The following is a 57671-nucleotide window of genomic DNA, read 5'->3' on the forward strand; positions in this document are numbered from 1 at the left end:
GGATGAAGCCTTAGCTATTCTTACTTTTGCAATAAAAAAATTAGAAGAATGAACTAGTTGATGGTAGCGTAGGCGGTGACTCCTGCGGGAACAGCACGCAGCGTAAGACGCAACAAACCGTGCGTTAGCGAGGGTTGCGACTTACGGTGTGCCCCCGTGGAAAGCAACCGCCGTAGCGGACACCAACGGCATTGCAAAGCGTGTTAGATTGATGGCATTTTTCCCGCATGCAAAATGGATGAAGCCTTAGCTATTCTTACTTTTGCAATAAAAAAATTAGAAGAATGAACTAGTTGATGGTAGCGTAGGCGGTGACTCCTGCGGGAACAGCGCACAATGTAAGACGCAACAGACCGCGCGTTAGCGAGGGTTGCGACTTACGGTGTGCCCGCGGAAAGCACCGCCGTAGCGGACACCAACGACATTGCAAAAAAACGTGTTAGATTGATGGCATTTTTCCCGCATGCAAAATGGACGAAGCCTTAGCTATTCTTACTTTTGCAATAAAAAATTAGAAGAATGCACTAGTTGATGGTAGCGTAGGCGGTGACTCCTGCGGGAACAGCACGCAGCGTAAGACGCAACAGACCGCGCGTTAGCGAGGGTTGCGACTTACGGTGTGCCCGCGGAAAGCACCGCGTAGCGGACAGCAACGGCATAGTAAAAAGTGTTAGATTGATTGAAGTCAATCTAACACTTTTTCTCTTTTATGCCTCTTTCCAAGTAAATCATTGATTATGACTAAATAATTTGTTAGACATTTCTAGTAAAGTAGAACTCGGAGTGAGTGCTAAGTCTTCCTTTAGTTTTTGTTCATAGGTTAAAAAAATAGTGTATGCCTGTGTATGCAATCCTGCCTCGATTAACAGTTGCAAATATTGTTCAAGCTTAAGTTCATTATAAGGATCAAACTCTAATAAACGATTGAGATAGTCAATAGCTTTTTCCGTTTCGGTTCCTATGCTTGTTTGAAACCCTTTCTCTAATAACTCTATGTATGATTTAGTAAGCTTATCTCTATCTGAGGTAGCCCATTCATAATCATCAAATATGAGTAAGCCGTCCTTATAAATGGCAAGACATTGATTGATTAATGAAATCGGAGGAAAATCCGACTTCTTAAAATCACTAAAACAATCTTGGAATTCGTATAAATCACACAAAATATTAGGTTTCTCAAAAATATAATATTTGTTAGAAAATATTATACAGTTGGCGTAGCCCATATTATTTAATGTTTTTCTTAAATAAGATAGTGCTGTATGAAGATTAGATTTAGCACGAACATAATCTAAATTGGGCCAAAGAATTCCGATTAAAACATCCCGATGAATAGGCATGTTAGGGTGCAATATAAAATAAGCGAATAATTCTTTTGTTTTCTCAGTTTTGAAGGACACGAGACTATTGTTGCTATAGGTAGCAAATTGATTAAAGCATTGGACATTTAAAATCGTATTAGAGGTTTGTTGTACCAACTGCTGCATAGAAAATTCGTGTTCTATACGTGATACTGTTTTTTCTAAGCGCGCTTGGCTAATCGGTTTAAGTAAATAATCAAGTCCTCCAATTTCATATGCTTGGATTGCAAATTCTGAATACGAAGTTATAAATATAACAATTACATGTGGGCGATTGCTTTTTATAATATCAGCTACTTCAAGTCCATTCAGTTCATCAAGCTTTATTTCTAAAAATATTACTTCAAATTCCAGTGATGGAAGGCTATTTAAGAATAGCTTTACACTAGTGAAGGTTTTAGTAACCTCTATTTGTTGAAAGTTTTGTAGCTTATTTTGAAAATAGTGTAAAGCTAGAGGTTCATTGTCTATTAAAACGGCTCGAATCACATCAAAATCTCCTTTATACAATTAAATTGAAAACCATTAAACTCTAGTACATTGTTTTTGAAAAGGTCTCCCCATTATATAGAGGATAAAAGTTTTTTATGTAGTGTTAAGAGAATTGAAATAATTGTATAAGCGTTTATTATTAAACTATTTTGAAAAAAGAAAGTTACGATAGTTAAACTAGAAAATAGACTGAAGGGATTTAAAGTTTCTTATTTCTTATTTTGTAAAAACATTCTAATGAATGTATTATGTAATAGCCGTTATTATAGTACATTTGACTTAAAGAAAACTCAAAAGGTACTTAAAAAATACTTAAAAACAATAGTATATAAGTAATTGAAAATTACTTTGTTGTGGAAAAGTAGTGTGTGTTTTAAAAATATGTACAAAGTTGAGGGATTAGACAATGAAATTAGATCGTTTACTAACGATGACAATGATTTTAATTAATCGTAAAAAAGTAAAGGCTCAAGAATTGGCAGAGTTATTTGACGTATCAGTTCGTACAATTTACCGCGATGTTGAAACCCTAAGCTGTGCAGGGGTACCGGTTGTGAGTCAGCAAGGCGTAAATGGTGGGATAAGTTTAATTGATGGTTATAGAATGGATAAGCAAATTTTAACGAAGGAGGAACTAACCTCTCTGTCGATTGCTCTCAAAAGTGCCTTAACGTCATATGAGGATTCTCACGCCACAGCTGTTTTAGAAAAATTAACAGGGATAGCAGATGAGAAAGTGAAAAAATCGATTGATCATTTATTTGTTGACCTAAGCCCTTGGGGACAGAACGTTATATTAAAAGAACAAATAACCTTATTAAAAAGGGCAATCGAGGACGAGCATTGTGTCAGCTTCTTGTATTCAACTGCGCATGGGACGATGACAAAGCGCTTGATAGAGCCGCTTACTTTAGTACAGAAGGGTAAAGTATGGTATATATATGGTTATTGCACTTTAAGGAATGGTTTTCGCTTATTTAAAATCTCAAGAATGAAGGAGATAAAAGAAGAATTAATATGTTTTGAACGGAAGACAGTTCATTTAACAGAACTACCTTGGGATAAAGCTTGGCAACAACCGCACAACTTAGTGGAAATCACACTGTCATTTGATGAAACTATTCGAACATTAGTAGAAGAAACATTTGGAGCAGAACATATAGATAATGAAAAATCTATTGTGCAAGTTTCATTGCCTGAAGATGAATGGCTATATGGATTTTTGCTGAGCTTTGGGAATCGAATAAAGCTTATTGATCCCCCTTATTTAGTTGAAATTGTGCAAAGACGGGCTCAGGAAATTGTAGCATTATATGCAGAAAATAAAAGGTGATTTATTACTCTCAATTGATGACATACAGTTGTCAAGTTTGCTTTGTTATAGTGAAAACAAATGAACGAAGGGTGGATATAAATTATGCAAAGTTATTGCCAAAGCTGTGGAATGCCATTAGTGAATGCAAAAATGTTAGGAACAGAAAGAGATGGGCAGGTGTGTCAGGACTATTGCACATATTGCTACGAATTAGGAGAGTTCAAACAGCCAAATATAACTGTCAATGAAATGATTAACATATGTGTACCTCATTTAAAGGAAGAGGGCATGGCAGAAGAAGATGCCCGTCAAATGTTAGCTTCATTTTTACCTAGTTTAAAAAGATGGAGAACAGGCGATGTTAATCCTCCAGTTGTAAAAGAAAAACAAAGCTTTCAAATAGTAGGAATAGAAGCGCGCACAAATAATGCGAATGAAATTACTCCAACAGCGAAAATACCTCAATTATGGACAAGCTATTTTCAGCAAAATGTAGCTAGTCAACTGTCAACTCAAGTGAACGAGGGCGTTATGTATGGACTATATTCGGATTATGAAACAGATGTTAATGGAGATTATTCAATTACCCTTGGAGTGGAAGTATCAACTGACAAAGAAGTGCCAAATGGGATGTCTATAAAAACAGTTCCTGCCTCGAAATATTTAGTCTTTACTTCAGAAAAAGGGGCAATGCCAGAGATTGTAATCAAAGCTTGGCAAGATATATGGGCTTGGTTTGCAAACTCTGATGTAGAACGAACGTATACTGGCGACTTTGAACTATATGATGAACGATGCCAACCTACTGAGTCTCAGGTCGATATTTATATTGCAATTAAGTAAGTATGATAATAGTTAAACGCGAATTGCCTTGCGATGCGGCATAACGCAAAAAAGCCAGTCTCTTACCATCAAGTGGTAGGAGACTGGCTTTTGTTTGTAGGAGGCAAATCTTCGATGTGTGGTTCAATATGGACGAGCACCTGACAGAAACTATTTTCCCGCATAATTGTACGTTCAATTTCTTCTGTAATACGGTGGCTTTCAAAGACATTTAAATAAGGATTCACAGTCACTGTTACATCTATAAAGTACATATTTCCATGTGCGCGTCCTTTGAAATCTAGAAGTTCAATAACGCCGTCTACATTGCGAATTAGTACTGACAAAGTCTCGACTTCATCAATATCAAAGGCATCTGTAAGACTTTGAACAGCTTCCCAAAATATTTCTACGGCAGTTTTTAGTATAAGAAAAGCTACAACAAGAGCTGTCAATGTATCAATAATCGGGAAGCCGAAAATTGCACCGAATATCCCGATAGCTGTACCAATGCTGACAAGTGCATCTGAACGATTGTCGTAAGCGGCAGCTTTAACAGCAGCACTTCGTATTTTTTTTGATAGAGCTAAATTATAGCGATAAACAATATACATTACTACGGCACTCCCAATTGCAACAAATGCTGTTAACATGGATGGGGTTGTGCCAGTTGGCTCCCACAGTCCTCGTAAAGAAGCAATCAAAACTTGTAGGCCGACAACAAGCATAATGAAAGATGCAACAAGTGACGCAACAGTCTCAGCGCGTAGATGGCCATATTGGTGATTTGAATCTGGTGGTCTTTGGGCAATACGTAAGCCGATTAATACGGCAATAGATGCAATGATATCAGTTGTATTATTTAATCCATCTGCTTTTAAAGCTTCAGATGTTCCAATATAGCCAATTGTTAACTTTACTGAGCTCAGTATTAAGTAGGTAGCTATAGATAACCAAGCACCTTTTTCCCCTTGACGTAAATTTGTATAGAGCTCCATTTTGTTTCCTCCTCGCAAAACTTTCGGGCATTATAAAACGACCCCCTTATATGAAAGGGAGTCGTCTTAGCTGTGTTATTTATAGTCTTTCGATTCTTCGATGTCATTTGCTAAATCAAGTTCAGGTAATTTCAGAACTTCTAAGTATAATATGTGGTGACCGTCTAGTTCTTTAGCTGTGAATTCAAAACCTTGCACTTCAATGCTATCACCTTCAACAGCATCGAAACGCTTCGTCATGAACCAACCACCAATCGTATCGATATCATCATCTTCTATGTCAGTACCTAGCATATCATTGACGTTTTCTAGTAGCATTTTTGCATCTAAAATAAAATGATTTTCTGCAACTTCTTGTACTTCTGGGATTTCATCTTCATCGAACTCATCTTGAATGTCCCCGACAATTTCCTCGATAATATCTTCAATGGTTACAAGACCCGATGTTCCACCATACTCATCCATTAAAATAGCCATATGAATACGTTCACGTTGAATCTTGAGTAATAATTCATTAATTTGCGTTGTTTCCATGACGCGAATAATCGGTTGCATATAGTCAATCACTAATTTATCACCATTTGCTGGGTCTTTAATGTAAGCAGTTAATAAATGCTTCATATTGACTAATCCAATAATATGGTCTTTATCACCGTCGATAATTGGATAACGAGTATATTGTTCAACACCCAGTAAATCGAATACTTCTTTAATAGTAAGCTCTTTCTCGATTCCGACGATTTCAGTACGTGGCACCATGATTTCTTTTGCAAGGCGATCTGAGAACTCGAAGATACTGTTAACATATTCATATTCTGCGTTATTAATTTCTCCACCTTTTAAACTATCCGACAAAATCATACGCAATTCTTCTTCAGTATGCGCAACTTCTGATTCTGACATCATTTTAAGACCAAATAGACCTGTTAAACCACGAGCAGAGCCATTTAATAATTTAATGATTGGATACGTAATATTGTGGAATAAAATTAACGGACCAGACAAGTTTAATGTAACAAATTCTGCTTTTTGGATGGCTAAAGTTTTTGGCGCCAATTCCCCGATAACTACATGCATAAACGTTACAATTGAGAATGCAAGTATAAATGAAAGGATAGATGTTATGCTACCGTTCAGATTTAGAAACTCGAACACTGGATGTAAAATGATTTCAAACGTTGGTTCACCTAGCCACCCAAGTCCAAGTGCTGTAATTGTAATACCTAACTGACAAGCGGATAAGTACTCGTCTAAATCCGAGACAACACGTTTTGCATTTTTCGCTTTTTTATGGCCTTCTGCGACTAATTGATCTATGCGGGTAGTTCTTACTTTTACGATTGCAAATTCAGTTGCAACGAAAAATCCTGTCATTATGATTAGTAGGGCGAATGCCGCCAACCTTATGGTTATTTCCAATATGTCTCCGTCCAAATAATTCCTTTGTCCCCGCCCGAATGAGGGAAGTAAACAAAGTGTACACCTCCTATGATTTAAAAAATTGTTGGATGTTTTAATCATAAGTTATTTATAACTAAAACACAAATATTGACAACGACTTTTTTATACTATTTTTAGAAGGCATAGCTTTTAAAAAAATGGATATTATCTAGATGACAAATGATTGAAAATCGATATGCATTATGCTAACTTTATATGGAGCAAGGATAGTTTATTTAGAGAAAGAAGCATTTGCATCTCATATAAAACGACACGTCAAAAATCTCAAGAGTGCTTTACTTGTGGATTTTTTTAAATGAATTATTTTTAATATGCAACAAAAAGAGGTTGTCCCAATTATAGGAGACAGCCTCTTTTTTGCGTCAATATGTATCGAAAAAAATTATTGTTGAAAGCGTAACTTAAGACAAGCCTTTTCCACATCATGCACAGATTCCTTTAAAGGGATTGCGTCTGTAAAAGTTGAGATGGTGATAGGTGCTTTTTCTGTCAGCCCTTGTTGTGTAAGGATATAATGATTGCCATTATAAATTAAGTACATTTGTTTACTAGCACGTTTTCCGATTCCAGTTGGGGATTCAAAAATAGCTTTTAATTGGCTGCAATACTCACTGTAAAAATTACTACTAAAGCCAGATAGTACTTCAAATTTTTTACTATCGATAGTATTTGCCTCATCGACTAACCCAAATATTTTTGCCGAAAATTCAGAAAAAAGTTCTTTTACTTTTGCACGAATTAATGCTTTTGAATTATAGTTGTTTAAGTCATCCGAAAGTGGGACTTTACTCATTGAAATAGCCTCCTGCATAAAAAACATTTAGAAATAAATTCATTTATTAAATGTATAAGAAAAATACAGGAATATCAATATAAACAAGCACTTTTCGTATAATAGCAGTGATTTTTCTAGTAAATATTAGGTATTTTTAAGTGGGTCAAAGCAAAAAAATATCGATATTTTTAGTCATAAATATGGAAAAGCATAAGTTCGTGAATCATTTTTTTAACATCTTCTTCATCCGGAGGAATAGGTCCAATCCATTGAATGACTCCATCCTTTAAATATTCTGCAGCATAGCGTTCACGTTGATAGAAAAACGAAATGGCCCATCCAGGAAGCTGTGTATTTTCAAATAAAGGTTTAAAGCTAAAATGCTGAATCATATACAAACCCCATTTCTAATTATATGTATTTAATATTATTCAAGGATAGCGGTAATTTTGCAACTAAACAATTTGTCATTGTTTAAAGAATAGGTACAATTATGCTTTGTCGTAATTAAATGGAGGGTATTTCTTTCGTTGGATTTCATTGCTCTGCTATAATGAGTCCAATAGGCGACAAAATACGCCAAATGTGAATACGATTGAAATGAGTGGATGCTAATGGACAATTTTATAGTGACATTAATATTTATGGCCATCATCGGTGCTGCAATCGGAGGTATAACAAATCATCTTGCAATTAAAATGCTTTTTCGACCTCATGAAGCAATCTATATTAAAAATTGGCGCGTGCCCTTTACACCGGGTCTTATTCCAAAAAGACGTGATGAATTAGCGAAACAGCTTGGCCTAACAGTTGTAAATTATCTACTGACACCTGAGACCTTTAGGAAAAAGTTTTTTTCCAAGGACATTCAAGATAAAGTAGAGCAATTTGTACAAACAAAGGTAGAAGATACATTCTTTACGGATGATAAAACGATTCAAGATTGGTTATCTTTAGCTGGTTTCTCCAATATGCCCGCTACAATCGAACAAAAGGTAGAGCTAATTGTAGCCGGACAATTTGAATCAGTTAAGAATACATTATCAACGAGAGCAATTCGTACACTGTTATCGGAGGACATTCAAAATACGATTGATGCTAAAATTCCAGTAGCAGTCGGACATATTTTAGAGAAAGGTGAAGATTATTTTTTATCGCCAGCTGGTGAAATGACGATTAAGGCGATGATTGATGACTTTTTATCGTCAAAAGGATCACTTGGCGGTATGATTAATATGTTTTTAGGTGATTCCTCGTCACTTATGGGCAAAGTACAACGCGAGCTTGTGAAGTTTATACAGGCTCCTGGAACAACAGCACTACTAACGAACATTTTCACACAGGAGTGGGAAAAATTAAAGGATCGTCCAGCAATGGATTATTTAGGGGATATTGACTTTGAACCGATATTAGCAAATTTACAAAGCTATGTAAAAGATCAATTAGCAGTTGCAGAACGCTTACAGCATCCTATTTCATATTACTGGCCTAACGGTAGTACGTGGATGAGGGAAACAGTAGTGCCTCAAATGATCGAAAAAGCATTTGATAGAGCAGAAGACAAATTAGAAGATGTGTTAAAACGCTTAAATTTACAAGAAATAGTACGTGAACAAGTTGATTCGTTCCCAGTATCAAAACTTGAAGAGCTTGTCCTTGGTATTTCGAAGCGTGAATTTAAAATGATTACTGTTCTTGGTGCAGTTCTTGGTGGACTAATTGGTATTGTGCAAGGTTTAATCGTCTACTTTATTTAGAAAGGGGAAAAAGAAATAATGGTTAATATTTATAATGAAATTAATGCTTTGGAGGCAACTTTCCGCAAAACGGCGGAATTTAAAACATTAGAAGAAGCAGTAGCAGTAGTCAAGGCGGATGAGGATGCAATAAAGCTATTTCAAAACTTCCGTAAGATTCAAATAGATTTACAGCAAAAACAAATGGCTGGGGAAGATTTACAGGAAGATGAACTACTCTATGCTCAAAAAACAGCACAGCTCGCGCAACAAAATGAGAAAATTGTAGCGATGCTTGAAGCAGAGATGAAGCTAAGTGGCGTTATCGAAGAAGTAAACCGTATTTTAGTAAAACCTATTCAATCGTTGTACGAGGGCATGTAAGTAAGCGTGTTTATCAGCAATACACCGTTAAATGTTTTGTAAGGAATAAATAAACGAATATTTGCACATATAACAAAGTAAGAAGGAAAACGTGTCTCGGCTATTCGAGACACGTTTTCACTTATGGAGGGAATGTCATGCATGTTTTAATTGAATGGACGTATAAAACACCAAAGGGTGCAGGGACGGTTTTACGATCAGAAGAAATGCCAGCAGCTCAAGCATTATTATTGGCGGAGGATATGGAACGTACAGGACGTGTCAAATCGCTACAATTTCTTGATCGACAAGATACGAACTGGTCTATAAAGGAGCTAAAGGCATATCTAAAAGAAGTTGATACGGAACCTCACAATATTACTGTCTATTTTGATGGAGGCTTTGACCGTGCAACTACACAGTCAGGACTTGGGTGTGCCATTTATTATGAGCAAAATGGTAAACCCTATAGGCTAAGAAAAAATGCCTTTTCCGCGGAGCTCAAATCAAACAATGAGGCTGAATATGCAGCCCTTTATTTAGGTTTAGTGGAGCTTGAATTATTAAATGCTCATCATTTGCCGATAAGCATTATTGGGGATTCACAAGTAGTAATTAATCAGCTAAATGGGGAATGGCCTGCATTGGAGAAGGATTTAGCAGGTTGGGCGGACAAAATTGACGCGAAATTAAGTGAGCTAAGCCTTCGACCCGACTATAAGCTTATTTCGAGGAAAGAGAATGCAGAAGCAGATAGACTGGCAACACAAGCATTAAACGGAATTGATATTACAGGGCTGAGTGAACTGATAAAGGAATAATAGTGAAAGGGGGGCGTCCAATACTACAGACGCCTCCCTTTTATTTACACTTGTCCTATGAAAAAAGCTGTTTATGAGTCATAAATTTAGGATATTTTTTGGCAAACTGCTGTAAGCTTTGCTTGAAATGAAATGTATTCATAAAGTTTTGTGCTAATCGTAATTCATCAGAGTATAAAAGGATATGGTGGAAATGTTGTTGAATAAAGTTTCTTGCATGTTTATAATGCTCGTTGATAGAGATAGCGCCATACATTTCTTGGTGATTAATAATATAAATAAAATCGCAAAGGACCTTTTGACCGCGATATTTTAAAAATATGGTGACATACAATGTCTTTTCGTCACAACGTTGTAAATCAAAATGATGGAAGGCTACTTCTAATTGCTGAATAAAGCTAGAAACAGAAGGAAAGTTTTCTTTTATTACAACCACTATCAACACCACCTTTACTAAAAATTATATGTATAATTAAATAATTTGTCTATAATTAGTCTAAATATTCTGTCAATAATAACTTGCAAATAGTAGCTTTGCTTAAACTTATAAAAATTTGTTAAACTATTGAGGCAATCATTAATTTAGTAATGTACATTGGAATATTGAAAGAAGAGAGCGAAAACAATGAAAATTATTCAAATAGATCAAAAATATCCTGAGGATTGGATTCGCGTATTAAATCATATTGCGAATTTATTTTTTGAGGATTCGAAGTTAAGTACGACTGCGCAGGAGGCGGATATGTCCGTTGCCTTCAACTACCGAGTTGATGAAAATTTTTCTATCTATACGAGAGCGGTGCTAGAGGTAGATGATAAGCGTTATACGAGTGATTACCATATTGATTATGAGGTAGAGGCAGTTGGTCGTGAGCAAAATATTCGAATGAAACGTGCACTATCGCACGTGTTTTTAGATGTGCTAGAGCAGCATACTGGGATGCATCAGCAATGGGGTATTTTAACAGGTGTGCGCCCAACAAAGCTCTATCATAAATTCCGCCAGGCAGGTTTGGATGATATAAAAATTGCTGAAGTGCTCGTACGTGACTTCCGATTGTCTGAGGAAAAGGTAGCACTGTTGAAGGAGATTGTAGCTCGTCAGCTCGTCACTATTCCTGACTTAGATAATATTGGGAAGGAAATTAGTATTTATATTGGCATTCCATTCTGTCCAACAAAATGTGCATATTGTACTTTCCCTGCTTATGCGATTGGTAGTAACCGTAAGCAAGGTCGTGTAGAGACATTTTTAGATGGTCTGCACATTGAATTACGTGAGATGGGTAAGTGGCTGACAGAAAATAATATGAAAATCACTTCAATTTATTGGGGTGGCGGTACACCAACTTCAATCGAGGCACATGAAATGGATGCATTGTATCAAACAATGTTTGACGCCTTCCCGAACCCAGAAACGATTCGGGAGGTAACGGTTGAAGCAGGTCGTCCGGATACAATTACACCCGAGAAATTAGCTGTACTGAAAAAATGGGGTATTGATCGTATTAGTGTTAATCCGCAATCTTATACAGATGAAACATTAAAAGCAATTGGACGCCATCATACGGTGCAAGAAACGATTGATAAGTTTTGGTTAGCACGCGAATCTGGTATGAATAACATTAATATGGATTTAATTATTGGTTTGCCAAATGAAGGGACGGAAGAGTTCCAACATTCATTAGAGGAATCTGCAAAAATGCAACCAGAGTCATTAACAGTACACACATTATCCTTTAAACGTGCATCCGAAATGACGCGCAATAAAGATAAATACAAGGTGGCAGATCGTGATACGGTCGCACAAATGATGCAGATGGCGCAAGTATGGACGAAGGAAAATGATTATGTTCCTTACTATCTATATCGTCAAAAAAATATTTTAGGTAATTTAGAAAATGTAGGCTACAGTAAAGCGGGCGAAGAAAGCATATATAATATTGTTATTATGGAGGAAGTGCAGACTATCTTAGGTATTGGTTGTGGAGCATCTTCAAAATTTGTTCATCCTGAGACAGGGAAGATTACACAATTCTATAATCCAAAAGATCCTGCAGCTTACATCATGACGTTTGAAGACGCAATTGGCAAAAAAATTGAGCTATTAAATGAATTATATAATGCTTAAAGGGCAAAAGAGTAAAGTGTTAGATTGACTGCAAATCAATCTGACACTTTTTTGGTGTGACGTTGATGTCCGCTACGGCTGATGCTTTCCGCGGGCACACCGTAAGCCGCAACCCTCGCTAACGCGCGGCTTGTTGCGTCTTACTAAGCATGCGTTCCCGCAGTAGTCACCGCCTACGCTACCATCAACATGTAAAATTGTTTGAGTGCCTGTCACCACCATCCGAAATCGCCGAATCGCCGGTAAATCTTTGTCAACATTGCCGTAAATGATTTACCGTAAAGTGCAGGCCATTTTTAAGATGACAGCATCCTCAAAATATTGTGGATCGTAGCCTGTAAGCTCTCGAATTTTATTTAATCGATAGGTAAGTGTGTGACGGTGAATATTAAGTTGTTGTGCACAAAGCTTCAGTTGCAAATTACAATCAAAAAAGGTTTGCAACGTTTCGAGTTGTTTAGCATTCATATTTTTTAGAACGCGATTTTGGAATGCTTGTACTTCCTCGGAATCTCTCTTTTTAAAAAGAGAAAATAACTCGACATCTTCAAAAAACGTAATTTCTTTATTAATAAAGGCAAATTCAAGTGCTGTTTTAGCACCGTTATAGCAATGTGGAAGTTGTGCTAAATTGGGTACAGTTGGTCCTACACCAATTTGTAATGAAGGTAGTTTGTGCTTTTTTTTCCGTAATGCTTTCATCATTTGCTGCTTTTGCTGTTCATCGTAGTTTGTTAGTAAAATATAATATTCTTGTAGTTGGCTATGACCAGAAAGAACAGATTGCTTATAAAATAAATCCTCAAAAAACAGAGGGAGGCTATTTTCCGCAGATGACGGTGCATCCAAGCTAAGTAATACAATTTGAAATGGTGCTTCTAAAGTGAACGGAAGCTTTTGAATGCGTTCTTGTAAGGCAGCGTCTATCTTACTACCATGCACCAACGCTTCGAATATGTAATCGTTATTTTTACGTTGCCACTCACTTTTCGATTCCACAATAGCTTGATGTGTCATGATTTCAGTTGTTAGTTGAACGAGATTGGCAATTTCTAAAATTTCCTCAGAATCGCCTGTAATGCCGATAACTCCAAGGACCTCATCCTGATACATAATCGGCATATTGATGCCAGGTTTTGTATTTGGATAGGCATCAATATTTTCCCCATTAATGATGAGTGTCTCTTTCGTTTTTGCCACGTAAAGAGCGCCTTCGTGAATATTTTCAACTCTCATTTTATCACCTGAAGCTAAAATAACTCCGGTTGGACTAATAACATTAATGTTGCGACGTAAACGTAACATTGTTTGATGTACTATTTCTTCTGCTAATTTTTTTGTTAACATGCTTATACACCTCGCATAAATAAACCTCTGTTATATGACAGTTAATTTGTACATTCATTATAATGTTTTCTGAATTTATTGTCATTATAATAATTTGTAAGCGCTTAACTTAAAGTAGAAGAAATTTCTTGTATGCGATAAAACTATATCGTCTGACAGCTGAGCACCAACGTAAATATGAATGGATGTAAAGTGGGGGTATAACATGAAAGTCATAATTTGTCCGGATTCTTTTAAAGGTACTTTGTCTGCATTTGAAGTAGCAAATGCGATGCAGGAAGGAATCTTGGATGCTAATCAATCGATTGAAACAGTTATTTTACCAGTGGCAGACGGTGGAGAAGGTACGTTAGAATCACTCATTGCTTCAACAGGGGGGAAGTATATTTCAGAAAATGTGCTTGATCCGTTAGGCAGAACAATCAAAGCAAAATTTGGTGTGCTTGGGGATGATGAAACCTGTGTTATCGAAATGGCACAGGCATCTGGTATTACGCTGTTGCAGGACAGTGAAAAAAACCCTGAGCTTGCATCAACCTATGGGACAGGTCAGTTAATAAAGACTGCACTTAATAAAGGGTTTCGTAAATTTATTATTGGAATAGGTGGCAGTGCAACAAACGATGCTGGTATTGGTCTATTAAGGGCACTAGGCTTGCAATTTAGAAAAGATGATGGGACTCCCATTGCGAATGGCGTATCAGCATTGCTAGATTTAGCATCGATTGATAATAGTCAACTTGATGCACGATTGTCTGAAGCAACATTTACAATTGCATGTGACGTGGATAATCCATTGATTGGAGAGCGCGGAGCTACAGCCATTTTTGGTCCGCAAAAGGGTGTCAAAGAGCATGAAATTACTTATTTTGATAATTGCTTAAAGCAATTTGCAGATATTGTGGAAACGCAATTTCATATTCGATTACATGATTATAAAGGGGCAGGTGCTGCTGGAGGTGTAGGTGGCGCATTAATTGCCTTTTTAAATGGCACTTTTCATGCAGGTATAGATATTGTTATAGATGCTGTACAGTTAAAAAAACATTTGAAAGATGCACAAATTGTTCTTACTGGTGAAGGTAAATCGGATCGTCAAACGTTACATGGAAAGGCGCCATTGGGGGTGGCGATGGCTGCAAAAACAACAAACACACAGGCTGTGTTATTGTCTGGAGTCATTGATGAAGAAGATAAGCCTGTTTTGCACAATTATTTTGCTGTTGTGGAATCACTAGTAGATGAATCGACTACTGTCCAGCAAGCAATGCAAGAGCCTTATCATTTGATTCGCCTAAAAACGAAAAAAATAATTGAGAATTATGTAAATATGGGGGATGAGTAAATGTTGTTCGTTATTATTTTAATAGGGGTATTATTTGTTGTAGTCGGAACAGCAAAGCTAAAGCTTCATCCGTTTCTAGCACTATTAATTAGTGCATTTTTTGTAGGCATTGCTTCTGGTATGCCATTATTAACTGTTGTTGAAAGTATAAATACTGGATTTGGAGGCTTAATGACAAGCATTGGTTTAGTCATTATAGCTGGAACAATCATCGGGTTAATTTTAGAAAAATCAGGGGCTGCCTATCGAATGGCAGAAGTTGTATTGCGAATCGTTGGTCCAAAGCGTCCACAATTAGCTATGTCTTTAATCGGCTATATCGTATCTATTCCAGTTTTCTGTGATTCAGGATTTATTATTTTATCGAGTTTACAAAAATCATTAGCAAAGCGCGCAAATGTTACGATTGCCTCGATGGCTGTTGCATTGGCAACAGGGCTCTTTGCTACACACGTTTTAGTACCGCCAACACCAGGGCCGATAGCAGCGGCTGGTAATATTGGGGCGGCAGATTATTTAGGAACTGTGATTGTTATTGGATTGTTAGTAGCAATTCCAGCGACATTTGTAGGCTATTTATGGTCAGTTAAAGTAGCAACGAAAATTCGTGTGCCTGAAGATGACTTAGAGGCATTGGATTATGAAGAAATTATTAAATCATTTGGTAAAATGCCTTCAACGTTTAAATCATTTTTACCGATTGTGCTTCCAATTATGTTAATCGGTCTAGGATCAATCGCAGCATTAGTTGGGGATAGTGAAGCTACATTTAATATGATTTTACGTTTTTTAGGGTCACCCACAGTTGCCTTATTTTTAGGTGTTGCAGCAGCGATGTTATTATTACCTGAAATCAGTGAAAAAACATTAACTGGTTGGATTGGTGACAGCTTAAAAGAGGCTGCTCCGATTTTATTAATTACTGGAGCGGGCGGCTCTTTTGGAACGGTTATTAAAAATGCTGGCGTTGGTGAAATGTTGCAAGAGATGGATTTAGGTATGTTTGCAACTGGAGGTCTTTTCCTAGTTGTACCATTTATCGTAGCAGCTGCGTTAAAAACAGCACAAGGTTCTTCAACAACAGCATTAGTTATTACGTCTTCACTAGTAGCTCCGATGCTTATTACGCTTGGCATTGAAGGCGCTGTTCCTCTAGCATTAGTTGTTATGGCAATCGGTGCAGGAGCCATGACGGTTAGTCACGTGAATGATAGCTTTTTCTGGGTTATTACGCAATACAGTGGGATGGAAGTTACGCAAGCCTATAAAGCACAAACTGTTGCGACACTATTGCAGGGGCTTGTTACAATTGTAATTACAATGATTTTGTGGTGGGTACTAGTTTAACCTGCTTCAGTAGAAGGTTTCGAATTTTTGTTAGCCGCAATTGGATTGAGTAGAAACAGAGAGCAGCCTTCGAGTTCGCTCTCTTTTTTTGTATAATAGAAAATAGAAAGGAAGTTATTTTATGAAAAAATTACTTGCAGTGCTCCTTTGTATTTTTGTATTAGCAGGATGTACATCAGCATTAGAAACAGAAAAAATACCAGTGGCAGCAGGTCATGAAATGCGTGTGCATTTTTTTGATGTAGGACAAGGCGATTCAATTTTAATTGAGTCACCGAATGGTAAAACGATGCTCGTTGATGGAGGTGTTAAAGGGGCTGGGCAACAGGTCGTTTCATATATAAATGAACTCGGTATTGATAAGCTTGATATAGTCGTCGCGACTCATCCTGATGCCGATCATATTGGTGGTTTAATCCCTGTATTAAATTCGATTCCTATTGAACAGTTTTATGATTCGGGGAAAGTACATACATCACAAACATTTGAAGAAATGCTCTCGCTTATTGATACGAATAATATTCCGTATAACGTGCCAAAAACAGGTGATAGTATTGCTTTTGATGATGAACTAGAAGTAAAGGTGCTGAATGCTAACGAAAATGCTTCAGACAATAATGATGCATCGATTGTGTTAAAAGTTACCTATGGAAATATTTCATTTTTATTAACAGGTGACGCAGGTGTAGCTTTAGAAAAAGAAATGCTACAACAAAATGTTAAGGCGACGGTTTTAAAGGCAGGCCATCATGGTTCCAATACAAGTAGTTCCCAAAGCTTTATACAAGCAGTGCAACCAGAAGTAACCATTTTGAGTTATGGTAAGGACAACAAATACGGACACCCACATGCTGAAGTTGTAGAGCGCTTACAGGCGATTGGAAGTAAAATTTATGCAACAGCCGAAGCTGGGACAGTTACCGTTTCAACAGATGGGGTAAGCTATAATGTAAGTGCGAAAGAGTGGTCTGGAGCCATTGCCGAAAAGCCGAAAATGAAACAAGATGTAGAAATTATTCGCAAGGATTTAATAGAGGAAATTGTTGCTATAAAAAATAATGGTCAAGATACGGTTTCTTTAAAAGAATGGCAACTTATATCAATAGAAGGTAATCAAGTTTTTAATTTTCCAAATGTATCGTTACAGCCTGGCAAAACGATTTATGTTACAAGCGGTACGACAGCACGTGAGGGGCAAAATTATTTAAAGTGGACAACAAGACAGATTTGGCTGAATGACGGGGATAGTGCACAATTACTTAATGCGAAAGGGGAAGTTGTAAGTGAACTCGACTAAATACACATTAGACCGCATTGAAGATGGCTATGCAATTTTTTTAAAATATCCAGAGGAAATTGAGCAACTAATTCTACCTATCAATACCATTGAACAATCGTTACAAGCCGGTGATCGCGTCCTAATTAAAGAAATCGATAACACCTACCATATCGACATATTAAAAGAAGAAACAGAGCAAAAAAAAGCCGAAGTTCAAAGTTTAATGGACAAATTACGCCGAAAAAATTAAGTGCCAGTCACTGAAACAATTCTGAATTGTTTCAGTGACTGACACCAAGAACGCACGTAAAGCGAAGTGGATTTTTTTACGCTATAGAAAGTCACAATATGCTGCTTTTAGAAGCGGGAACTATGCACAAAAACTATGCTAACTATTTTGAAAATATGCTAAAATAAGCGATATGAATGCTTTTTGTTCAAGTAGAAAAGAAGCTAGGAGCTGACACGATGTCAATAAGTACAATTATTTTTGATTTGGATGATACGTTGTTATGGGACAAAAAATCTGTTAAAACAGCATTTGAAAAAACATGTGAATATGCTGCAACAATACATACGGTGGATTCAGCTGAATTAGAGGAAGCTGTGCGCAAAGAAGCACGTGCACTTTATGAGGGCTACGAAACATATGACTATACGGTGTTAATCGGTATTAACCCATTCGAAGGACTTTGGGGAACATTTGATGATCCAACTGATTCTTTCCAAAAGATGAAAGAAATTGTACCTGGATACCGCTCAGAAGCATGGACAAAGGGCTTAGCGGCACTTGGAATTGACGATGCTAAATTTGGAGCTGAACTAGGAGAACGCTTTGTAGCAGAACGCAAAGTGTCACCACTTTTATATGAAGATACGTTTACTGTTTTAGATGAGCTGAAAGGTAAATATCAACTTATATTATTAACAAATGGTGCACCAAGCTTACAAAATTTAAAATTAGAAATTACTCCGGAAATTGCTCCGTATTTTGACCATATTATCATTTCTGGTGATTTTGGAAAAGGGAAGCCAGATGCTTCTATCTTTGAGCATGTGATGGAAAAGGCGGGTATTACTGCTGACGAGGCAATTATGGTTGGCGATAACCTAAATACAGATATTTTAGGTTCATCTAGAGTTGGCATGCGGAATGTTTGGATTAACCGTGAAAATAATGTACCCACAGGAGTTGTCACGCCAACATATGAGGTGGATTCATTAACAGCTTTTTTAAAACTTGTGAAAGAGCTTTAATCCTTAAGAATTAGGTCGAAAAAAATAAATATGCTTAAAAAAGAACTGATTATTAATTAATCAGTCTTTTTTATGAATCGCCGATAAATTCTACAGAATCGTCAATAGAGCTTAGACAATGTGCGCTATCGCAGTAGTCGTTGCCTTCATCCTCCACGACCATCAAAATGATAGAAAAATGACAAAAGGCATCAAGAGTGGGAACTCCTTGATGCCTGTGCTTATTACTCTCACCTATTAATTTAGAGATTAAAGGTCAATTGCTTTTACTTCATCGATGTTTTCAAGTTGTGAAACGTATGTTAAATCTTCTTCCGTAACAACATTATCGACTGTTAGCATCATCACAGCTGTTCCACCAACTTCAGCACGCCCAACTTGCATTGTTGCGATGTTGATATCTTTTTCAGCTAGTTTTGTTGCTACGCGTCCAATCGCACCTGGTTTATCTGTGTTTTTAATGTAAAGAAGGTGACCTTCTGGTACAACGTCTACTACGTAGTTTTCGACTTTTACAATACGTGCACCAAGGCCATTTAATAATGTACCAGCAACAGTATGTGTTTCAGTAGCCGTTTTTACTTCAACTGTAATTAAGCTTGTGAAGCCTTTCGCAGTAGTAGTTTTATGTTCGTTAATTTTCATGCCAATACGTTCAGATAAATAACGAGCATTGACGTCATTAACGTGATTACCATGGTTTTTAGCTAATAAACCTTTTAAAGCATTAGAAGTTAAAGGACGTACGTCATAGTTTGCAACTTCACCAGCATAAGATAGGTTAATTTCTTTAACTGGCTCAGCTGTTATTTGAGATAAGAATGAACCAAGTTTTTCAGCTAATTCAAAGAAAGGTTCTACTTGTGCAAGTAGTTCTTTCGGAATTGATGGCATATTTACTGGGTTTGTCACCGTACCTGTTTTGTAGAATTTAATAATATCGTTTGATACGTCAACTGCTACAGATTCTTGTGCCTCAATTGTAGATGCACCTAAGTGAGGTGTTGCAATTACTTGTGGTAAAGTTAGTAATTTGTGGTCAGTCGCTGGCTCAGAAACGAAAACGTCAAGAGCTGCGCCTGCTACTTTACCTTCGACAATAGCATCATATAGATCATCCTCATTAATGATACCACCACGAGCACAGTTAATAATACGCACGCCCTCTTTCATCATTGCAAACTTTTCTTTGTTAATAAGGTTACGTGTTTCTGGTAGTAATGGTGTGTGTACTGTAATGAAATCTGCAGCGGCACAGATTTCTTCGACAGTTGATTTTGTAACACCCAGTTCATTTGCACGTTCATCAGTTAAGAATGGATCGTACGCCATAATGTTCATACGTTGACCTTTTGCACGGTAAGCGACTTCTACACCAATACGACCAAAGCCAACAACGCCAAGAGTTTTATTTTTAAGCTCAACCCCAACATATGATTTACGATCCCATTTACCATTTTTCAATGTATTGAAAGCTTGTGGAATGTGACGAGCAAGAGAAGTCATCATTGCGATTGTATGTTCAGCGGCAGAGTTTGTGTTACCATCTGGTGCATTAACAACGATAATACCGTGTTCTGTTGCAGCAGCTAGGTCAATGTTGTCTACACCTACACCAGCACGTCCGATTAACTTTAAGCTTTTCGCTGCTTCAATTACTTCGCGTGTTACTGTTGTTTGAGAACGAACTAGTAAGACATCAATATCAGCAATTTTTGCCATTAATTCCTCAGGTGCTAGTCCAGTATCGATAATTACGTTTAAATCTAAATCATTTTCTTGGCGTAATGGGAAAATACCATCTTCACTTAGTGGATCAGCGATAAATACGTTAATTGTTTTTGTTGCAGTAGTCATTTGTAATTAGCTCCTTTTAAATAAAATTATTAGTGATGTTTATAAGTGCAGTCCCCATTTTGTAAAAGTTCCTACATCATGCAAACAATCTTCTTTTTCGAAAAATATAAAAGCCTTCCGCGCCTTACGAACACAAATATTGTGTCGTAAGGGGCGAAAGGCTGAAAAATATAGGTTCGCGGTACCACCCTTAATTACTGCTCGAAAGAATTTCGTTGCAGTCTTAGCTATATGCGTAACGTGCATGTGACGGACAGGCTTACTTTTTGGTTTTCGGCTCGTCTATTCGGGAGTGGAACTATATCGTAGAAATCACTGATTTACACCAACCATCAGCTCTCTTTGGATTTTCTTTCGACTAGCATGTCTCCGTCGTTATATTTTTGCGTGATTAAATTTGTTAACATCATAATCCCTATTGTTCACCTTTGTCAACATTTATTCAAAAAAAGATTAAAATTACTCGCTTCAAAAGTCTGAAAACTGCTTATATACGAACGATATTAATATTAAAAGTTTATAATGTTCGTCTTTTTACAGAGGACATTGTAAGCGCTAACGAATGTGTCAAGACAGAGAATATAGGGGTTTAGCGAGTATAAAAAGATAAAAAAATTTCGGGGGATAATTGTATTATAGTAGATTATTTCCATAACACTTCCTTTGTTTTAAGACGGAATGCGAACATTTCGTTAATGCCACATATTTGTCGAAATTATATAACGATAAGGAGGTAAAGTGCCAATAAGAGAAGAATGTATGTAAAGAAAGATAGATTTAGATTTAGATTTTTCGGGGGTGTTGGGATGAAATATGATGTAGCGATTGTCGGAGCTGGTCTGGCGGGACTAGTTGCAGCCTGTGAATTAATAGATGCAGAGAAACGTGTACTATTGGTGGACCAAGAGCCTGAAAATTCAATGGGAGGACAGGCATTTTGGTCTTTTGGTGGGCTATTTTTAGTAAATTCACCCGAGCAAAGAAGGCTTGGTATTAAAGATAGCAAAGAGCTTGCATGGCAGGATTGGCTAGGGACTGCTGGCTTTGATCGTTTGGAAGATGAGGATTCATGGGCTTACAAATGGGCAAGGGCTTATGTAGATTTTGCTGCAGGTGAAAAATATGCATGGCTTAAATCATTAGGTATAAAGTTTTTCCCTGTTGTTGGTTGGGCTGAACGAGGTGGCTCATTAGCGGGAGGTCACGGTAATTCGGTTCCTCGCTTTCATATTGTGTGGGGAACTGGGCCAGGGATTGTAAAGCCTTTTGCAGATAAAGTGAAAAAAGCGATAAAGGAAGGAATTGTTGATTTTAAGCCGAGACATCGTGTAGATGAATTTATACAACAGGATGGTCGCATTACGGGCATTAGTGGCACAATTTTAGCTGAAAGCTTTGCACAACGAGGAGAGCAAAGTTCTCGCATTGGGGTAGGTGCTTTTTCCTATGAAGCAAGGGCAGTTGTTGTCGCAAGTGGGGGCATTGGTGCAAATATAGATTTAGTGCGTAAGAATTGGCCAGCTCGCCTTGGCACTCCGCCAAAAAATATAGTATGCGGCGTACCAGCTTATGTAGATGGTCGCATGCTAGAAATTACGGAACATGCGGGTGGGCGTATCGTTAATCGTGATCGGATGTGGCATTATACAGAGGGTTTAAAAAACTGGGACCCAATTTGGCCAAACCACGGTATTCGAATTCTGCCAGGTCCTTCATCATTATGGTTTGATGCCGAGGGAAATCGCTTTGGAGCACCGAACTTTCCGGGGTTTGATACATTAAGTACGTTAGAGGCTATTCAAAAAACGGGTTATGATTATTCATGGTTTATTTTAACGGAAAAAATCATTGAAAAGGAGTTTGCTTTATCAGGTTCAGAACAAAATCCCGACTTAACGAATAAAAGTATATCAGAGTTGATGAAACGCATTTTACCGGGTCCCACTGCACCAATCCAAGCATTTAAAAATAGTGGGGAGGATTTTGTTATTGCAAACGATTTAAAACAGCTAGTAGATGGGATGAACAAGCTTGCAGGGAATGAATTGCTTGATTTTATTAAAATTAAAGAGCAAATATTAGCACGGGATCGTGAAATGGACAATAAATTTTCAAAAGATTTACAGGTAAATGCAATACATGGAGCAAGAAATTATATTGGTGATAAAGTAGTGCGGGTTGCAAAACCACATAAAATTTTAGATACAAAAAATTGGCCTCTAATTGCAGTACGTTTAAATATTTTAACCCGCAAAACATTAGGGGGCTTACAGACGAATTTAGATGGAGCTGTATTTGGCATGAATGGACAACCGGTACCAGGATTATTTGCAGCAGGCGAAGTTAGTGGTTTCGGAGGGGGCGGTGTACATGGTTACCGCGCATTGGAAGGAACGTTTGTCGGCGGATGTTTATTTAGCGGACGACAAGTTGGCCGCTTTTTAGCACAACAATCTTAAGTGCCAGTCACTCAAACAATTCTGAATTCTTATGGCACAGCCAGTAGAATTAACTAAGAAACAATTCGCACAGAATCCTGTGGGAATGCACGTAAAGTAAGCCGCAACAGACGGCGCGATTGCGACGGTTGCGGCTTTCGATGTGCTGCGTGAAAGTGCCAGGCACTCACACAATTTTATTTTTGAACTTGTGCAATTTTTGCTATTTGTTCTTCTACTTGCTCTTTTGTCCAGTCATTTTCTTCAACGAAGAAATTACGTTTTGCGCGGCGACAATCGTTTGAACAGCTACGCATATAAAATGCCTCGTGCTTTTCCTCACATAGCATTAATTTGTGGCACTCAGGATTAGCACAGTTTGTATAGCGCTCTGTTGGTTCGCCTGTGAAATAGTCCTTACCAATAACCACATGCTCGACCTGATTAATAGGCACACTGCGGCGACGATCAAAAATAAACATTTGGCCATCCCATAATTGTCCCTTTACTTCAGGGTCTTTAGCATACGTTGCAATACCACCATGTAGTTGACCGACACTTTCACCATAGCCTTCACGTTTTAACCAACCCGAAAATTTTTCGCAGCGAATGCCACCCGTACAATAAGTTAAGATGTTTTTACCAGTAAAGTCTTCTTTATGTTCTTCCATCCAAGCTGGAAGGTCACGGAAGTTTTCAATCTCAGGGCGTACCGCATTGCGGAAATGTCCTAGGTCAAATTCATAATCGTTACGTGCATCGATAATAACCGTATTGTCTTCTTGCATACGAGTCATAAATTCTTTTGGTGTTAAATAATCCCCAGTTATTTCTAAAGGGTTAATATCATTTTCTAAGCCAAGGTGTACAATCTCCGTACGAGGTCGTACATGCATCTTTTTAAAAGTATGCCCTTCTACTTCATCGATTTTCCACATAATATCGCTAAAACGAGGGTCAGCTTTCATATGATTCATGTAGCTTTCAGTTTGCTCAATCGTACCAGAAACTGTACCATTGATGCCCTCTAATCCTACTAAAATACGACCAAGGAGACCGATTTCTTTACAAAATGCTAAATGTTCTTCGGCAAATGCTACTGGGTCCTCAATAGCAACATATTTATAATAAAGTAATACACGAAAGTCCTTTTGTGTCACAAAAATACCCACCTTTAAATTTCATTATTCGACAATAAATATAGCATAACAACGACTATTTTGCGTAGGAGAGAAGGAGTTTTCAGAAAAAACACGAATAGTACATAGTGAATGACTATTCATATTTGGGGGTGTAGGACATGGAATTTTCAACAATTACATTAGAAAAATTAGAGCGTCGTGCTACTTTAACGCTAAATCGACCGCATGCTATGAATGCGATGGATGATGTGATGATGCGTGAATTAGCAGAGTGTTTCGAAGCATTACAGCAAGAGCAAGAAATACAGGTTTTAGTTATTCGTGGGGAAGGAAAGGTCTTTTCTGCGGGCGGTGATATTAAAGCAATGCTTGATCCAAATAAGCCGCTAAATATTGATGAGGCAATGGTATATTTAACACGTATCGTCAAAGCTTATTACCAACTACCAATGATTGTGATAGCTGCAGTTCATGGTGCATCAGCGGGGTTAGGCTTTAGTTTAACACTAGGTGCTGATATCATAGTTGCTTGCGAAAATAGTAAGCTTGCTATGAATTTTATAGGGATTGGGTTAATTCCAGATGGTGGTGGTCATTTCTTTATGAAGGAAAGGCTTGGCACTGTGAAAGCAAAACAAATGATTTGGGAAGGAAAAGTGCTGACAGCCGAGGAAGCACACAATATAGGCTTAATCGATTATGTTGCGCCTGAAGGTTCGGTTTTTGCAGTGGCTGATCAGTTAGTTGGAAAGATGCTAGCATCACCAATTGCTTCAATGATTATGACTAAAAAGATTTTACATGCACAAAACTTGCCGCAGTTAGAGAGCGTTTTAGCGATGGAAGCACAAGGGCAATCTGCTATGCGTAAAACGGCTGATCATTTAGAAGGCATTCATGCATTTGTTGAAAAAAGAACGCCGGTCTTTGTAGGACATTAAGTCATTTAGTATGGTCAACAAGCTGAATAAAAACATAAAATTTTGATTCAAATGGATTTTAATACGACGCAAGCCCCATCACATAGACTTTTGATACGAGAAAAGCGAGATTCCATTTCGGATGCTCGATCTCGTCCACAAAAGCGAAGTGGTGGGGCTTGCCGATTTATCAATTGTATAGCTCTTTGTTACTGTGTGAGACGCCTAGAGTATTTTCTACGTGTCTTTTTAATTTCATAGTTTAAACATGGAATAATATTAATTTCCCAGAAGCGTTAACAAGTCGATGTGTTTTTTCTGCAACGCCCTTTTCTAAAATTTGCTGTTGACCATTTACTTTTGCAGCTTCATCATTTTCAAAAGTCCAAGTTTCATCAAAAAGTGTTTCCCCAGTTTTTTCAAAAGCTGTAAATCGATAATTATTCATAAACAAACCCCACCCTTTACTTGAATATATATCTATTATACATAGAAGAAATATAAACTTCACGGTATATCTAGCGAATATTTCGATAATTTACGAAAATTGTGGAAAATTTAGTACAACATGAAGATGAATAGTTCTATGATTTCGTTTCTCAAGTAACATGAAGTATGATAAAATAGAACAAATATTCGCTTTCGATTGATCCTTCCGTACAGGGCATAAAGCTACCAGCCTTGTACAAGCACAATGAAAATCTAGACGAAATGAAGAACAAAGGTTTAATTAATTTGTAGAGGTGATTGGATGTCCGCAATTCGTTTTTTCCATATGGCAGATTTACATTTAGATAGTCCCTTTAAAGGCTTATTTGGATTACCTGAAAGGAATCTAAAAAAAATTCGAGCAAGTACTTTTGAAGCATTTGATAAGATTATTCAGAAGACAATCGAAGAAAGACCAGATTTCCTACTTATTGTAGGGGATCTTTATGATGGAGAAAATCGCAGTTTACAGGCACAAAGACGTTTTCAGGCAGCGATGGAGACGCTATTTGAACATAACATCCCCGTCATTGTCAGCTATGGCAATCATGACCACTTACATGGTTCTTGGACACGTTTTGCTTTGCCAAGTAATGTTTATGAATTACCAGCTGATACGAGTGTTGTACAATTAAAAATACGTGGCCAGCAAGTAAATATTTATGGCTTTAGCTATGGTGAGCGTCATGTTAAGGAATCGATGATTGATCGTTATCCTGTTGCGCAGGATCAGCATGCAATTCACATAGGTATGCTGCATGGCAGTGAAGCAAGTGATTCTACACATGCGGTATATGCACCATTTAAAAAAGAGCAACTTCTTGAAAAAAGATACCATTACTGGGCGCTTGGTCATATTCATAAACGACAGCTATTACACAATGAACCTCCGATTGTTTATCCTGGTAATATTCAAAGTAGACACCGCAATGAACAAGGAGTGAAAGGTTTTTATGATGTAACCTTATCGCAAACATCTGCTGATTTAACATTTATCCCGACTTCTGCTGTTGTTTATAATATGGTGGAGGTGGATTGCACAAATGTGCTTCATGCAAATGAGTTACTACTAAAATGCGAAGAGGCAATCGCTCATAATCGAATGGAATATGGAGCATCTGTAATTGAGCTTCATCTGAAGAATCTAGATGAAGAAGCTGCAGCATTGTTTGAACATGCTTCGGTAGATGAATGGCTTGAAACAATTCGGGAGTCAGAAGATGGGATTGAACCAATGGGATGGGTGCAAAAACTTATTTTGCATAAAGTTTCAACATCATATGAGTCGACTGCTATGACTGAATCTGTAATCAGTGTAATGGAGCAGTGGGATATTTCTGATTGGAAAGATATTTTAAAGGATTTGTACCAGCATGCGAGTGGTGCAAGATTTGTAGAACCTATAACAGAACGAGAAATTGAACAATTGAAGCTTGATGCTCAGGAGTTATTAACCGATGAAATTCAAAGGGCGTGAAAACTTTGCTAACGATACAGAAAATTCACATTTACGGCTTTGGTAAGCATGAAAATATCACAATCTCTTTGCAAGACGGTGTAACTATTTTTTATGGCATGAATGAAGCTGGTAAAACGACCATACAGCAGTTTATTTTACAGATGCTTTTTGGATTTCCAACAAAGCAACAAAGCCAGCGAAAATACGAGCCAAAAACATCACCCAAATTTGGGGGGCAGCTGACCATTCTCCACCCAATATATGGTCAATGTACAATTGAACGTGTTAAAGGAAAGGCTACTGGTGATGTTACTGTATATACAGAAGATGGTATGAAGGGGCATGACGAGCTTTTAGCCAAGCTTTTGTATGGCTATTCACGCGCATCATTTGAAGCGATTTTTTCATTTTCAATTCATGAACTGCAAGGTATCGAAAAAATGTCAGAGGATGAATTGACGCATCTATTGCTTGCTTCAGGGACAACTGGCATTCATCGGCTATCTGCACTTGAAAAAAAATTAGAAAAAGATGCTGGAGAGCTTTTTAAAAAATCTGGTAAACTTCCCCTCATCAATCAAAAAATGGAGTATTTAAAGCAACTTGAAAAGACTATTAAGAAGGAACAGGCTACAATCCATACATTCGAAGATAAATCACTCAAATTACAGCAACTTGAGCAAAGATTGAAGGATTTAAATAAACAACAAAAAACACTGCAACAAGATTGGCAACAACTTACGGTCTTAAAACAGGCAATGCCACTCATTGAACAACAAGAAACACTACAGCAATCATATAAAAGTTATGCACATGTTCAATTCCCACCAGAAGGAATTAGACGTTACGAACAGTTAAAAGATCGACTGACGCACGAAACATTACAGCTGACTCAACTAGAAGAACAATATCAAGCTTTAAAAAGTAAGCTTCAATTAACAGCAGATGAACAAGCAATTGAAGAAATTGCGAGGCTTATGAATAAAGAAGTAACTTGGAATCAGCTCCTCGTCAAAGAGCAGAACCTTAAGGACGAGCTGTTTGTACTAGAGCAAGACATTGAAGCACAGTTTCGTTTACTAGGCGTGCAGGAATTGGAGGCTCAAGCAACCCTTTTAGAGGGAACTGTATCTTTGCAACAAGAGGAACAATTTCAACGACAGTTGACTGTCTTAACTGAAGCTGAGGAAGAGCTAAAATTTTATCTACAATCGTTAGAGCGAATACATGAGGAACTAGATAGCATTTCTCGACAGAAAAAGCATCTACAGCAGGAGTCATTAACAGCTGAGGAAGAACATATTTTAGCACAGTGGCCCCAGAGAAAGAGGCGCTTAGAACAATTGCGTCATGTTAAATCGCAACGCTCAAAACAGAAACAGCCAACACTTCTTGTTATCCTTGTGATAGCTATAAGCATTGTTGCGCTTATTTACGGTGTTTTAGAAAAGAATTGGGCGGTAATGGTTATTGGTGCTCTCTTATCGCTAGTATTCATATTGCATTTAAAACAAGCGAAACAAGCTGATGATGGGCCTCCTGAGCATAATAGTCAATTATTGAGAGAGCTAGAGCAAGAAGAAAATATTGTGCAAGTGTTACTTGTGAAAAAACAACGGCTTGAAGATCGATGGATGCTAGCCAACGAGCAACAGCTTGATAAAGAACGACAGTATGCACAACTCGAACATAAAATTCAACAAGCTGAACAAGTAAGCACCGAGGCAACACATATGCTGCAAAGCTTTTTGGAACGTTTCCACTTAGAGGGAAGTGTACCGCGGTCACTATTACCAGAGTTGTTTATGCGTATTCGTGGTGTACAAGAGATGGTAGTTAAAAAAACAAGCATAGATAAGCTTTTACATGCTATACAATCTGAAAAAAACGAGCTTTATGAAAAGCTACAGCAAGTTTTAAAGAATGAGTATAGTGAGCAGGAAATTTTTGTACATCTACGCTCAACATATTTAGCAATTCAGCAGGAGCAACAACAGATGTTGCAAACAAAGGAACAACTCGCTCAAATACATTCAAAAAAACAAGAAGTACAACCACTTTTGGAAAACTACGAATCGGAAATAGCCCAATTATTTCATGACGCGAATGTAGAATCAGAAAATGCATTTTACGAGACATTTGAACAATTTCAACAGCAGCAAAAGCTTCAGTCCGAACTACAAGCGATTCAATATCAATTAGCTTCATTAGATATGCAACAGCAAGAGAGCTTTTTAAGTGCGGAACAACTTCATGAAAAAATACAAGCACTGGAAGAAGAACGCAATGCCGTTCGAATAGAAATTGAACATTGCTTAGAAGAGCGGGCAGCCTTGCAAATTGAAAAGGAACATTTGCTTAACGATGAACAATATGGTCTACTGTTACAACAGTTTGAACAAGAAAAAGCATTATTGCAACAGCTAATGGAACAATGGGCAACTAAAAAAGCATTAGCAACTGCTATTCATGAAACATTATTCCGTTTGCGTGAAGAAAAATTACCACATGTACTTACACAGGTAAATGCTATATTCCATTCGTTAACAGGTGGTCGTTACGATAAACTTTTCATTCATGAGGAAGGCTATTTTGAGGCGCAAGCAGTTTCTGGCTTACGCTATCATGTAGCAGAATTATCACAAGCTACAAAGGAGCAGGTCTATATTTCATTGCGAATGGCATTAGCGAAAACCCTTGCAACTTCTGCGCCATTTCCATTTATAATGGATGATCCTTTTGTCCATTTTGATCGAAACCGTACAAACAAAATGGTACAATTAATGAAAGAAGTAGGATATGAACGTCAAATTTTATATTTTACTTGCCATGAAGGGATGCTCGCACTTTGGCAAAAAGAGCAAATTGTCGATCTAGGAGCACTAGCAAATGAAAGGGGAGTGACGTCAACATGAAAGGTATTACGACGCTCCAAGTTGGAGAATCAGTTGATCAATTTTTATTAATTAAACAATCGACTAAAGGGGTTACCACTGTAGGGAAGCCATTTATGTCACTGTTACTACAAGATAAAAGTGGAGACATTGAGGCGAAACTATGGGATACAAACGAAGATCATGAAAAAATGTACCATGCAGAGGCGATAGTGCATGTAGGTGGAGAAATTCATGACTATCGTGGGAAAAACCAATTACGTATTAAAACAATTCGTGTGGCAAAGCCAGAGGAGGGAATTGCCGTTAATGATTTAGTTCCTTCTGCTACTACTCCAAAAGAAGAGCTCTATGAGGAATTGACACAATTCTTCTTTGATATTAAAAATCCAAATATTTCACGTATCACGCGTGCAGCTATTAAAAAGCATCAGGATGCTATTTTAGTATTTCCAGCAGCAACGAAAAACCATCATGATTATGCATCAGGCTTATTAGACCATATGGTATCGATGTTAAGGCTAGGGAAAGCCATTGCTGATTTATATCCAACGCTAAATCGGGATCTATTATATTCGGGAATTATTTTACATGATATTGGTAAGGTCGTTGAATTATCTGGTCCGGTGGCGACAATGTACACTGTTGAAGGTAATTTACTTGGGCATATTACGATTATGGTCAATGAAATTGCTAAAATTGCAAGCGAACTTGAAATCGAAGGCGAAGAAGTGATGCTCTTACAACATCTAGTATTGTCGCATCATGGAAAAGAGGAATGGGGAAGCCCGAAAAAACCAATGATTCAAGAAGCGGAAATCTTACATTATATTGATAATATTGATGCGAAAATGAATATGCTTACGCGCGCATTAGGTAAAACAGCTCCTGGAGAATTTACAGAGAGACTATTTCCTCTCGATAATCGATCATTTTACAAGCCAAATATTCAGTAAAACGAAAAGGGTTACGCCTGAATCGGCGTAACCCTTTTTCATATAGTAAAATAATTACTATTTAGATTCTTTATCTTTACTTTCATCTGCAGCTTTTTTAGCAGCTTCTTCATCTGCTTTTGCTTGTTCTTCACTTGTTGTTGTAAAAGATTCTAATGCATCTTTTAATTCTTTATCAGAAGTTTTGAAGTTTGCATCTTTTGCTAATTGAGCGATGATGTCTTTTAACAATGTTTGTGCTTCACCAGTTTGTGTAAGCTTGTTTAACATTGTTGTACGAATTTTTTCTTCTTCATCTTTAAATGAGCCTACATCTTTTACATCGCGCTTTTCCGTAATTTCAATTACGTGGTAGCCATAGCTTGATTTAATTGGCTCACTTAATGTGTTTAATGGAAGGGCATAAGCCGCATCATTGAATTCATCTACCATAGAACCAACTGTAAACCAACCTAACTCTCCGCCTTTTGCTGCAGAACCAGTATCAGTTGAGTATTCTTTTGCAACATCAGCAAAAGAAGCGCCACCTTTAATTTTTTCAATAGCTTCTTTCGCAGTTTTTTCATCTGCTACAAGAATATGGCGACCATTTAATTCTGTTTTCATTTGCTCATAATATTTTTTTACGTCTTCTTCTTTAATTGCTTTGTCTTTTAAAGCTTTTTCTTGAAGTAGTTGTACGCGTAAAGAATCTTTAAAGCCTTGTTCAGTTAAGCCATTTTCTGCTAGTGCTTGTGCAAAGCTATCGCCGAACTGAGATGCAGTTGCATCATATTGTTCTTTAATTTCTTTATCAGTCACTTCATATTTGTCTGCTAATACTTTTTCAGTCACTATCTGTTGTAATACATAAGAGCCTGTTAAAGTTTTCGCTTTTTCGTTAAAATCAGATACTGAAATATCGCCTACTTTAGATGTAACTAATGCTTTGCTATCAGCTCCACTACAAGCACCAAGAGCTAAAATTGAGGCTGCTAATGTTAAAGATAATACAGTCTTTTTCATATGGATATTCTCTCCTTAATTCATTTCGTCCATTTTTTACTATAACATAAACGTTTTAAAAACAAAATGGTTCCCCCTTGAGTATAGCCTAAATTTCAAATTTCAAAGCGCATAGGATATAGAAAAGAAAGGGGGTGAAGTTATGAGCAACGGAGGATACGGTGGTGGCGGTGGCTACGGCTCAGGCTTTGCTTTATTAGTTGTGTTATTTATTTTATTAATTATTGTTGGTGCAGCGTTTCTATACTAATTAATAAAATGCCGAAAAGCTAAGGATATGCTGTTCCTTAGCTTTTCTTATCAATATCTAGGCATTCGCTCCGCACGCTTGGGTCGAGGCCGAAAAAATTTGGCGTCAATTAAATTCCCAATTGCTGCATGGATGTTTTAAATACATGACCCGCGTGCGGACTGGCGCGGATGCATCTTCATTAGACCGCAAATAAAATTTCAACATAAAATGAAACAAGTAAAATTGTGATAAGTATATTGATAGTTCGGAATATCTTTGGTTGGTTTTCTTCGGGAATTTCACGTCGCATGCACAGTGCATAGGTCATGCGATTGATTTGAAATAAATAGAATACCGAGAATAGAACTACAATCATTAATAGCAAGTCTATTCCTCCCCTCTTTCAGTATTATTAGCATATCAAAAAACGTCAATAAAACACAAGTACAAGCGAATCAGTTAATTGTAGGTGGTACTAAAATTTCATAGCCCTTCGGTGTTTCTTCAACTTGGGCATCTTTAGGTGAATTCAACAAATACTTCACGTAAAGAATATCAATTAAACATAAACTACAATGATACGCTAAAAGTAATGTACCGTAATGTGTATAGGCAGGTAGTAGCCATGTAGCAATAACGATACTTGTATTTAATATGATAAATGGTGCAAGTAATGCGAAAATATATCGGTTTTTAGATAATGGCTCACGGATACGCATGTGCAGTACAGGAATAAAGTAAAATTGTTTCTTTATACGTAATTTGAGATGCTGGCGTAAGTCATATAATGCTAGAAAGTGTATACATTTATGAATAGGATAAAGCGCAAGGACGGCAATTACAAATAGCCAGAACAAATGATCAGTATAATATTCATCGTTAAATAAATTAAATGTCACATAGGACACGGAAAAGACAGTGAGAAAAACAATTACACCCATTATTACAATACGTGTCGTTCCATAATGATGTTCAAGGTTTAAAATTTTCCAACAGTGCATGTTAAATATCAACTCCATAATAGGGAAGGTTCCTATTCAATGTAAATTGATTTCTATAAGATTGCAAGAGAAAGGAGGTATTTCAGAAATGTTTCTGAAATGCCTCCTTTTTTAGCATAAATTATCCTTTTACAGTTGAACGTTCTTCTAATGTGTCAAAGGAATCACGGAAGTGTTGAAATGAACGTTCAAAAATATCGATGAAGTCCTCACCGTAAATATTACGAATAACAGCCATCACATCTAAAAATTCTGGGAAACGACCATACAAATCTTTTAAAGCTAGCGAACCCTCAAGCACAGAATGATATGTGTTATGATAATTGCTATTCATTTCAATAATAAGGTCTGTCCCTGTTTCAGTTAGCTCTACATAAGTATTACGTTTGTCATCGTCGCGTTTCGAAAACTTCAGTAAACCACGTTCCTCTAACTTTTTCGAAAAGTTAAATGCTGTTGAAACGTGCATTACACCAAATTTTGCTACGTCTGAAATGGAAGCCCCTTTTAAATGATATGAAATCCACAATATATGGTGCTCGTTAATGTTTAAATCGTATGGTTTAATCCATTGTTGCCAATCTTTTTCAACTGCTTTCCATAAAGCTTTTGATAATTGTGCAATTCTTTGACTATATAGCATTGCTTCTTTTTGAGTGTATAATTCCTCTGACAAAGCCATCACCTACTGCTTTCTTTAACGTTTTAAAATTATTATAGCAATAAAGAAAAAAAGTTTAAAGTTAGAAAAATTAAAAAATTGAAAAGTGGTTAAAAAATAACATTTTTATAATTATTTTTGGTAAAAAAACAGGTTTTAAAATCTTTGCATAAAACTTTATGCCTGCACTTTTTCTTGCGGTTTTTTCTTTTTCTCGGTGAATTGTGCAACGTTTTTCTCGATTTCGTTAATTGAATTCTGTAATGCTTCTATTTCTTGTTGTAAATTATTCTTTGTCGGTTCGATTTCTTGCGTGAAGATAGTAATCGAATGTTTTAGATCATTTATTATTTGTGGTATATTATTTTTTGCTTCATTTGTTAATGTGCCCACGGATTGTTTAACGTTGTTGACTTGATGCTTTACATCTTGAAGCTTGAGCTTTGCACTATCAGTATTAGAAAGTATTGTAGAACGTAATTGTTGGCCCGATTGAGGTGTTGAAAAAAGGACAGCAATTGCGCCTCCTATAATGCCTGTTGTTAATCCGATTAAAAATGGTTGTGCTTTCATAGTAAATACCTCATTTCTATATTTGTTATCTTTCTTCTATTAAACCATGAAATCAGTCGATAAAAAAAGAAAAAAGAAGCTAAACGAGTGATTTTGCCTCACTGTTTAGCTTCTTCCCTTATATTAAGGCTTAAAACGTCTTACGTCCGCGACTACATCCGTTCTACGTTTAAAAAGTAGTAGTACAGTGCGGTTGGTGCTGTTTTATAATGCTTGCGAAATTGCTGTGTTGAATTTAGAACGCTTCACTAGTTTCGCAACGATAGGATAAATAATAACAAATGCTACGACGTTAAATGCCACAGCTGGTATTACAACCCCAACAAACAGCATTGCAAATGTTGCGCCTACGTTAGCATTAAATACAAATAGGGCAACAGATAAAAAGACAGTACCTGATAAAATCGTACCTAATCCAACTAATACAGCGGATACAGCAAAATGATTCGTAACTTTTTTCAGCACGATAAGGATTGCTAAAAATACAAAACCTGTAGCAGCTTTATCAATAATATTAGGGATAAAACCTGCTGGGAATGTTGTAAATAAACCTGAAAGCACCCCTGTTGATAAAGAAAGTAAAAAAGTTTCTTTTATCGAAGGGAACAATAAAATGCCGATAAACATCATTGTTAACATGAAGTCAGGCTTCATTCCATTTACCATACCTGGTGTGACCACATAAAGGGCAGCACCGACACCAACTAAAAGTGCCATTAACACTAGATTTTTTGTATTCATTTCTAATCTCTCCTCAACTATGCTAATCTATTTGTTTCCTAACGTGTCCTCATGACCGTTAGCGAAACTTATTTGTGATTGTACGCTAAAATTGATCGTTTGACAATAGCGTTAAATGTCCAGTTAATAAGCTGTTTTGTACTAAATTGTTTAAGTGCCTGGCACTATAAATTGGCTTTAATGCTGTTGGCTACTTCTGTTAATTGCTCTTGTGTATATGTTTGTGTTTGCCAAATTAAACCTAGGCCTTCTTTTTCATTGTAACGCGGAATAAAATGTAAGTGATAGTGGAAAACGGTTTGTCCAGCTGCAGCACCATTGTTATTAATTGTATTCATACCAATTGGGTTAAATGCTGCTTTAATGGCATTGGCAATTTTTGGTGCGACTGCATATAAATTACGTGCTACATCTTCTGGCATTTCGAATAAGTCCTGGCAGTGATGTTTTGGAATTAATAATGTGTGACCTTTTGCAACAGGTGAAATGTCTGTGAATGCATAAACATGTTCGTCTTCGTAAACTTTTGTACTTGGAATTGATCCATCAATGATTTTGCAAAATAGGCAATCGCTCATTCGTAAAATCCCCCTTAAATTTTTATATGTAAGTTTATTCTATCATACTCATAACTGAATCATTTGCTAATTTTTGATAAAATAATAACAAGAAGAGGAGTGAGGGTATGTCGGTATTAGAAGTGCAGCATGTGACAGGCGGTTATACTAAAAAGCCTGTTATTAAAGAATTGTCATTTACAATAGGTAAAGGAGAACTTGTCGGGCTAATTGGTTTAAATGGTGCAGGTAAAAGTACAACCATTAAACATATAATAGGAACGATGCTTCCAAAAGAAGGCGACATTCGTCTAAATGGCGTGACGTTAAAAGAAAACACGGACAAGTATCGCACAGCATTTTCATATATCCCTGAAACACCGGTTTTATATGATGAGTTAACATTGCGTGAACATCTAGAATTAACAGCAATGGCTTATGGTTTAGATGAGGCTACACTAGCGGCTCGTTCAGAAGTATTATTGAAGGAATTTCGTATGGAAAAACGTTTAAATTGGTTTCCATCGCATTTCTCAAAAGGTATGCGTCAGAAAGTAATGATTATGTGTGCTTTTTTAGTGAACCCGAGTCTGTATATAATTGATGAACCGTTTGTCGGACTGGATCCACTTGGTATTCAATCATTGCTCGATCAGATGGATGCAAAGAAAAAAGAGGGTGCATCCATTTTAATGTCAACGCATATTTTATCGACAGCTGAAAAACATTGTGATCGAATTATTTTATTGCATGAGGGACGCGTTCGAGCGCAAGGAACGATGGCGGATTTACGTAAAACATTTGGAATGCCACATGCAACATTAGATGACCTTTATATTGCAATGACGAAGGAGCGGGACCATGAAGAACTTGCGTGATGTATGGTCCTCGCGCTTCATGCACTATATAAGTGAAGTACAAAAATATATGCAATTTGTTTTCACTGGACATATAGCGCTTGTACTTGTGTTTCTTGTTGGAGCTGGGGGCTATCAATATAGTGAATGGTTGAAAATCGTTGAGTCTGATTTTCCAGCTGAAGGGCTAATTGCCTTGATAATTGGTGTATTACTAGCATTTAGCCGTCCAACGACATTATTGCGTGAGCCAGACCAAGTGTATTTATTGCCATTAGAATCAAAAATGTCGCTGTATTTAAAAAAGGCAATAGGGTGGACGTTTTGGTCACAAGTTTGGATTGTGGCAATTGTTTATATCATTAGTATTCCTTTATTAAAAGCAGTGACGGAATTAACAACATCTAATATTTGGTCACTGTTTTTCCTTGTTATCGCCTTAAAGTTTGTTAGTGTGCAGGGAGAATTTAGTTATCGTTATAGTGAACGTGGTCATTATGTATGGGTAGATAGACTAATACGAGCTATTGTATTTGGTGTAACCGTATATATGGGACTACAAATGCAACTTATACTAGCATTAGTTGCAGCGATAATTGGTTGTGTCTATGTATTAGTGTTTCGCAAAAAATGTGCGAACGAGCCTGTGCCATATGAGCACTTTGTAAAACTAGAACAAAATCGAATGATGAGCTTCTATCGTTTCGCGAATTATTTTACAGATGTACCTCATTTACATGGAAGCATTCGACGTAGAGCGTGGCTTGACTGGTTTTATAATTTTATACCCTATCAAAAGGGAAATGCTCAAAAGTATTTAGTGTTCCGTACGTTTATTCGTACAGATGATCATTTTTATTTATGGCTCCGATTAACTGCTATTTCCGCTGTTATTGCAGCCTTTGTAGATATTCCATTTGTTACATGGATTGTTGCGGGCGCTTTAAGCTTTGCAACGACGATTCAGCTAAAGCAAGCATTATTAGCTAGCGGTGAATTTCGCATGGACATGCTTTATCCATTGCCAGAGGGTGCGCGTAAAGCTGCTGTTAAGCAAGTAGTGCGTCTGACAATGATTGCTCAAGCTATTATTGTCACTCTATGCGGAGTAACGCAGCCGATGTTCTATGTAACAACGATAATTATCCTTGTTGTTAGTGAAATAACGGCAAAGGTGTCAAAACCTTAAAGAGGAAACTCTAGTTTTATTTTAAAAAAGAAAGCTCATTTTGCCTAAGAACATTAGGCGAAATGAGCTTTCTTTGTTTTATTCCACGTTTTGATATTCTAGCGCAGCGCTTAACATAACTTTTGCAGCTACTAGCATACCTTTTTCATCAATATCGAATTTCGGATGGTGATGTGGTGCATATTCAGCAGGCGCGGCCCCTGTGAAGAAGAATGTACCTGGTTTTTCCTCTAAATAATAGGCGAAGTCTTCGCCACCCATCGTTGCTGGTATTTCAACAACATCACAAATGTCTTGTGCGACATCACGAACAAATAATGTTTCTTTTTCATGATTCACGATTGCTGGATAGCCTTTGCGATAGTCTAGTTCAATTGTGCAATCTTGTGCAATTTCAGTTCCGTTCACAACGCGTTTAAATTCACGTTCCATCGTTTCGCGAACATCTTTGTCAAACGTACGGATAGTCCCGTTCAAATAAGCTGTATCTGCAATAATATTATCTGCATTTGACGCAACGAAAGAGCCTACAGTAAGAACTGCTGATTCAGTTGGAGCTACTCGACGCGCTACAAGTTGTTGTAAGTTCATGACAAGTTGAGAGCCGATAACAATAGCGTCTTTCGTTTGATGTGGATGAGCACCATGTCCACCTTTACCTTGAATTTTCAGTTCAAAACTATCAACTGCGGCCATGAGTGGTCCAACGCGGTAGCCAATCATACCCGTCGGATGATTGGATGATAAATGTGTACCAAATATAGCATCAACACCGTTAAGTGCACCTGCCTGTATCATACCGATAGCACCGCCTGGGTCTGCTTCTTCAGCATGTTGATGAATCAGCACATATTCACCTACTAACTCATCTTTCATTTCCCATAAAAGCTTCCCTATTATTAATAAAGTAGCAGTATGACCATCATGACCACAAGCATGCATCACACCATCTACCTTTGATTTATAAGGAACATCTTTTGCGTCTTGGATAGGGAGTGCATCAAAATCGGCACGTAAGGCAATTCTTTTACCAGGCTTGCTACCTTTAATACGTGCAATTAATCCAAAGCCACTTACATTTGGTTCAACAGGAACACCGAGTTTTTGATAGTATTCAATAATATAGTTTGCTGTTTCTTTCTCTTGGAAGCTTAGTTCTGGATGCATATGTAGATGGCGGCGAATGGCCACCATTTCATCAAAATGAGCATCAATTTTGTCGAGTAATTGTTGATTCATAAGTAAGTGCTCCTTTATTAAAAAATTATGCCTCGTCGTCTTCTTTAGGGACAACGCTATAGGTCGTAACATAGGATGCGGCAGAGAAAATATTTTGTTGTCGCACACCAGTTGGTTCTTCACGTTGTGCATGTGCAGTATTATACGCTTTTGAGCTTTTCCATGCTTCAAATGAATGTGGCCCATTCCATTGTGTCATAACAATGTACGTGTCGCCATTTAATGGACGCAATAGTCGGAACGCTACAAAACCAGGCTCGTTTTCAATTGCACGTGCGCGATTTAAAAAACGATGTTCGAATACAGGTTTACCTTCATCTGTCACAGGAATATTATTAAAGACGAAGAAGCCGCGTTCTTCTAATTCGTTTACCGAATCTAACACTTCAAATTTACGAGGTGTAGCAAATACAGATTTCCCTTCAGTTTCATGAATGAGCACAGAATTACCTTCACCATGCATTAAAATCATATGTTCATCAGGATACTTATTTTTCACCTGTTCCATAAACTCTCCTGTGCCAGAAGTTAAATAAATATTCATTATTTTGCCCTCCTTATAAATGTCTAATAATCAGTGATTAACTCCATTTAAGTGTAAGTTACCCGCTTTGTCAAAAAAGAAAGCATGTAGAAAGAACAATTTTATGACATTTCACTAGGAAAACTATACAATAGCAGAGGAAGCGTTTACTATTGAAAACGGATATCAATAATAATGGAATAAACAAGTGATTTTTTTATGATATGAATTTCATCGAGGGGAAGGAATAATTAATGACAACACTTTTTAATGATACACTTCTACGTGCTGCACGCGGGGAAAGGACTGAACATACACCAGTCTGGTATATGCGACAGGCAGGTCGTTCTCAGCCAGAATATCGTGCAATTAAAGAAAAATATTCATTAGAGGAAATTACACATCAACCTGAGCTTTGTGCGTATGTAACACGTTTACCGGTCGAAAACTACAATGTGGATGCAGCGATTTTGTATAAAGATATCGTAACGCCACTACCAGGTATCGGCATCGATGTAAAAATTAAAGCTGGTGTAGGTCCAGTTATTTCAAACCCAATACGTACAGTATCAGATGTAGAAAAATTAGGTGAGTTCAATGCAAAGGAACATACACCTTTCGTTTTAGAAACAATAAAATTACTAACAGAAGAACAGCTTAATGTGCCATTAATAGGTTTTGCAGGAGCACCGTTCACATTAGCGAGCTATATGATTGAAGGCGGACCTTCTAAAAACTATAATAAAACCAAATCATTTATGGTATCAGAACCAAAAGCATGGTTTGCATTAATGGACAAATTGGCAGACATGATTATTGCGGACGTTTCAGCGCAAGTAGAAGCGGGTGCAAAAGCGATACAAGTATTTGACTCATGGGTAGGTGCCTTAAGTGTTGAAGATTATCGTGTGTTCATTAAACCTGTTATGACCCGTATTTTTGGCGAGTTAAAAAAAGAAAATGTACCGCTTATTCAATTTGGAGTTGGTGCAAGCCATCTAGTGAAAGAGTGGCATGATTTACCGATTGACGTTGTTGGCTTAGATTGGCGATTACCAATTAAAGATGCACGTGCAAAAGGTATTACAAAGCCTGTGCAAGGAAACCTAGACCCTTCATTATTACTTGCAGATTGGTCAGTAATAGAAAAACGAACAAAAGATATTATCGATCAAGGCTTAGAGGTGCCAGGTCATATCTTTAATTTAGGCCATGGTGTATTTCCAGAGGTTGACCCAGCAGTATTGAAACGTTTAACAACACTTATTCATGAATATAGTGCACAACAAATTCAAGCACGTTCTTAAGATAAGAAAAAGAGCACATTCTAAATGACGCAATTACACTACTTTTTTGGTGTAATTGTTGTTGACGTACAGAAATCATACAAAAAATATAGTTTAACTATTATTTAGAGGTGAAAAGGGTTATGAAAAAAGTTAAAGGTTTATTAGTAATGGCATATGGTACACCCTATAAAGAGGAAGATATTGAATCCTACTATACACATATTCGTCACGGACGTAGACCATCTGACGAGCATTTAGAAGATTTACGTAGTCGCTATGAGGCTATCGGTGGTCTATCACCACTGGCAGCTGCAACAGAAGCACAGGCTGAAGCTTTATGTGCACGTTTAAATGAAGTGCAAGATGAGGTAGAATACAAACTATTTATCGGTTTAAAGCATATCCACCCGTTCATTGAGGATGCTGTTGAGGAAATGGTTGCAGATGGGATTAAAGAAGCAGTTTCGATCGTGTTAGCACCACACTTTTCGACTTTCTCTATTAAATCATATAATGGCCGTGCAGAAGAAACAGCAGGTGATCGCCTGAAAATTACATCTGTTGAATCTTGGTATGATGAGCCGAAGTTTATTGAATATTGGAAATGTAAAGTGAATGAAACGTTCGATTCTATGACTGAAGAAGAACGAGAAAAAGCTTGTCTGATCGTCTCAGCACACTCACTTCCTGTAAAAATTAAAGAAATGGGCGATCCGTACGAAGACCAACTAATTGAAACAGCTCGATTAATTCAAGAAGCTACGGGCGTGAAAAATGTAAAAGTGGGCTGGCAATCAGCTGGACAAACACCAGAGCCATGGTTCGGTCCTGACGTTCAAGATTTAACGCGTGACCTTTATGAGCAGAATGGGTACCGTTCATTTGTTTACACACCAGTAGGCTTTGTAACAGAACATTTAGAGGTACTTTACGATAACGATTATGAATGTAAAGTTGTTTGTGATGAATTAGGTGCTAACTATTATCGTCCAGCAATGCCTAATACAGATCCGTTATTTATAGATGCTATGGTAGATGCCATTCATAAAAAATTAAGCTAAGCGAAAAGAAAGTGATGATGTTGGTGACTCAAAAAAGACGAAAGGTAGTTGTTGTTGGCGGCGGCATTACAGGCCTCACAGCTGCGTTCTATATGCAAAAACAAGCGCGCGCAAAAGGATTGCCGGTAGATATCGTACTTGTCGAGTCGTCATTACGTCTTGGCGGGAAAATCCAAACTCTTAGAAAAGACGGCTTTATTATCGAGCGTGGGCCAGAATCCTTTTTCGACCGAGAAAATCATGTCCAGGCACTTGCGAAGGATTTAAATATTGAACAAAGGATGCTAACTGGAGATTCGGGGCCAACCTATATAGCTGTTGGGAGTAAATTATACCCGATTCCGAGCAATCTGATGTCTGGAGCAACGCCACATATCTCGTCATTCATTACATCAGGTTTATTTTCACTCAGCGGTAAAATTCGTGCAGCGGGAGATTTTGTCCTCCCGCGTTCTGCACGGGATGACGACCAGCCATTAGGTGAATTTTTTCGAAGAAGATTTGGTGCGGAGGTTGTAGAAAATCTCGTTGAACCTTTACTTGCGGGTACATTTGCAGGAGATATTGAGCAACTAAGCATGAGATCTACATTTCCACAGCTCTACGAATTAGAGCAAAAGTATCGTAGTTTGCTTTTCGGTATGAAACAGTCAGGGACAAATTTTTTAAGTTACAATCGGATAGCGAAGGATAAGGGGATTTTTCAAACTTTTGAAAATGGTCTTGAGACGCTTATCGAAAAACTAGAAGAATCTCTACTTCCAGGGACCGTTATGAAGGGTGTTAAAGTAGAGCAAATTGACCACAGCAAAGATGGTACTGTGCAGGTCGTATTAAATAATTTTTCGCATATAACTGCTGACGCTGTTATCATTGCAACACCATATAATGTTGCACAAATGATGTTTAGTAATCACCAACTTTTAACAGAGTTAAATACGATGAAAGCAGCAACAATTGCAACAGTGACGATGGCATTTAAAAAAGAGCAACTAGGTGACTTGGATGCACTGTCATTTTTTGTCTCTAGAAATAGTGATTTTTCAATCACATCTTGTACATGGATTAATCGAAAATGGCCAAATACTACCCCTCAAGACTATGTATTATTACGAAGCTATATTGGTCGTGTAGGCGATGAAACCATTGTTGCCTTATCTGATTCAGAGATTGAAAAGACTGTATTACAAGACTTAAAGAATACAATAGGAATTGAAGGGGAGCCCGTGACGACGGTTGTTTCTCGTTGGAAAAATGCTATGCCACAATATACTGTAGGACATGAGGCAAAAATTGATCGGGTGAAGAAAGAACTCTATGAACACTTCCCGACAGTAAAACTTGCAGGTAGCTCCTTTGAAGGAATTTCAATTCCTGAATGCGTAGAGCAGGGGTGCAAAGTTGCAAATGAAATTTTAAGCGACATGTTTATACAGGAAGACTAAAAAAGTAGTACAAACTTATATTTGTACTACTTTTTTATTTAATTTAACTATTATTACTTTTTTCTCCACAGTAGAATGTCTTGAGTCATAGATTATGGACTTATTAGTTGTAAAGATGACCAACGCTTAAGAAATTCTATGACATGACCATACAATACCACCTGAGTTAGCGCCTCCTAGTGTTAAGGAAAGAGTTAAGCCATTTGCTTCGTAAACTAAATCGATTGTATCACCAGCATTTAAATTAACTTCTCCAGCCAATGTTACGGTGCCACTTCCAAGAATTGCTCTAATAGTTAATAGGGTAACTGATAAATTTAGTATTGGGAATAAACCGCTAATTAAATTTGTCGTTGTATTTCTACGGATTGCAAATGAAGGGTTAACACCTGCACCGATACCAAGACTAATGGCAGCTACTGTAGAATAGTTGATAGTTGCCTCAAAAGCATATCTACCGGTCGTAGGAACCGTAAATATGCCTGTTGTTGGATTAAATGCTGGTGTTGTGAAATATGGTGAAGCTACACTCCAATTACTTAAAGTAGCAGAGGTACTAACGGATAAAGTACTTAAGAAGGCAGAGAAACCTTCTGTAAACGCAGGTCCAGTTGGCCCCGTAGCGCCAGTAGGTCCCGTAGGTCCGAGGTCACCGGTCGCACCAGTAGGTCCCGTAGGTCCAAGAAGTCCTGTTGCCCCAGTAGGTCCCGTAGGTCCAAGTAAACCAGTTGCGCCAGTAGGTCCCGTAGGTCCAAGTAAACCAGTGTCGCCAGTAGGTCCCGTAGGTCCGAGAAGTCCCGTTGCGCCAGTAGGTCCCGTAGGTCCGAGTAAACCAGTGTCGCCAGTAGGTCCCGTAGGTCCAAGTAAACCAGTTGCGCCGGTAGGTCCCGTAGGTCCAAGTAAACCAGTGTCGCCAGTAGGTCCCGTAGGTCCGAGAAGTCCCGTTGCGCCAGTAGGTCCCGTAGGTCCGAGTAAACCAGTGTCGCCAGTAGGTCCCGTAGGTCCGAGAAGACCCGTTGCGCCGGTAGGTCCCGTAGGTCCAAGTAAACCAGTGTCGCCAGTAGGTCCCGTAGGTCCGAGAAGTCCCGTTGCGCCAGTAGGTCCCGTAGGTCCAAGTAAACCAGTTGCGCCGGTAGGTCCCGTAGGTCCAAGTAAACCAGTGTCGCCAGTAGGTCCCGTAGGTCCAAGAAGCCCCGTTGCGCCAGTAGGTCCCGTAGGTCCAAGTAAACCAGTTGCGCCGGTAGGTCCCGTAGGTCCAAGTAAACCAGTTGCGCCGGTAGGTCCCGTAGGTCCAAGAAGCCCCGTTGCGCCAGTAGGTCCCGTAGGTCCGAGAAGTCCTGTTGCGCCGGTAGGTCCCGTAGGTCCAAGTAAACCAGTGTCGCCAGTAGGTCCCGTAGGTCCAAGTAAACCAGTCGCGCCGGTAGGTCCCGTAGGTCCAAGAAGTCCTGTTGCGCCGGTAGGTCCCGTAGGTCCAAGAAGCCCCGTTGCGCCAGTAGGTCCCGTAGGTCCGAGTAAACCAGTGTCACCAGTAGGTCCCGTAGGTCCGAGAAGTCCTGTAGCGCCAGTAGGTCCTGTAGGTCCAGGATCTCCCGTAGCGCCGGTGCTGCCCGTCGCGCCAGTAGGTCCCGTAGGTCCAAGAAGCCCCGTCGCGCCAGTAGGTCCCGTAGGTCCGAGAAGTCCTGTAGCGCCAGTAGGTCCTGTAGGTCCAGGATCTCCCATAGCGCCGGTGCTGCCCGTTGCGCCAGTAGGTCCCGTAGGTCCAGGATCTCCCGTAGCGCCGGTGCTGCCCGTTGCGCCAGTAGGTCCCGTAGGTCCAGGATCTCCCGTAGCGCCGGTGTTGCCCGTTGCGCCAGTAGCACCAGTAGCGCCAGTAGCACCAGTAGCACCAGTAGCACCAGTAGCACCAGTAGGCCCAGTAGGTCCTGTAGCGCCTGTCAAACCGGTAGTGCCCGTAGGTTTAACTGGCCAAATGCTACAATGATGTTCGGGGATTCTTATACAAGCACAAGGGAATGTCTTACATTTGCTGCAAACATTATTTAAAAAGTAATCTTCAAAGTTCATTTATTCACCTCCTCTCTCAAGTATCCTATTCATAAAAATGATAGAGGAGGTGGACGGTTAACTACTTTAGATGTTTAATATGATAATTTGTAAAACATATAGTATTTATAATTAGTTAAATTACCGTAGGAGGAGGGCGATAAGATTGAGAGAAGAAAGGACCCGCTTTTACAAGAGTCTAAATCTTTTTTTCATTAGGTAATTCAAGGTTTATCATTGGATTTTTTAAACATACGATCAAAATAGTTTTTATTGTGTAAGATTTTTGGATCATTAGGTAAGTAGACACGGGCTAATTCATTATGGTTATTGGCCAATTCGTATTGTTGTAAACGGTCATAGAGGACGCAAAGTTGTAAATGGGGCAACCAAGTAGTAAAGGTTTTATTTTGGAAAGGGGCGTTTAGTTTAGGTTTCATTGCCAGTGCTTGTTCATACCAAAAGATGGCTTCATGATTTTTTGCTTGTTCCATAAAATGATGGCCAAGCCTGCAACATGCTTCAGGGCGCGGGGTGTCATATTCGAAGCTTCTTAAAATAGAACTTACGTTATTTTCATTATCATTTAATTTCGAATAACAATCAGCTAGCTTAAAACAGGCATTAATATTATCTTCTACCCAGCCTAGTTTGGTTGTTAAAAAAAGCTCATAGTAGAATACCGCATCCTCGATTTCATTATGATCCAGTAATTCATTGGCATAATAAAATGTGTCGCGTGGTGTGAGAGGTTCTCCTGATTGAAGGAGTTTCTTATAAATAGTAATATTGCGCTGATGATCGTGATGAAGTGGTAAATGGCTAACTGCAACATCACTTTCAAAAAGATTACCACTAACCTCTAAATATTCATGTACCGCTCCTATCCATCGAAATTGCTTCTCCCTTCTAACTAATCGGTTTCTCCTTAAAAGAGAACTGGCATTACCTTCGTTATCGAAGCTTAAATGATAATTCATCGAGACGGCATCGATATCGGGAGTTAAAGATTCCTTTAAAGCTTTAAACTTTTCTTGATCTTCCACCATTAACACATCATCTGCATCTAGCCAAAGGATGTAGTCACATGTTGCTTGTTGGAAGGAAAAATTACGCGCATCAGCAAAATGATGAATCCACTCAAAATCAAAAATACGATCAGTATACTGTTTAACAATTTCCTTTGTCTTGTCAGTGGAGCCGGTGTCCACTATATTTATCTCATCGACTAAATCTCTCACTGAGTCAAGGCATCTAGCGATAACATCTTCTTCGTTTTTCACAATCATACATAAACTTATCGTTATCATATTGTGATTCCTCCTTTCAATAATCTTTGTAGTATATGTAGAGTCAGTTTTTTTGCGAGGCAGATTGCCCTTTCTTATTGTGTAAATACACTGTTATCACTTGGTAATTTGTCATAAATTTACCTTTCAAGTTTCACGCAGATTTCACAAATGTAAAGTATAGTTAAAGGGCAGAGGTGATGATTATGAAAAAATGGGCATTCTTCATTTTTTCTTTTATACAAGTGATTTGGTTGGCGGGGTGTACAGAGAAGTCTTTTGAGCCAATTGACCGTAATCAGAGTTTTATTGCATCGCTCAATATACAAGAGCCTTCACTAGATTTTATTGATGAGCTAGGAAACGTGATTGCAACATGGTCATTCGATAAAGCATATACAGGAGCATTGTTACTAGATAATGACCGAATATTATTATATGGACATCAATTAGATGAAATAGTTGTCTTTACACTTTCCACTGGTAAAAAGCTTTATTCAAAAAAAGTAGAGCTAGGCACGACGAATGTATATTATGATCCAGATGTTAAACAATTCTTTATGACGAATAGTAAGATGAACACAGTGACAAGCTTTGATGTGGAAGGAAATGAATTGGCCTCACAGCGACTTGGTAACTATCCAATGTCGATGGCTACTTACAAAGATAAGCTCTATGTGGTCAATTATAAAGATACGAAACTATCGGTGTTATCCATTAAGGATTTAACAATAGAACAGGAATGGCCAATAGGAAAATCATCGCATGGCATTGTAATAATTGAGGAGACAAATGAGCTTTGGGTCGGCGGACATGGTGAAGGAAGCAAGCCGAATAGTTCAGTAAAGCGATTTGATCTTGGAACGGGTGTTGTGCGTGGCAATATAGAAATGCCTTTAATGCCAGTAGGTTTAACAAAGACGAAGGATAAAGTGTTAGTCGTGAGCCACGGTCATAATGAATTATATGTTGTCGATTTTAAAGGAAATGTTTTATGGGAAAAAGAAGTCGGTGCAAATCCATTTGTTGTGAATCAGTTTAAGGACTATATTGTTGTGGCTGGTTATGACGACCATACATTATATTTTATAAAAGATGGTCAAGTACAAAAAACAGTTGATGTTGGCAAAGGTGCATTTCAGCTGTTAGTAAGGGAGGAAGAAAAGTGACAACGGTATTAATTGTAGATGATGAGCAAGATATGCGTAATTTAATCGAGATGATGCTCAATAACTCCAATTTCGAGACCTTTACGGCTGCATGTGGAACTGAGGCATACGATATTATTGTTCGTGAACAAATCGACTTAGTTTTATTAGATGTGATGATGCCACATGAAGATGGTTTTGCGGTTTGTCAAAGTATTCGAGCGATGTCTAATGTGCCCGTAATATTCTTAACGGCACGAGATGCCAATGAGGATAAAGTAAAGGGTCTAACACTCGGTGGAGATGATTATATCGTCAAGCCGTTTACAAATGATGAACTAGTGGCAAGAATGCATGCTGTATTAAGAAGAAGTGGAGCTAATATAGCAGATTTTGAGCAAAAATATGTTGTCTTTGGGCCAATTAAATTAGATGAAATTGCACGTAAAGTTTCAGTTGAGGGGAAGGTTATTCCGTTAACTTTAAAGGAATTTGAATTATTGCACTTATTTATGAAAAATCCAGGAAATGCATATTCACGTGAGCAGCTACTAGAGCGCATTTGGGATATTGATTATTTAGGTGGAACAAGAACGGTTGATACTCATATTAAAACTTTACGATTGAAGCTTGGAAAGGATGCAGCAGGCTATATACAAACCGTCTGGGGAGTAGGCTACCGCTTTGATCCAGGAGAATGAAAAAGATTTCAACTCGTATTTGGCTACTAATTTTCGCATTTTTGATTATAACTGTTGTTTTTATGTATGTACTGACAGATTTTTTATATGAACAGCTTTACGTGGAAGATACGGAAAGCAATATGATTGAAATCGGTACTAAGCTACAAACAATGTATACGAGTGGTAAAGTTACAGACGAATTTATTGCTAATATTGAACATTATAATGATTATTCCAATTTAAATATTTTTGCTGTTAGAAACCCTCGTGAACTTAGTGCCTGTGTCCCCTTTGATATTGATTATGAAACATTGATAGGTGCTGAAGAACGGCAACAATTGCTGGAAGGTAAATATGTGCAAAAAATTGGCTATGAACCTCGATTCGATCGGCAGCTTATTTCAGTAGTACTACCTTTAGTAGATCAAAATAGGCTAGAGGGGATAATTTATATTTACTTCCCATTAGCAAAAATTAGTGAGTTGGCAAGTCAAGAAGTCATTTTTCTATTTTTGAGTGCATTTGTCTTTTTGATTGTTACTAGTTTTTTTGTATATAAAGGGATTCAACATATTATGCGTCCATTAAGTGACTTACAAACTGCTGTAGAGCAGATGTCTTATGGACAATATGAAACACGTGTGCCTGTAAAATCGAGTGACGAGATAGGAAGACTATCAAGTACGTTTAACGACATGGCAGAGGCAATTCAACGAGAAGATGAGGCACAAAAGACATTTTTAGCAACTGTATCTCATGAATTGCGTACACCTATTAGCTATGTGAAAGGCTATAGTGAAGCAATGCAAAACGGTATTATTGCAGAAGAGCAACAAGAGGAAGCAATTCAGTTAATCGTGCGTGAAGCAAATCGTATGGAACGTTTAACAAATGAGCTTCTTCAACTTGCTCGAATGGAAAATGAACAAAAGGACATCGCTCTCTATCCGATACCACTTGCAGAGACATTACGAGAAGTTCAAAAAATTTTATCGCATCAAGCACAGAAAAAGAATATTACTTTGCATCTTATTGTAGATGATGAATTAATAGTTAAAGCGGATGAAGTGAAACTAAAGCAAATTTTTATCAATATTATTGAAAATGCTATCAATTACTCCTATGAGCAGTCGAAGGTTGACATTGAAGCAATTGAACACAACGGTAACGCGCTCATTACTATTAAAGATGAAGGCATCGGTATTCCGCAGGAAGATTTATCACATGTTACAGAGCGGTTTTATCGTGTTAATAAAGCGCGCAGTCGAGTAGATGGTGGGAGTGGCCTAGGTCTATCCATTGTTGAGCAATTATTAAAACAGTTACAAGGCAAGATTGAAATTGAAAGTGAAATAGACAAAGGCACAAAGGTAAAAATTTCGATGCCGTTAATGGAGGAATAGAACATGAAGAAGTGGTTATTTACATTGATAGCTGTACCCGCATTATTAGTAGGTTGTGGGGAAAAGGAAAAACCTGCAACATCATCTACATTGGAGGAGCCTCAAATGTTAGAAGTTGAAATTTTAACGCCAAAAGAAGTTGAGGTAAATGCTCCTATCGAACTTGCTGCACATGTTATACAAGGTAAAAAAAATATCGATGATGCAATCGTTGAATTTGAAGTGTGGGAATCAGGTAAACGCGATGAAGGACAAATGCTTGAAGGTAAATTAGAAAAAGATGGCGTCTATAAAGCACAAACTACATTTGATCATGACGGTGTATATTTTATGTTTGCCCATACTACTGCAAATGGTATTCATAATATGCCGAAGCAGCAAATTACGGCTGGAACACCTGATATGACACAAGTAATCGAAGAAGATGAAAAAGCTAATATGAACATGTCGGATCATGGTAAAGATTCATCAGAGGACACAGAGCATTAAAAAATTGAAAAAAATATTCAATAAATGCTTGCATTATTTTTAAAATAGGAATATTATAATGACCAGATGACCGAAATGGTTTTCTGGTCATTTTAATTTCTGTGTACAAAGGATGTACATAACTTAACAGGAAAGGATGTCGCATATGGATCGTAGGCAGGAAATTCTTGAAGCAGCTGCAAAATCATTTACGTTGTTTGGCTATAAGGCAACGACGATGGAACAAGTGGCGAAAATTGCTAATGTCGGTAAAGGAACGATTTATACATTCTTTGCAAATAAGGAAATTTTATTTCAAGAGATTGCGATGTCACTTGTACTTGAGATGAAAGCGGAAGCGGATGCAGTGTTGGATGTATCAGCTAGCTTCATGGATAATGCACATAATGCTTTAATGAAAATGCTACAGTTCCGTGAGAAGCATCTTTTATTTGCGAAGTTAATAGAGGAAGAAAAAGAATTACGTACGCCAGCAGTAAAACAAGTATTAATTCGCATTGAGTCTGAAATATTATCGTACGTTGCAACGTTAATTCAAAGACGTATTGATAAAGGTGAGATTCGAGATTGTGATACAGAGTTAGTAAGCTATCTGTTGTTAAAAGCGTATTTAGCGTTCGTGGTAGATTGGCATGAGCTTCATGGCGACATGATTCCTGAAGAAAAGATACTAAATCTTTTCAAGGAAACAATCTTTCGAGGACTAGTTCTTTAGAGAAGAATCTACAAATTTTACGCACTGTGAAGTTTGTGATTTTTTTGCAGAAAAATGACCAATTGACGATTACGGTCAATTAGTATAGGAGTGAGAGAAAAATATGATTAAAGCTGAATGGCTGAAAATCCTAAAAACAAGAAAAATGCTTGTTTCCATAATTGCCGTCCTATTTATCCCGGTCATGTACGCAGGCATGTTTTTATGGGCGTTTTGGGATCCATATGCAGGCATGTCTAATTTGCCGGTAGCGGTTGTCAATGAAGATAATGGAGCAGAAATGGATGAAGTGAAGTTAGACTTAGGAGATACCTTGGTCGATAAACTCGTCGATAGTAAGCAATTTGACTTTATTGAAGTGTCAAAAGAAGAAGCAGAAAAAGGTTTAAATAGTCGAGACTATTACATGATTTTAGAAATACCAGCAAATTTCTCAGAACATGCTACGACTTTACTTGATGACAAACCTTCTAAGTTAGTGATGAACTATATCCCAAATGAAGGATTAAACTTCCTAGGTGCGCAAATTGGCGAAACAGCAATGGATCGCATACGAGCAGAAGTAAATTCACAAGTTTCTGCTACATATGCAGAAAAATTATTTGATTCAATTGCAACACTTGGAGATGGCTTTACAGAAGCTGCTGACGGGTCAGTTAAGCTAGATGAAGGCGCTCAAAAAGTAGCAAATGGAGCAAAAGATTTAAAAGGTTATTTGGAGCAGTTAGCTTCTAGCACGATTGAACTTTCTGATGGTACAGATAAAATTACAAAAGGTGCAGGGCAAGCGGCAACTGGTGCTACCGAACTATCAACAGGGCTAGTGAAATTAGAAAATGGTACAGTTCAGTTACAGCAAGGTGCACAGCAGGCAGCTGCAGGGGCGACAAATCTTGAACAAGGTCTATCTCAATACACACAAGGTGTAGCAAAGGTAGAAGCGGGTCTTACAACATTAAATGAAAAACAACAGCAAATAGCTTCTGGTGCTGCATCAGTGGCTGAAAATGCTGGTACATTAAATAGTTCAGCAAATCAATTATCGAATGGTTCTGCACAAGTGGAAGCGGGTATTAAAGCACTAACTGAACAGTTAACAAATGCGATTGCATCAATGCCAGAAGAGCAAGCAGCAGCGTTAAAACAAACGTTAGCAGAGCTACAAGCTGGAAGTGCAAGTGTGCATAGTGGTTTAAATTCATTAGCAGCGGGTGCTGAAAAATTACAAGCTGGTGCCAACCAAGTAAGCGGTGGTGCAACACAAATTGCAGCTGGTCAAAAAGATGTTTTAGCTGGTGCAAATGCATTAGCAGCAAAAAGCAATGACTTAGTTAAAGGTGCACAAAGCCTACAAGCTGGTAATGCCACACTAGCTGATAAACTTGGTGAATTACATGCTGGCGTTAACACAGCTGTAACTGGTTCAAAAACATTAGCTTCAGGATTAAATGACTTAGCTAGTGGTACAACAACATTGAACGAGGGCACATCAACACTTGCTTCAAAATCTGGTGAGTTAGCAGAAGGCTCTGCAACACTTGCAGATGGTTCGACTGAACTTGCAGATGGTACAGCTACACTATCTAGCAAATTAGGTGAAGCTAGTGAAAAAGCGAACGAAGTACATGCAAATGATGACACGTATGATATGGTAGGTAGTCCAGTAGAAGTAGAAAAAGAATCAGTTAACCATGTTCCAAACTATGGTACAGGTTTCGCACCTTACTTTATTTCACTTGGATTATTTGTTGGGGCACTACTAATCTCGATTGTATTCCCACTTGTTGAACCAGCTATTCGTCCGAAAAATGGTGCAACCTGGTTTACAAGTAAAGTGACAGTGCTTGCATTTGTCGGTCTTGTTCAAGCTTTATTAACAGTAGCAATCGTAAAATGGGGCTTAGGTCTTGAAGTGCAAAATTTAGGCTACTTTGTTCTAACAGCTTTAGTGACAAGCTATGTGTTCTTAGCATTAATTCAAATGTTAGTATCTATTTTCGGTGATCCAGGTCGCTTCATAGCGATTGTTGTACTAATTTTACAACTTACAACAAGCGCGGGTACATTCCCACTTGAGCTTATTCCATCACCATTACAAGTGTTCAATAAATTACTGCCAATGACTTATACTGTTCAAGCGTTTAAAGCAAGCATTTCAACAGGCGACATGTCTTATTTATGGCAAAACTACGGTGTGTTATTTGGATACTTAATTGTGTTCTTAGCCATTACATTTGGTTATTTCATGTTATTACACACAAGACGTTACTCAAAAGTAGCCGAAGAAAATTAATCAATAATTTGCGAGGCTATGACAAAAAAGTGTTAGATTGACTGCAGTCAATCTAACACTTTTTTCTATGCCGTGGATGTCCACTACGGCTGAAGCTTTCCGCGGGCACAGTGTAAGCCGCCCCCTCGATTAGTGCCTGTACTTAGCATTGATACCTAGCATAATATCAGCTCCTAAATCGTAAAAATCCACTTCGCTTTCCGCGGGCACAGTGTAAGCCGCCCCCTCGATTAGTGCCTGTACTTAGCATTGATACTTAGCATAATATCAGCTCCTAAATCGTAAAAATCCACTTCGCTTTCCGCGGGCACAGTGTAAGCCGCAACCCTCGCTGTAGCGCGATTTGTTGCGTCTTACAACTCGTGCTGTTCCCGCAGGAGTCTACGTGGACTTTTATTTGGTAAGTCAAAAAATATACGGCTAGCATGGAAAATATATTAGTGCCGGGCACCGCACAGAATAGCTAAGGTTTCATTAATTTTTTGTCTAAAAGTAAAACAGCAGCTGATATGAGCGTATCAGCTGCTGTTTTGTGTAAGTGTAAGAGATTTAATTAATGGTTCACCATAAATGTATGATGAGGGGTGTCATTATTAGTTCGTGTGGGGCACGAAATGACTACAGAATAGGCAAATGCTTATAGGCAGTTACATTTTTCACAAGTGTTGCTGTAGCATTCGCTTTGTTCTTCGATCTTTTCACCGCATTCCGTGCATTGTTTTGCAGGTAAGTTCTTGAAAAATTCAACTACGTTTTCTAACATTGTGGACTCCTCCTTTAAGTTCATCTGTACTATTACTGTTTTATTATTTTCTAGTGTATTATAACAGATGCGTTTCGTCAACACAAAATGCCTAATTTACGTTAAAATAAAATATGGATATTTTGTGAAGGAGGAAACGACTATGATTTTCGTTGATAATAAAGGGATACATGATCCACGCATTAACCTTGCCATTGAGGAGTATTTATTAAAGACAATGGACGTTGAGAAGGAGCCAGTGCTGTTATTTTACATAAATCAGCCATCCATCATTATTGGGAAGAACCAAAATACGATAGAAGAAATTAATACAGACTATGTGGAGGATAACGGTATTATCGTTGTGCGCCGTCTCTCTGGTGGTGGTGCGGTGTATCATGACCTTGGAAACCTTAACTTTAGTTTTATTACAAACGACGATGGCGATAGCTTTATGAATTATAAAAAATTCACTCAGCCGGTTGTAGATGCGCTTGCAAAAATGGGCGTAAATGCTGAGCTGTCAGGTCGTAACGATATTTTAGCAGAAGGACGTAAAGTATCTGGGAACGCGCAGTTTTCTACTAAAGGCCGTATGTTTAGTCACGGAACATTAATGTTTGATACAGAAATTGATGCTGTTGTATCTGCATTGAAGGTAAAGAAAGATAAAATCGAATCAAAGGGCATTAAATCCATTCGTTCACGTGTAGCAAATATTTCGGAATTTTTAAAAGACAAAATGACGGTAGAAGAATTCCGTCTAGAAATTTTAAAGTCCATTTTCGGTGGTGAAGAAAATATTCGCTATTATGAGCTAACTGACGAAGATTGGGCAAATATTCATAAATTATCCGCTGAACGCTATCAAACATGGGAATGGAATTACGGTAAATCTCCACGCTTTAATATTCAAAAAACACATCGCTTCCCTTCAGGTGGAATTGATATCCGTTTAGAGGTGAATCATGGTGTTATTGAAGAAGCACATATTTTCGGTGATTTCTTCGGTGTGGGCGATATGGCTGATGTAGAGCAACGTCTAGTTGGGACAAACTATGACCGTGTAGCGATTGCAAAGGCTTTAGCTGAAATCGACGTACCAACATACTTTGGTGGTGTCTCAACAGAAGAGTTTTTACAATTAATTTATTAACAGTAGACAAAAAAATAGTTGGCAAATGCCTTTTGATAAGAAAGATATTTTTAGCCTATACTTAGACCATAGAATGGTTATGCTACTGGGAACATGTTGAGTCGAAACATTCCAAACTCCTTAATTGGAGAAATTCGAAGCTACTTCCGTACTCATGATAGAAAAGGGCACGCGCAATTATGGCGCGTAGCCTTTTTTTGGTACAATATACGATAGAAAGGAGTGTCGGCATGGAGAAGCATCGAATATTTATAGTCGAGGATGATGTAAAGATTGCATCATTGCTTGCAGAAACACTTAGAAAATATCAATACGAAGTGGAAACAATCCAAGAATTTGATCATCTAATCGAAGAGTTTACAACGTTTAATCCACATATGGTATTGCTTGATATAAATTTACCAGCGTATGACGGCTATTATTGGTGTCGTCAGCTACGTCAACATACAACTTGTCCAATCATTTTCATTTCAGCACGATCTGGGGAAATGGATCAAATTTTTGCGCTTGAAAATGGAGGTGACGATTTTATTACAAAACCATTCAATTATGAAATTGTTTTGGCTAAAATCCGTAGTCACTTACGTCGTACATATGGCGAATATGCGGCTAGGCAAGAAGAACGGACGATTAAGCAAGGGCAGCTTATATTGCATTTAGAGCGTATGGAGTTGCACAAAAATGATTTGGAAATTCCATTACAGAAAAAAGAATGTATCATTTTAGAGCTGTTAATGGGCCAGGCACCAAAAGTTGTTACGCGTGAGCAACTGTTAGAGGAGCTATGGGACGATCAAGCATTTGTCGATGAAAATACGTTGAATGTTAATATGACACGTGTGCGTAAAAAGCTAGCGGATTATAATATTTCGTCAACAATTGAGACAGTCCGCGGAGCAGGTTATCGCTTTATATTAAGTGCGGGTGAGCTGTAATGGGTTGGAAATTATTTTTGCGAGATTATGCAACATTTTTTATCTTTCAGCTAATTTTAGTTGGCTTTATTATGGTGTTGTATTGGCTCGATGGCTTCCGTAACGTCGATACTGCTATTTACTCTGTAAGTATTAGCTTGGTATTGCTATGCTCATTTTTACTTATTCGCTATTTAATGCGTCAAAGTTATTTGAACAAATTATTGCATCTTCCAAAATCAATGGAGGATGTGCTACAAAAAAATGCCAAGACACCGGAAGCGATGCAAGTAGAAAAATATATGCATGAATTATATCGTCTTTATCAGCATGAGCTGCATTCGTTATATGCTAGTCAAAAGCGACACGATCAATTTATGAATCAATGGGTACACCAAATGAAAACCCCTATATCAGTCATCGAGATGCTATTACAGGATGACCGACCTCTCGATAAAAAGAATGTTCAAGAGGAAATTGATCGCTTACGTAGAGGATTGGATATGGTGCTTGTCAATGCGCGACTCGAAAACTTTGAAGAGGATATGCAAGTAGAACAGATTCCGTTAAAAGCGATTGTCACTGCAACTGTTAATGAAAATAAACGTTTATTTATAACGAATAGAGTTTTCCCAGAAATTCATATAGAGGATGACATGATTGTAGCGAGTGATTCAAAATGGCTTCGCTTTATTATTGGGCAATTCGTTACAAATGCAGTGAAATATACGTTTGAAGAAAATAAAAAAATCGTGATGTCTGCCATTAAAAAAGATGATTATATTCAGTTAGCAATTTGTGATGAAGGCATTGGTATTCCTGCTTCTGACCTTTCACGTGTGACTAAAGCCTTTTTTACGGGAGAGAATGGGCGTAAAACTGGGGAATCCACAGGTATGGGCTTATATTTAGCAAAGGAAATCTGTGAAAAACTAGGGCATCAATTAGATATTACATCTGAAGTAGGTAAAGGTACGATTGTCACCGTGACATTTACAAATTAGGGGGAGCAATAATGGGAGAAGTACGTATTGATGACTGGGTATTAAATATTGAATTAGAAAAGACGAAAAATCTGTATGACTCACAAATAGAAGTTTGTGACTGTTTGTTTTGTGAAAATTTCCGTCAGGCTAGCCTATTACTTCAGGATGAGGTAATGCATTTTTGCAATGCACTTGGGCTAAACTTACATAAACCATGCCTACTTAATGCTTTTCCAGTAGAAGGCGAGCAAGTCATGTATAGTGGGCACTACTCAGTTTGTGGCGAAATAATTGAAGGTGAATTAGATGGTTGGGATGTGGTCGTAGGGGAGCATTGCTTTAGTCTAGTTCAAGATGAAGAGAATATACCTTCAGCCATTATAGAGCCACAGTTTCAGATTGGCTTTGAGGTGGTATTAAAATGGCTATTAC

General features: G+C 37.9%; 54 protein-coding genes (1 of these 54 only partly in view). 32 read left to right on the top strand and 22 right to left on the bottom strand.

What is annotated here, in order from left to right; all coding sequences use genetic code 11:
* Positions 1-728: 728 nt before the first annotated feature.
* Positions 729-1850: a response regulator gene (locus ACIQXJ_RS14965; protein WP_403055521.1), complete on the bottom strand. Its 1122-nt coding sequence runs from the start codon at positions 1848-1850 to the stop codon at positions 729-731.
* Positions 1851-2259: 409 nt separating this feature from the next.
* Between ACIQXJ_RS14965 and ACIQXJ_RS14970 the strand changes: the two genes are divergently transcribed.
* Complete coding sequence (locus ACIQXJ_RS14970) at positions 2260-3186, top strand: helix-turn-helix transcriptional regulator (RefSeq protein ID WP_403055519.1); 927 nt, start codon at positions 2260-2262, stop codon at positions 3184-3186.
* An 84-nt stretch (positions 3187-3270) separates the two neighbouring features.
* Complete coding sequence (locus ACIQXJ_RS14975; RefSeq protein ID WP_403055517.1) at positions 3271-4011, top strand: effector binding domain-containing protein; 741 nt, start codon at positions 3271-3273, stop codon at positions 4009-4011.
* 68 nt (positions 4012-4079) lie between these two features.
* Here the strand turns inward: ACIQXJ_RS14975 and ACIQXJ_RS14980 are convergent, their stop codons facing one another.
* The 4 genes from ACIQXJ_RS14980 to ACIQXJ_RS14995 form a co-directional block, all read right to left on the bottom strand.
* Positions 4080-4988: a cation diffusion facilitator family transporter gene (locus tag ACIQXJ_RS14980; RefSeq protein ID WP_403055515.1), complete on the bottom strand. Its 909-nt coding sequence runs from the start codon at positions 4986-4988 to the stop codon at positions 4080-4082.
* 75 nt (positions 4989-5063) lie between these two features.
* Positions 5064-6407 carry a hemolysin family protein gene (locus ACIQXJ_RS14985; protein WP_403055513.1) on the bottom strand — a complete coding sequence of 448 codons (1344 nt, stop codon included), beginning with the start codon at positions 6405-6407 and terminating at the stop codon, positions 5064-5066.
* Between the two features lie 424 nt (positions 6408-6831).
* Complete coding sequence (locus ACIQXJ_RS14990) at positions 6832-7242, bottom strand: hypothetical protein (RefSeq protein WP_403055511.1); 411 nt, start codon at positions 7240-7242, stop codon at positions 6832-6834.
* Positions 7243-7412: 170 nt separating this feature from the next.
* On the bottom strand, positions 7413-7616 hold the full coding sequence (locus ACIQXJ_RS14995) for a YheE family protein (RefSeq protein ID WP_340822414.1): 204 nt from the start codon (positions 7614-7616) through the stop codon (positions 7413-7415).
* 222 nt (positions 7617-7838) lie between these two features.
* Here ACIQXJ_RS14995 and ACIQXJ_RS15000 point away from each other — a divergent pair, with 222 nt between their 5' ends.
* From ACIQXJ_RS15000 to ACIQXJ_RS15010, 3 genes are all read left to right on the top strand, one after another.
* The gene (locus ACIQXJ_RS15000) at positions 7839-8981 is read left to right on the top strand and encodes a DUF445 domain-containing protein (RefSeq protein WP_403055509.1); all 1143 of its coding nucleotides are present in this window, start codon (positions 7839-7841) and stop codon (positions 8979-8981) included.
* An 18-nt stretch (positions 8982-8999) separates the two neighbouring features.
* The gene (locus ACIQXJ_RS15005) at positions 9000-9344 is read left to right on the top strand and encodes a YlbF family regulator (protein WP_340822416.1); all 345 of its coding nucleotides are present in this window, start codon (positions 9000-9002) and stop codon (positions 9342-9344) included.
* A gap of 137 nt (positions 9345-9481) precedes the next feature.
* Positions 9482-10144, top strand: a complete 663-nt coding sequence (locus tag ACIQXJ_RS15010) for a ribonuclease H family protein (protein ID WP_403055507.1) — start codon at positions 9482-9484, stop codon at positions 10142-10144.
* Positions 10145-10199: 55 nt separating this feature from the next.
* Here the strand turns inward: ACIQXJ_RS15010 and ACIQXJ_RS15015 are convergent, their stop codons facing one another.
* The gene (locus tag ACIQXJ_RS15015) at positions 10200-10580 is read right to left on the bottom strand and encodes a hypothetical protein (RefSeq protein WP_403055505.1); all 381 of its coding nucleotides are present in this window, start codon (positions 10578-10580) and stop codon (positions 10200-10202) included.
* Positions 10581-10769: 189 nt separating this feature from the next.
* Between ACIQXJ_RS15015 and ACIQXJ_RS15020 the strand changes: the two genes are divergently transcribed.
* Positions 10770-12275 (top strand): coproporphyrinogen III oxidase, encoded by a 1506-nt coding sequence (locus tag ACIQXJ_RS15020; RefSeq protein WP_403055503.1) that lies wholly within the window; start codon positions 10770-10772, stop codon positions 12273-12275.
* A gap of 273 nt (positions 12276-12548) precedes the next feature.
* Here ACIQXJ_RS15020 and ACIQXJ_RS15025 read toward each other — a convergent pair whose 3' ends face one another.
* The gene (locus ACIQXJ_RS15025) at positions 12549-13622 is read right to left on the bottom strand and encodes a CdaR family transcriptional regulator (RefSeq protein ID WP_403055501.1); all 1074 of its coding nucleotides are present in this window, start codon (positions 13620-13622) and stop codon (positions 12549-12551) included.
* A 205-nt stretch (positions 13623-13827) separates the two neighbouring features.
* Here ACIQXJ_RS15025 and ACIQXJ_RS15030 point away from each other — a divergent pair, with 205 nt between their 5' ends.
* From ACIQXJ_RS15030 to ACIQXJ_RS15050, 5 genes are all read left to right on the top strand, one after another.
* Positions 13828-14967 (top strand): glycerate kinase, encoded by a 1140-nt coding sequence (locus ACIQXJ_RS15030; protein WP_403055499.1) that lies wholly within the window; start codon positions 13828-13830, stop codon positions 14965-14967.
* Entirely contained in the window at positions 14968-16314 is a 1347-nt protein-coding gene (locus ACIQXJ_RS15035) for a GntP family permease (RefSeq protein ID WP_403055497.1), read from the top strand.
* A 121-nt stretch (positions 16315-16435) separates the two neighbouring features.
* Positions 16436-17611, top strand: a complete 1176-nt coding sequence (locus tag ACIQXJ_RS15040) for an MBL fold metallo-hydrolase (RefSeq protein WP_403055495.1) — start codon at positions 16436-16438, stop codon at positions 17609-17611.
* Positions 17598-17843: a DUF3006 domain-containing protein gene (locus tag ACIQXJ_RS15045; protein ID WP_403055493.1), complete on the top strand. Its 246-nt coding sequence runs from the start codon at positions 17598-17600 to the stop codon at positions 17841-17843. Before ACIQXJ_RS15040 ends, ACIQXJ_RS15045 begins: the two co-directional genes overlap by 14 nt.
* Before the next feature lie 218 nt (positions 17844-18061).
* The gene (locus ACIQXJ_RS15050) at positions 18062-18850 is read left to right on the top strand and encodes an HAD family hydrolase (RefSeq protein ID WP_403055491.1); all 789 of its coding nucleotides are present in this window, start codon (positions 18062-18064) and stop codon (positions 18848-18850) included.
* A 249-nt stretch (positions 18851-19099) separates the two neighbouring features.
* On the opposite strand, the gene serA is transcribed toward ACIQXJ_RS15050, so the two are convergent.
* Complete coding sequence (serA, locus tag ACIQXJ_RS15055) at positions 19100-20707, bottom strand: phosphoglycerate dehydrogenase (RefSeq protein WP_403055489.1); 1608 nt, start codon at positions 20705-20707, stop codon at positions 19100-19102.
* Positions 20708-21513: 806 nt separating this feature from the next.
* Between serA and ACIQXJ_RS15060 the strand changes: the two genes are divergently transcribed.
* Positions 21514-23166, top strand: coding sequence for an FAD-binding dehydrogenase (locus ACIQXJ_RS15060; protein WP_403055487.1), 1653 nt, complete (start codon positions 21514-21516; stop codon positions 23164-23166).
* Between the two features lie 176 nt (positions 23167-23342).
* Here ACIQXJ_RS15060 and trhO read toward each other — a convergent pair whose 3' ends face one another.
* Complete coding sequence (gene trhO, locus ACIQXJ_RS15065; protein WP_403055485.1) at positions 23343-24305, bottom strand: oxygen-dependent tRNA uridine(34) hydroxylase TrhO; 963 nt, start codon at positions 24303-24305, stop codon at positions 23343-23345.
* 140 nt (positions 24306-24445) lie between these two features.
* On the opposite strand from trhO, the gene ACIQXJ_RS15070 reads away from it, so the two are divergent.
* Complete coding sequence (locus tag ACIQXJ_RS15070) at positions 24446-25228, top strand: enoyl-CoA hydratase (protein WP_403055483.1); 783 nt, start codon at positions 24446-24448, stop codon at positions 25226-25228.
* A 241-nt stretch (positions 25229-25469) separates the two neighbouring features.
* Here ACIQXJ_RS15070 and ACIQXJ_RS15075 read toward each other — a convergent pair whose 3' ends face one another.
* Positions 25470-25655: a YhzD family protein gene (locus ACIQXJ_RS15075; RefSeq protein ID WP_403055481.1), complete on the bottom strand. Its 186-nt coding sequence runs from the start codon at positions 25653-25655 to the stop codon at positions 25470-25472.
* Positions 25656-25958: 303 nt separating this feature from the next.
* On the opposite strand from ACIQXJ_RS15075, the gene ACIQXJ_RS15080 reads away from it, so the two are divergent.
* From ACIQXJ_RS15080 to yhaM, 3 genes are read left to right on the top strand one after another with little or no spacing between them, the layout of a single operon-like run.
* Positions 25959-27173, top strand: coding sequence for a metallophosphoesterase family protein (locus ACIQXJ_RS15080; protein ID WP_403055479.1), 1215 nt, complete (start codon positions 25959-25961; stop codon positions 27171-27173).
* Entirely contained in the window at positions 27170-30070 is a 2901-nt protein-coding gene (locus ACIQXJ_RS15085; protein ID WP_403080870.1) for an ATP-binding protein, read from the top strand. Before ACIQXJ_RS15080 ends, ACIQXJ_RS15085 begins: the two co-directional genes overlap by 4 nt.
* Positions 30067-31005 carry a 3'-5' exoribonuclease YhaM gene (yhaM, locus tag ACIQXJ_RS15090; protein ID WP_403055475.1) on the top strand — a complete coding sequence of 313 codons (939 nt, stop codon included), beginning with the start codon at positions 30067-30069 and terminating at the stop codon, positions 31003-31005. Before ACIQXJ_RS15085 ends, yhaM begins: the two co-directional genes overlap by 4 nt.
* 57 nt (positions 31006-31062) lie before the next feature.
* Here yhaM and ACIQXJ_RS15095 read toward each other — a convergent pair whose 3' ends face one another.
* On the bottom strand, positions 31063-32010 hold the full coding sequence (locus tag ACIQXJ_RS15095) for a peptidylprolyl isomerase (RefSeq protein ID WP_403055473.1): 948 nt from the start codon (positions 32008-32010) through the stop codon (positions 31063-31065).
* A 142-nt stretch (positions 32011-32152) separates the two neighbouring features.
* Here ACIQXJ_RS15095 and ACIQXJ_RS15100 point away from each other — a divergent pair, with 142 nt between their 5' ends.
* On the top strand, positions 32153-32260 hold the full coding sequence (locus ACIQXJ_RS15100; RefSeq protein ID WP_080647610.1) for a YjcZ family sporulation protein: 108 nt from the start codon (positions 32153-32155) through the stop codon (positions 32258-32260).
* Between the two features lie 181 nt (positions 32261-32441).
* Here the strand turns inward: ACIQXJ_RS15100 and ACIQXJ_RS15105 are convergent, their stop codons facing one another.
* From ACIQXJ_RS15105 to ACIQXJ_RS15130, 6 genes are all read right to left on the bottom strand, one after another.
* Entirely contained in the window at positions 32442-32627 is a 186-nt protein-coding gene (locus tag ACIQXJ_RS15105; protein WP_010857338.1) for a hypothetical protein, read from the bottom strand.
* A 70-nt stretch (positions 32628-32697) separates the two neighbouring features.
* On the bottom strand, positions 32698-33243 hold the full coding sequence (locus ACIQXJ_RS15110) for a DUF3267 domain-containing protein (RefSeq protein WP_403055471.1): 546 nt from the start codon (positions 33241-33243) through the stop codon (positions 32698-32700).
* 121 nt (positions 33244-33364) lie between these two features.
* A complete protein-coding gene (locus ACIQXJ_RS15115; protein WP_029747195.1) occupies positions 33365-33925 on the bottom strand; it encodes an HTH-type transcriptional regulator Hpr in 561 nt (186 codons plus the stop codon).
* A gap of 156 nt (positions 33926-34081) precedes the next feature.
* Positions 34082-34477, bottom strand: coding sequence for a YtxH domain-containing protein (locus ACIQXJ_RS15120; RefSeq protein ID WP_403055469.1), 396 nt, complete (start codon positions 34475-34477; stop codon positions 34082-34084).
* A 204-nt stretch (positions 34478-34681) separates the two neighbouring features.
* Positions 34682-35218: a tryptophan transporter gene (locus ACIQXJ_RS15125; RefSeq protein ID WP_403055467.1), complete on the bottom strand. Its 537-nt coding sequence runs from the start codon at positions 35216-35218 to the stop codon at positions 34682-34684.
* Positions 35219-35382: 164 nt separating this feature from the next.
* On the bottom strand, positions 35383-35796 hold the full coding sequence (locus ACIQXJ_RS15130; RefSeq protein WP_403055465.1) for an HIT family protein: 414 nt from the start codon (positions 35794-35796) through the stop codon (positions 35383-35385).
* A gap of 107 nt (positions 35797-35903) precedes the next feature.
* Here ACIQXJ_RS15130 and ACIQXJ_RS15135 point away from each other — a divergent pair, with 107 nt between their 5' ends.
* Positions 35904-36653 carry an ABC transporter ATP-binding protein gene (locus tag ACIQXJ_RS15135; protein ID WP_403055463.1) on the top strand — a complete coding sequence of 250 codons (750 nt, stop codon included), beginning with the start codon at positions 35904-35906 and terminating at the stop codon, positions 36651-36653.
* Positions 36637-37821 carry an ABC transporter permease gene (locus tag ACIQXJ_RS15140; RefSeq protein WP_403055461.1) on the top strand — a complete coding sequence of 395 codons (1185 nt, stop codon included), beginning with the start codon at positions 36637-36639 and terminating at the stop codon, positions 37819-37821. Before ACIQXJ_RS15135 ends, ACIQXJ_RS15140 begins: the two co-directional genes overlap by 17 nt.
* A gap of 78 nt (positions 37822-37899) precedes the next feature.
* Here the strand turns inward: ACIQXJ_RS15140 and ACIQXJ_RS15145 are convergent, their stop codons facing one another.
* Positions 37900-39060 carry an amidohydrolase gene (locus ACIQXJ_RS15145; RefSeq protein ID WP_403055459.1) on the bottom strand — a complete coding sequence of 387 codons (1161 nt, stop codon included), beginning with the start codon at positions 39058-39060 and terminating at the stop codon, positions 37900-37902.
* 25 nt (positions 39061-39085) lie between these two features.
* Positions 39086-39604, bottom strand: a complete 519-nt coding sequence (locus ACIQXJ_RS15150; protein WP_401014456.1) for an antibiotic biosynthesis monooxygenase family protein — start codon at positions 39602-39604, stop codon at positions 39086-39088.
* 233 nt (positions 39605-39837) lie between these two features.
* On the opposite strand from ACIQXJ_RS15150, the gene hemE reads away from it, so the two are divergent.
* The 3 genes from hemE to hemY all read left to right on the top strand — a co-directional run bounded on the left by hemE (position 39838) and on the right by hemY (position 43378).
* Positions 39838-40890: a uroporphyrinogen decarboxylase gene (gene hemE, locus ACIQXJ_RS15155; RefSeq protein ID WP_402890423.1), complete on the top strand. Its 1053-nt coding sequence runs from the start codon at positions 39838-39840 to the stop codon at positions 40888-40890.
* Between the two features lie 122 nt (positions 40891-41012).
* Complete coding sequence (hemH, locus tag ACIQXJ_RS15160) at positions 41013-41933, top strand: ferrochelatase (RefSeq protein ID WP_403055457.1); 921 nt, start codon at positions 41013-41015, stop codon at positions 41931-41933.
* A gap of 14 nt (positions 41934-41947) precedes the next feature.
* Entirely contained in the window at positions 41948-43378 is a 1431-nt protein-coding gene (hemY, locus tag ACIQXJ_RS15165; RefSeq protein ID WP_403055455.1) for a protoporphyrinogen oxidase, read from the top strand.
* Positions 43379-43504: 126 nt separating this feature from the next.
* Here the strand turns inward: hemY and ACIQXJ_RS15170 are convergent, their stop codons facing one another.
* Both ACIQXJ_RS15170 and ACIQXJ_RS15175 read right to left on the bottom strand, forming a co-directional pair.
* A complete protein-coding gene (locus tag ACIQXJ_RS15170) occupies positions 43505-45442 on the bottom strand; it encodes a collagen-like protein (RefSeq protein WP_403055453.1) in 1938 nt (645 codons plus the stop codon).
* A 203-nt stretch (positions 45443-45645) separates the two neighbouring features.
* Positions 45646-46731, bottom strand: a complete 1086-nt coding sequence (locus ACIQXJ_RS15175) for a glycosyltransferase (protein ID WP_403055451.1) — start codon at positions 46729-46731, stop codon at positions 45646-45648.
* Positions 46732-46916: 185 nt separating this feature from the next.
* On the opposite strand from ACIQXJ_RS15175, the gene ACIQXJ_RS15180 reads away from it, so the two are divergent.
* The 6 genes from ACIQXJ_RS15180 to ACIQXJ_RS15205 all read left to right on the top strand — a co-directional run bounded on the left by ACIQXJ_RS15180 (position 46917) and on the right by ACIQXJ_RS15205 (position 53441).
* Positions 46917-47879 (top strand): YncE family protein, encoded by a 963-nt coding sequence (locus tag ACIQXJ_RS15180; protein WP_403055449.1) that lies wholly within the window; start codon positions 46917-46919, stop codon positions 47877-47879.
* Positions 47876-48559, top strand: coding sequence for a response regulator transcription factor (locus tag ACIQXJ_RS15185; protein ID WP_403055447.1), 684 nt, complete (start codon positions 47876-47878; stop codon positions 48557-48559). Before ACIQXJ_RS15180 ends, ACIQXJ_RS15185 begins: the two co-directional genes overlap by 4 nt.
* Positions 48556-49944, top strand: coding sequence for a sensor histidine kinase (locus tag ACIQXJ_RS15190; RefSeq protein ID WP_403055445.1), 1389 nt, complete (start codon positions 48556-48558; stop codon positions 49942-49944). Before ACIQXJ_RS15185 ends, ACIQXJ_RS15190 begins: the two co-directional genes overlap by 4 nt.
* A gap of 3 nt (positions 49945-49947) precedes the next feature.
* Entirely contained in the window at positions 49948-50433 is a 486-nt protein-coding gene (locus ACIQXJ_RS15195; RefSeq protein ID WP_403055443.1) for a FixH family protein, read from the top strand.
* A 145-nt stretch (positions 50434-50578) separates the two neighbouring features.
* Positions 50579-51148 carry a TetR/AcrR family transcriptional regulator gene (locus ACIQXJ_RS15200; RefSeq protein ID WP_403055441.1) on the top strand — a complete coding sequence of 190 codons (570 nt, stop codon included), beginning with the start codon at positions 50579-50581 and terminating at the stop codon, positions 51146-51148.
* Positions 51149-51251: 103 nt separating this feature from the next.
* Entirely contained in the window at positions 51252-53441 is a 2190-nt protein-coding gene (locus tag ACIQXJ_RS15205) for a YhgE/Pip family protein (protein WP_403055439.1), read from the top strand.
* 637 nt (positions 53442-54078) lie between these two features.
* Here ACIQXJ_RS15205 and yhfH read toward each other — a convergent pair.
* On the bottom strand, positions 54079-54204 hold the full coding sequence (yhfH, locus tag ACIQXJ_RS15210; RefSeq protein WP_069514604.1) for a protein YhfH: 126 nt from the start codon (positions 54202-54204) through the stop codon (positions 54079-54081).
* Between the two features lie 142 nt (positions 54205-54346).
* On the opposite strand from yhfH, the gene lplA reads away from it, so the two are divergent.
* The 4 genes from lplA to ACIQXJ_RS15230 all read left to right on the top strand — a co-directional run.
* On the top strand, positions 54347-55339 hold the full coding sequence (gene lplA / locus ACIQXJ_RS15215) for a lipoate--protein ligase (protein WP_403055437.1): 993 nt from the start codon (positions 54347-54349) through the stop codon (positions 55337-55339).
* A 230-nt stretch (positions 55340-55569) separates the two neighbouring features.
* On the top strand, positions 55570-56274 hold the full coding sequence (locus ACIQXJ_RS15220) for a response regulator transcription factor (protein WP_403055435.1): 705 nt from the start codon (positions 55570-55572) through the stop codon (positions 56272-56274).
* Positions 56274-57257, top strand: coding sequence for a sensor histidine kinase (locus ACIQXJ_RS15225; RefSeq protein ID WP_403055433.1), 984 nt, complete (start codon positions 56274-56276; stop codon positions 57255-57257). Before ACIQXJ_RS15220 ends, ACIQXJ_RS15225 begins: the two co-directional genes overlap by 1 nt.
* A gap of 11 nt (positions 57258-57268) precedes the next feature.
* Positions 57269-57671, top strand: partial view of a hypothetical protein gene (locus ACIQXJ_RS15230; RefSeq protein ID WP_403055431.1) — the 5' portion only. It continues 29 nt past the right edge of the window; 403 of the gene's 432 nt are visible here — the first part of the coding sequence; the start codon lies at positions 57269-57271; the stop codon falls past the right edge of the window.

This window comes from Lysinibacillus sp. NPDC097868, assembly GCF_044761135.1.
Lineage (GTDB): Bacteria > Bacillota > Bacilli > Bacillales_A > Planococcaceae > Lysinibacillus.

Excerpts from the sequence above, each read along its gene's own strand:
- ACIQXJ_RS15220 (WP_403055435.1), top strand. The coding sequence starts at position 55,570 with ATGGAGAAGCATCGAATATTTATAGTCGAGGATGATGTAAAGATTGCA.
- ACIQXJ_RS15180 (WP_403055449.1), top strand. The coding sequence starts at position 46,917 with ATGAAAAAATGGGCATTCTTCATTTTTTCTTTTATACAAGTGATTTGG.
- ACIQXJ_RS15110 (WP_403055471.1), bottom strand. The coding sequence starts at position 33,243 with ATGCACTGTTGGAAAATTTTAAACCTTGAACATCATTATGGAACGACA.
- ACIQXJ_RS15025 (WP_403055501.1), bottom strand. The coding sequence starts at position 13,622 with ATGTTAACAAAAAAATTAGCAGAAGAAATAGTACATCAAACAATGTTA.
- ACIQXJ_RS15145 (WP_403055459.1), bottom strand. The coding sequence starts at position 39,060 with ATGAATCAACAATTACTCGACAAAATTGATGCTCATTTTGATGAAATG.
- ACIQXJ_RS15100 (WP_080647610.1), top strand. The coding sequence starts at position 32,153 with ATGAGCAACGGAGGATACGGTGGTGGCGGTGGCTACGGCTCAGGCTTT.
- ACIQXJ_RS15010 (WP_403055507.1), top strand. The coding sequence starts at position 9,482 with ATGCATGTTTTAATTGAATGGACGTATAAAACACCAAAGGGTGCAGGG.
- ACIQXJ_RS14975 (WP_403055517.1), top strand. The coding sequence starts at position 3,271 with ATGCAAAGTTATTGCCAAAGCTGTGGAATGCCATTAGTGAATGCAAAA.
- ACIQXJ_RS15140 (WP_403055461.1), top strand. The coding sequence starts at position 36,637 with ATGAAGAACTTGCGTGATGTATGGTCCTCGCGCTTCATGCACTATATA.
- ACIQXJ_RS15000 (WP_403055509.1), top strand. The coding sequence starts at position 7,839 with ATGGACAATTTTATAGTGACATTAATATTTATGGCCATCATCGGTGCT.
- ACIQXJ_RS15075 (WP_403055481.1), bottom strand. The coding sequence starts at position 25,655 with ATGAATAATTATCGATTTACAGCTTTTGAAAAAACTGGGGAAACACTT.
- ACIQXJ_RS15020 (WP_403055503.1), top strand. The coding sequence starts at position 10,770 with ATGAAAATTATTCAAATAGATCAAAAATATCCTGAGGATTGGATTCGC.
- ACIQXJ_RS15095 (WP_403055473.1), bottom strand. The coding sequence starts at position 32,010 with ATGAAAAAGACTGTATTATCTTTAACATTAGCAGCCTCAATTTTAGCT.
- ACIQXJ_RS15030 (WP_403055499.1), top strand. The coding sequence starts at position 13,828 with ATGAAAGTCATAATTTGTCCGGATTCTTTTAAAGGTACTTTGTCTGCA.
- ACIQXJ_RS15225 (WP_403055433.1), top strand. The coding sequence starts at position 56,274 with ATGGGTTGGAAATTATTTTTGCGAGATTATGCAACATTTTTTATCTTT.
- ACIQXJ_RS15120 (WP_403055469.1), bottom strand. The coding sequence starts at position 34,477 with ATGAAAGCACAACCATTTTTAATCGGATTAACAACAGGCATTATAGGA.
- ACIQXJ_RS14970 (WP_403055519.1), top strand. The coding sequence starts at position 2,260 with ATGAAATTAGATCGTTTACTAACGATGACAATGATTTTAATTAATCGT.
- hemE (WP_402890423.1), top strand. The coding sequence starts at position 39,838 with ATGACAACACTTTTTAATGATACACTTCTACGTGCTGCACGCGGGGAA.
- ACIQXJ_RS15125 (WP_403055467.1), bottom strand. The coding sequence starts at position 35,218 with ATGAATACAAAAAATCTAGTGTTAATGGCACTTTTAGTTGGTGTCGGT.
- ACIQXJ_RS15080 (WP_403055479.1), top strand. The coding sequence starts at position 25,959 with ATGTCCGCAATTCGTTTTTTCCATATGGCAGATTTACATTTAGATAGT.
- ACIQXJ_RS15040 (WP_403055495.1), top strand. The coding sequence starts at position 16,436 with ATGAAAAAATTACTTGCAGTGCTCCTTTGTATTTTTGTATTAGCAGGA.
- lplA (WP_403055437.1), top strand. The coding sequence starts at position 54,347 with ATGATTTTCGTTGATAATAAAGGGATACATGATCCACGCATTAACCTT.
- yhaM (WP_403055475.1), top strand. The coding sequence starts at position 30,067 with ATGAAAGGTATTACGACGCTCCAAGTTGGAGAATCAGTTGATCAATTT.
- ACIQXJ_RS15175 (WP_403055451.1), bottom strand. The coding sequence starts at position 46,731 with ATGATAACGATAAGTTTATGTATGATTGTGAAAAACGAAGAAGATGTT.
- ACIQXJ_RS14990 (WP_403055511.1), bottom strand. The coding sequence starts at position 7,242 with ATGAGTAAAGTCCCACTTTCGGATGACTTAAACAACTATAATTCAAAA.
- ACIQXJ_RS15115 (WP_029747195.1), bottom strand. The coding sequence starts at position 33,925 with ATGGCTTTGTCAGAGGAATTATACACTCAAAAAGAAGCAATGCTATAT.
- ACIQXJ_RS14980 (WP_403055515.1), bottom strand. The coding sequence starts at position 4,988 with ATGGAGCTCTATACAAATTTACGTCAAGGGGAAAAAGGTGCTTGGTTA.
- ACIQXJ_RS14995 (WP_340822414.1), bottom strand. The coding sequence starts at position 7,616 with ATGATTCAGCATTTTAGCTTTAAACCTTTATTTGAAAATACACAGCTT.
- ACIQXJ_RS15170 (WP_403055453.1), bottom strand. The coding sequence starts at position 45,442 with ATGAACTTTGAAGATTACTTTTTAAATAATGTTTGCAGCAAATGTAAG.
- ACIQXJ_RS15190 (WP_403055445.1), top strand. The coding sequence starts at position 48,556 with ATGAAAAAGATTTCAACTCGTATTTGGCTACTAATTTTCGCATTTTTG.
- serA (WP_403055489.1), bottom strand. The coding sequence starts at position 20,707 with ATGACTACTGCAACAAAAACAATTAACGTATTTATCGCTGATCCACTA.
- ACIQXJ_RS15130 (WP_403055465.1), bottom strand. The coding sequence starts at position 35,796 with ATGAGCGATTGCCTATTTTGCAAAATCATTGATGGATCAATTCCAAGT.
- ACIQXJ_RS15205 (WP_403055439.1), top strand. The coding sequence starts at position 51,252 with ATGATTAAAGCTGAATGGCTGAAAATCCTAAAAACAAGAAAAATGCTT.
- ACIQXJ_RS15070 (WP_403055483.1), top strand. The coding sequence starts at position 24,446 with ATGGAATTTTCAACAATTACATTAGAAAAATTAGAGCGTCGTGCTACT.
- ACIQXJ_RS15050 (WP_403055491.1), top strand. The coding sequence starts at position 18,062 with ATGTCAATAAGTACAATTATTTTTGATTTGGATGATACGTTGTTATGG.
- hemY (WP_403055455.1), top strand. The coding sequence starts at position 41,948 with ATGATGTTGGTGACTCAAAAAAGACGAAAGGTAGTTGTTGTTGGCGGC.
- yhfH (WP_069514604.1), bottom strand. The coding sequence starts at position 54,204 with ATGTTAGAAAACGTAGTTGAATTTTTCAAGAACTTACCTGCAAAACAA.
- ACIQXJ_RS15135 (WP_403055463.1), top strand. The coding sequence starts at position 35,904 with ATGTCGGTATTAGAAGTGCAGCATGTGACAGGCGGTTATACTAAAAAG.
- ACIQXJ_RS15150 (WP_401014456.1), bottom strand. The coding sequence starts at position 39,604 with ATGAATATTTATTTAACTTCTGGCACAGGAGAGTTTATGGAACAGGTG.
- ACIQXJ_RS15005 (WP_340822416.1), top strand. The coding sequence starts at position 9,000 with ATGGTTAATATTTATAATGAAATTAATGCTTTGGAGGCAACTTTCCGC.
- ACIQXJ_RS15060 (WP_403055487.1), top strand. The coding sequence starts at position 21,514 with ATGAAATATGATGTAGCGATTGTCGGAGCTGGTCTGGCGGGACTAGTT.
- ACIQXJ_RS15200 (WP_403055441.1), top strand. The coding sequence starts at position 50,579 with ATGGATCGTAGGCAGGAAATTCTTGAAGCAGCTGCAAAATCATTTACG.
- hemH (WP_403055457.1), top strand. The coding sequence starts at position 41,013 with ATGAAAAAAGTTAAAGGTTTATTAGTAATGGCATATGGTACACCCTAT.
- ACIQXJ_RS15035 (WP_403055497.1), top strand. The coding sequence starts at position 14,968 with ATGTTGTTCGTTATTATTTTAATAGGGGTATTATTTGTTGTAGTCGGA.
- ACIQXJ_RS15195 (WP_403055443.1), top strand. The coding sequence starts at position 49,948 with ATGAAGAAGTGGTTATTTACATTGATAGCTGTACCCGCATTATTAGTA.